Annotated in this window: 46 protein-coding genes (1 of these 46 cut by a window edge); 23 read left to right on the forward strand and 23 right to left on the reverse strand. The window is 38.8% G+C overall.

The annotated features are described in order from the left end of the window. Together nadD and QZL88_RS01630 are read right to left on the reverse strand one after the other, a co-directional pair. Nucleotides 1–102, reverse strand: partial view of a nicotinate (nicotinamide) nucleotide adenylyltransferase gene (gene nadD / locus QZL88_RS01625; RefSeq protein WP_296938255.1) — the beginning only. The gene continues 495 nt to the left of window position 1, outside the view; the window shows 102 of its 597 coding nt (coding positions 1–102); its start codon is at nucleotides 100–102; its stop codon lies off the left edge, out of view. A gap of 75 nt (nucleotides 103–177) precedes the next feature. After that, the gene (locus QZL88_RS01630) at nucleotides 178–339 is read right to left on the reverse strand and encodes a hypothetical protein (RefSeq protein WP_296938256.1); all 162 of its coding nucleotides are present in this window, start codon (nucleotides 337–339) and stop codon (nucleotides 178–180) included. Between the two features lie 226 nt (nucleotides 340–565). Between QZL88_RS01630 and QZL88_RS01635 the strand changes: the two genes are divergently transcribed. Both QZL88_RS01635 and QZL88_RS01640 read left to right on the forward strand, forming a co-directional pair. Then, nucleotides 566–2,182 carry an ABC-F family ATP-binding cassette domain-containing protein gene (locus QZL88_RS01635; protein WP_296938257.1) on the forward strand — a complete coding sequence of 539 codons (1,617 nt, stop codon included), beginning with the start codon at nucleotides 566–568 and terminating at the stop codon, nucleotides 2,180–2,182. 77 nt (nucleotides 2,183–2,259) lie between these two features. After that, a complete protein-coding gene (locus tag QZL88_RS01640; protein ID WP_296938258.1) occupies nucleotides 2,260–2,742 on the forward strand; it encodes a hypothetical protein in 483 nt (160 codons plus the stop codon). A gap of 65 nt (nucleotides 2,743–2,807) precedes the next feature. Here the strand turns inward: QZL88_RS01640 and QZL88_RS01645 are convergent, their stop codons facing one another. Then, nucleotides 2,808–3,254 carry a tellurite resistance TerB family protein gene (locus QZL88_RS01645; RefSeq protein WP_296938259.1) on the reverse strand — a complete coding sequence of 149 codons (447 nt, stop codon included), beginning with the start codon at nucleotides 3,252–3,254 and terminating at the stop codon, nucleotides 2,808–2,810. A gap of 239 nt (nucleotides 3,255–3,493) precedes the next feature. On the opposite strand from QZL88_RS01645, the gene panB reads away from it, so the two are divergent. From panB to QZL88_RS01665, 4 genes are all read left to right on the forward strand, one after another. Beyond that, on the forward strand, nucleotides 3,494–4,312 hold the full coding sequence (gene panB, locus QZL88_RS01650) for a 3-methyl-2-oxobutanoate hydroxymethyltransferase (RefSeq protein ID WP_194226145.1): 819 nt from the start codon (nucleotides 3,494–3,496) through the stop codon (nucleotides 4,310–4,312). Nucleotides 4,313–4,634: 322 nt separating this feature from the next. Then, nucleotides 4,635–6,737, forward strand: coding sequence for a DNA topoisomerase 3 (locus QZL88_RS01655; protein WP_296938260.1), 2,103 nt, complete (start codon nucleotides 4,635–4,637; stop codon nucleotides 6,735–6,737). Then, nucleotides 6,734–7,471 carry a hypothetical protein gene (locus QZL88_RS01660; RefSeq protein ID WP_296938261.1) on the forward strand — a complete coding sequence of 246 codons (738 nt, stop codon included), beginning with the start codon at nucleotides 6,734–6,736 and terminating at the stop codon, nucleotides 7,469–7,471. Before QZL88_RS01655 ends, QZL88_RS01660 begins: the two co-directional genes overlap by 4 nt. Nucleotides 7,472–7,488: 17 nt before the next feature. Further along, complete coding sequence (locus QZL88_RS01665) at nucleotides 7,489–8,310, forward strand: FRG domain-containing protein (RefSeq protein ID WP_296938262.1); 822 nt, start codon at nucleotides 7,489–7,491, stop codon at nucleotides 8,308–8,310. Here the strand turns inward: QZL88_RS01665 and QZL88_RS01670 are convergent. Together QZL88_RS01670 and QZL88_RS01675 are read right to left on the reverse strand one after the other, a co-directional pair. Beyond that, on the reverse strand, nucleotides 8,307–9,095 hold the full coding sequence (locus QZL88_RS01670; protein WP_296938263.1) for a PhzF family phenazine biosynthesis protein: 789 nt from the start codon (nucleotides 9,093–9,095) through the stop codon (nucleotides 8,307–8,309). The genes QZL88_RS01665 and QZL88_RS01670 overlap by 4 nt on opposite strands. Before the next feature lie 87 nt (nucleotides 9,096–9,182). Beyond that, the gene (locus QZL88_RS01675) at nucleotides 9,183–9,716 is read right to left on the reverse strand and encodes an RNA polymerase sigma factor (RefSeq protein WP_006799307.1); all 534 of its coding nucleotides are present in this window, start codon (nucleotides 9,714–9,716) and stop codon (nucleotides 9,183–9,185) included. Between the two features lie 360 nt (nucleotides 9,717–10,076). On the opposite strand from QZL88_RS01675, the gene htpG reads away from it, so the two are divergent. After that, nucleotides 10,077–11,966 (forward strand): molecular chaperone HtpG, encoded by a 1,890-nt coding sequence (gene htpG, locus QZL88_RS01680; RefSeq protein ID WP_296938264.1) that lies wholly within the window; start codon nucleotides 10,077–10,079, stop codon nucleotides 11,964–11,966. Between the two features lie 101 nt (nucleotides 11,967–12,067). Here htpG and QZL88_RS01685 read toward each other — a convergent pair whose 3' ends face one another. Next, a complete protein-coding gene (locus QZL88_RS01685; RefSeq protein ID WP_296938265.1) occupies nucleotides 12,068–12,568 on the reverse strand; it encodes an OmpH family outer membrane protein in 501 nt (166 codons plus the stop codon). A gap of 273 nt (nucleotides 12,569–12,841) precedes the next feature. Between QZL88_RS01685 and QZL88_RS01690 the strand changes: the two genes are divergently transcribed. The 7 genes from QZL88_RS01690 to QZL88_RS01720 all read left to right on the forward strand — a co-directional run bounded on the left by QZL88_RS01690 (nucleotide 12,842) and on the right by QZL88_RS01720 (nucleotide 22,310). Next, a complete protein-coding gene (locus QZL88_RS01690) occupies nucleotides 12,842–13,687 on the forward strand; it encodes a hypothetical protein (RefSeq protein WP_296938266.1) in 846 nt (281 codons plus the stop codon). A gap of 254 nt (nucleotides 13,688–13,941) precedes the next feature. After that, nucleotides 13,942–15,396: a glycosyltransferase family A protein gene (locus QZL88_RS01695; protein ID WP_296938267.1), complete on the forward strand. Its 1,455-nt coding sequence runs from the start codon at nucleotides 13,942–13,944 to the stop codon at nucleotides 15,394–15,396. Nucleotides 15,397–15,401: 5 nt separating this feature from the next. After that, complete coding sequence (locus QZL88_RS01700; protein WP_296938268.1) at nucleotides 15,402–16,340, forward strand: DUF4922 domain-containing protein; 939 nt, start codon at nucleotides 15,402–15,404, stop codon at nucleotides 16,338–16,340. A 4-nt stretch (nucleotides 16,341–16,344) separates the two neighbouring features. Beyond that, entirely contained in the window at nucleotides 16,345–17,643 is a 1,299-nt protein-coding gene (locus QZL88_RS01705) for a SpoIID/LytB domain-containing protein (RefSeq protein ID WP_296938269.1), read from the forward strand. 43 nt (nucleotides 17,644–17,686) lie between these two features. Beyond that, the gene (locus QZL88_RS01710; RefSeq protein ID WP_296938270.1) at nucleotides 17,687–19,546 is read left to right on the forward strand and encodes an MFS transporter; all 1,860 of its coding nucleotides are present in this window, start codon (nucleotides 17,687–17,689) and stop codon (nucleotides 19,544–19,546) included. Nucleotides 19,547–19,676: 130 nt separating this feature from the next. Continuing rightward, nucleotides 19,677–20,912, forward strand: coding sequence for a DUF1343 domain-containing protein (locus QZL88_RS01715; protein WP_296938271.1), 1,236 nt, complete (start codon nucleotides 19,677–19,679; stop codon nucleotides 20,910–20,912). Between the two features lie 120 nt (nucleotides 20,913–21,032). Then, on the forward strand, nucleotides 21,033–22,310 hold the full coding sequence (locus tag QZL88_RS01720) for a DUF1080 domain-containing protein (RefSeq protein WP_296938272.1): 1,278 nt from the start codon (nucleotides 21,033–21,035) through the stop codon (nucleotides 22,308–22,310). Between the two features lie 111 nt (nucleotides 22,311–22,421). Here QZL88_RS01720 and QZL88_RS01725 read toward each other — a convergent pair whose 3' ends face one another. Further along, nucleotides 22,422–23,243, reverse strand: a complete 822-nt coding sequence (locus QZL88_RS01725; protein WP_296938273.1) for an endonuclease VIII — start codon at nucleotides 23,241–23,243, stop codon at nucleotides 22,422–22,424. Nucleotides 23,244–23,272: 29 nt separating this feature from the next. Further along, nucleotides 23,273–25,645 (reverse strand): cation:proton antiporter, encoded by a 2,373-nt coding sequence (locus QZL88_RS01730; protein ID WP_296938274.1) that lies wholly within the window; start codon nucleotides 25,643–25,645, stop codon nucleotides 23,273–23,275. Nucleotides 25,646–25,957: 312 nt separating this feature from the next. On the opposite strand from QZL88_RS01730, the gene QZL88_RS01735 reads away from it, so the two are divergent. Together QZL88_RS01735 and pheS are read left to right on the forward strand one after the other, a co-directional pair. Beyond that, entirely contained in the window at nucleotides 25,958–27,106 is a 1,149-nt protein-coding gene (locus QZL88_RS01735) for an OmpA family protein (RefSeq protein WP_296938275.1), read from the forward strand. Between the two features lie 593 nt (nucleotides 27,107–27,699). Then, entirely contained in the window at nucleotides 27,700–28,719 is a 1,020-nt protein-coding gene (gene pheS, locus QZL88_RS01740) for a phenylalanine--tRNA ligase subunit alpha (protein ID WP_296938276.1), read from the forward strand. 90 nt (nucleotides 28,720–28,809) lie between these two features. On the opposite strand, the gene QZL88_RS01745 is transcribed toward pheS, so the two are convergent. From QZL88_RS01745 to QZL88_RS01755, 3 genes are all read right to left on the reverse strand, one after another. Then, on the reverse strand, nucleotides 28,810–30,714 hold the full coding sequence (locus QZL88_RS01745) for a DUF4139 domain-containing protein (RefSeq protein ID WP_296938277.1): 1,905 nt from the start codon (nucleotides 30,712–30,714) through the stop codon (nucleotides 28,810–28,812). 216 nt (nucleotides 30,715–30,930) lie between these two features. Further along, entirely contained in the window at nucleotides 30,931–32,409 is a 1,479-nt protein-coding gene (locus QZL88_RS01750; protein ID WP_296938278.1) for a DUF3868 domain-containing protein, read from the reverse strand. A 12-nt stretch (nucleotides 32,410–32,421) separates the two neighbouring features. Then, nucleotides 32,422–33,003 (reverse strand): DUF3575 domain-containing protein, encoded by a 582-nt coding sequence (locus QZL88_RS01755; protein WP_296938279.1) that lies wholly within the window; start codon nucleotides 33,001–33,003, stop codon nucleotides 32,422–32,424. 529 nt (nucleotides 33,004–33,532) lie between these two features. Between QZL88_RS01755 and QZL88_RS01760 the strand changes: the two genes are divergently transcribed. Further along, nucleotides 33,533–33,970: an Hsp20/alpha crystallin family protein gene (locus QZL88_RS01760; RefSeq protein ID WP_296938280.1), complete on the forward strand. Its 438-nt coding sequence runs from the start codon at nucleotides 33,533–33,535 to the stop codon at nucleotides 33,968–33,970. Nucleotides 33,971–34,535: 565 nt separating this feature from the next. After that, nucleotides 34,536–36,947 (forward strand): carboxypeptidase-like regulatory domain-containing protein, encoded by a 2,412-nt coding sequence (locus tag QZL88_RS01765; protein WP_296938281.1) that lies wholly within the window; start codon nucleotides 34,536–34,538, stop codon nucleotides 36,945–36,947. Nucleotides 36,948–36,951: 4 nt separating this feature from the next. Here the strand turns inward: QZL88_RS01765 and QZL88_RS01770 are convergent, their stop codons facing one another. After that, nucleotides 36,952–37,839 (reverse strand): hypothetical protein, encoded by an 888-nt coding sequence (locus QZL88_RS01770; RefSeq protein WP_194226163.1) that lies wholly within the window; start codon nucleotides 37,837–37,839, stop codon nucleotides 36,952–36,954. A gap of 176 nt (nucleotides 37,840–38,015) precedes the next feature. Between QZL88_RS01770 and QZL88_RS01775 the strand changes: the two genes are divergently transcribed. From QZL88_RS01775 to QZL88_RS01790, 4 genes are all read left to right on the forward strand, one after another. Then, the gene (locus QZL88_RS01775) at nucleotides 38,016–39,164 is read left to right on the forward strand and encodes an iron-containing alcohol dehydrogenase (RefSeq protein ID WP_296938282.1); all 1,149 of its coding nucleotides are present in this window, start codon (nucleotides 38,016–38,018) and stop codon (nucleotides 39,162–39,164) included. A gap of 147 nt (nucleotides 39,165–39,311) precedes the next feature. After that, the gene (gene mfd, locus QZL88_RS01780) at nucleotides 39,312–42,638 is read left to right on the forward strand and encodes a transcription-repair coupling factor (RefSeq protein WP_296944999.1); all 3,327 of its coding nucleotides are present in this window, start codon (nucleotides 39,312–39,314) and stop codon (nucleotides 42,636–42,638) included. 114 nt (nucleotides 42,639–42,752) lie between these two features. Further along, the gene (locus QZL88_RS01785) at nucleotides 42,753–43,928 is read left to right on the forward strand and encodes a DUF418 domain-containing protein (RefSeq protein WP_296938283.1); all 1,176 of its coding nucleotides are present in this window, start codon (nucleotides 42,753–42,755) and stop codon (nucleotides 43,926–43,928) included. A 21-nt stretch (nucleotides 43,929–43,949) separates the two neighbouring features. Continuing rightward, nucleotides 43,950–44,348, forward strand: coding sequence for a VOC family protein (locus tag QZL88_RS01790; RefSeq protein ID WP_296938284.1), 399 nt, complete (start codon nucleotides 43,950–43,952; stop codon nucleotides 44,346–44,348). Between the two features lie 80 nt (nucleotides 44,349–44,428). Here QZL88_RS01790 and QZL88_RS01795 read toward each other — a convergent pair whose 3' ends face one another. The 11 genes from QZL88_RS01795 to QZL88_RS01845 form a co-directional block, all read right to left on the reverse strand. After that, the gene (locus tag QZL88_RS01795) at nucleotides 44,429–44,887 is read right to left on the reverse strand and encodes a DUF4293 domain-containing protein (RefSeq protein WP_296938285.1); all 459 of its coding nucleotides are present in this window, start codon (nucleotides 44,885–44,887) and stop codon (nucleotides 44,429–44,431) included. Between the two features lie 5 nt (nucleotides 44,888–44,892). Continuing rightward, entirely contained in the window at nucleotides 44,893–45,225 is a 333-nt protein-coding gene (locus tag QZL88_RS01800; RefSeq protein WP_296938286.1) for a DNA-directed RNA polymerase subunit omega, read from the reverse strand. 36 nt (nucleotides 45,226–45,261) lie between these two features. Beyond that, complete coding sequence (bamD, locus tag QZL88_RS01805) at nucleotides 45,262–46,113, reverse strand: outer membrane protein assembly factor BamD (RefSeq protein WP_006799333.1); 852 nt, start codon at nucleotides 46,111–46,113, stop codon at nucleotides 45,262–45,264. 94 nt (nucleotides 46,114–46,207) lie between these two features. After that, the gene (locus tag QZL88_RS01810; RefSeq protein WP_296938287.1) at nucleotides 46,208–47,422 is read right to left on the reverse strand and encodes a cysteine desulfurase; all 1,215 of its coding nucleotides are present in this window, start codon (nucleotides 47,420–47,422) and stop codon (nucleotides 46,208–46,210) included. Nucleotides 47,423–47,498: 76 nt separating this feature from the next. Then, nucleotides 47,499–48,839 (reverse strand): Fe-S cluster assembly protein SufD, encoded by a 1,341-nt coding sequence (sufD, locus tag QZL88_RS01815; RefSeq protein WP_296938289.1) that lies wholly within the window; start codon nucleotides 48,837–48,839, stop codon nucleotides 47,499–47,501. Continuing rightward, on the reverse strand, nucleotides 48,839–49,600 hold the full coding sequence (gene sufC / locus QZL88_RS01820; RefSeq protein ID WP_296938290.1) for a Fe-S cluster assembly ATPase SufC: 762 nt from the start codon (nucleotides 49,598–49,600) through the stop codon (nucleotides 48,839–48,841). The genes sufD and sufC overlap by 1 nt, the downstream gene beginning before the upstream one ends. Before the next feature lie 178 nt (nucleotides 49,601–49,778). Continuing rightward, complete coding sequence (locus QZL88_RS01825; protein ID WP_296938291.1) at nucleotides 49,779–50,951, reverse strand: transglutaminase domain-containing protein; 1,173 nt, start codon at nucleotides 50,949–50,951, stop codon at nucleotides 49,779–49,781. Nucleotides 50,952–51,068: 117 nt separating this feature from the next. Beyond that, entirely contained in the window at nucleotides 51,069–51,833 is a 765-nt protein-coding gene (locus tag QZL88_RS01830) for an exodeoxyribonuclease III (RefSeq protein WP_296938293.1), read from the reverse strand. A 31-nt stretch (nucleotides 51,834–51,864) separates the two neighbouring features. Continuing rightward, the gene (locus QZL88_RS01835; RefSeq protein WP_296938294.1) at nucleotides 51,865–52,638 is read right to left on the reverse strand and encodes an ABC transporter ATP-binding protein; all 774 of its coding nucleotides are present in this window, start codon (nucleotides 52,636–52,638) and stop codon (nucleotides 51,865–51,867) included. Beyond that, nucleotides 52,635–53,381 (reverse strand): ABC transporter permease, encoded by a 747-nt coding sequence (locus QZL88_RS01840; RefSeq protein ID WP_296938295.1) that lies wholly within the window; start codon nucleotides 53,379–53,381, stop codon nucleotides 52,635–52,637. Before QZL88_RS01840 ends, QZL88_RS01835 begins: the two co-directional genes overlap by 4 nt. 245 nt (nucleotides 53,382–53,626) lie before the next feature. Then, complete coding sequence (locus QZL88_RS01845) at nucleotides 53,627–56,761, reverse strand: RHS repeat domain-containing protein (RefSeq protein WP_296938296.1); 3,135 nt, start codon at nucleotides 56,759–56,761, stop codon at nucleotides 53,627–53,629. 453 nt (nucleotides 56,762–57,214) lie between these two features. On the opposite strand from QZL88_RS01845, the gene QZL88_RS01850 reads away from it, so the two are divergent. Next, on the forward strand, nucleotides 57,215–57,646 hold the full coding sequence (locus QZL88_RS01850; protein ID WP_296938297.1) for a thioesterase family protein: 432 nt from the start codon (nucleotides 57,215–57,217) through the stop codon (nucleotides 57,644–57,646). The last annotated feature ends 25 nt before the right edge of the window (nucleotides 57,647–57,671 follow it).

Below are 57,671 nucleotides of genomic sequence, written 5' to 3' on the forward strand. Positions count from 1 at the left end.
AGCACATATATAATCGGCGATCATAATATGTCCCATATGTAAAGGGTTGAATGACCCGCACATGATACCTGTCTGTATTTTTTCACCCGTTTCTTTCTGCATAAATAATTACTATTGTAATCGCAACAGAAACAAATGTATAAATCTTATAATGAAAATAAGAAAGTGGAAGAGGTTTTATGCATCATCTTCTTCAAATTCAAAATCATCGGAACATAGTTCTTCAAGAGCAATAGCTAGTTTTACATATGGGCTGTCTATTTTTTCGGAGGGCTTCGTTTTCAGGCTTTTCTTATTTTCTTGTCTCTTATTGTCTTTTTTATTTTTATCGTCACTCATCTTCGTATCGTTTCAAATGTTAAATCACCTATTTATTTAGACGGATGAAACGGAAAAATATTTTAGATACAATGTATTTATTTTTATAATTAATGTAAATACTTTAATAAATATATAATGACTTCAGAGTAATAATAAATATTTCTCGCGCTATATCTCTCTGTCACTAATTGTTTGTTTCTTTTTCCTACCTTTGCAGCTCTAAAAAATAAAAAGGTAAATTTAGATGTTAATTGTAGACAGTTTAAAGGTAGAATTAGGCGACAGGGTATTATTCGATAATATCAGCTATATAATAAACGATAAAGATAAAATCGCTTTGGTCGGTAAGAACGGAGCAGGGAAAAGCACTATGCTCAAAATACTGGCCGGAGTGAATACTCATTATAAAGGCTCAGTAACAGGCCCCGATGGAGTAACGGTAGGTTATTTACCTCAGGTTATGAAAATTACTGATGAGCGTACGGTAAGAGAAGAGGCTTCTCTGGCATTCTCTCACATTTTCGATTTGCAGGCCAACATAGAAGATATGAACAGGCAATTGGAAACCCGTACCGACTACGAATCTGACGATTATGCCAAACTGATAGACGACTTTACCCATGCGCATGAACGTCTGGCAATGGTAGAGGGTATCAGTTTCGAAGGAGAAGTGGAGAAGGCATTGCTCGGACTTGGATTTAAGCGTACCGACCTGGACCGTATGACGAGTGAATTTAGTGGTGGATGGCGTATGCGCATCGAACTGGCTAAGCTTCTATTACGGAATCCTGATGTAATGTTGCTGGATGAGCCTACCAACCATCTTGACATAGAGTCTATCGGGTGGCTCGAAGAGTTTATCACTACTCAGGCCAAAGCTGTTGTACTGATTTCCCACGACAGGGCATTTATTGATGCTGTTACCACACGTACGATAGAACTTACTATGGGACGGATTTATGACTACAAAGTCAACTATTCCAAATATGTGGAACTTCGTCAGGAGCGCCGCCAGCAGCAAATACATGCATGGGAATCCCAACAAAAGCAAATTGCCGAAATAGAAGAATTTATAGAACGCTTCCGTGCACAGGCAGCCAAAGCTGTATTGGTGCAGAGCCGTATCCGCCAATTGGAAAAGATGGAGCGTGTAGAAATAGACGAAGAAGATAAATCTCAGATACGCATCCGTTTTCAGCCGGCGACCCGCTCGGGAAACTATCCACTGACAGTAGACATGGTGACAAAGAAATACGATGATTATCTGGTATTCGAAAATGCCAACCTGATGATAGAACGAGGCGAAAAAATAGCTCTGGCAGGTAAGAATGGAGAAGGTAAATCGACATTTGTAAAATGCGTGATGGGAGAAACGCCGTATGAAGGTAACATTATGCTGGGTCACAATGTGGAAATCGGATACTTTGCTCAGAATCAGGCAGACCTATTGGATGAAGACCTTACCGTTTTTGAAACCATAGACCGTGTCGCCGAGGGGGATATCCGCACACAAATACGCAATATACTAGGTGCGTTCATGTTCAACAGAGACGATTCCGAGAAAAAAGTCAAGGTACTCTCGGGAGGAGAACGTACACGGTTGGCTATGATAAAATTGTTACTCGAACCCGTCAACCTTCTTATTCTGGATGAGCCAACCAACCATCTGGATCTGAAGACTAAAGAGGTTTTGAAAAATGCATTACTGGACTATGACGGTACAGTTATACTCGTTTCCCACGACCGTGATTTTCTTGACGGACTGGTGACTAAAGTATTTGAATTTTCGGATAAGAAAGTAAGGGAGCATATCGGAGGTATAAAAGATTTTCTGGCGAAGAAAAAGGCTTTAACATCTTAAACTGTTGTTTTTCCGACTATTTTATTTATTTTTGCCAAAAGTCAATTTTTTCTAAAACTACTAAATTTTAACTTAACATGAAAAAAATCTTATTTTCTTTACTAACTGTACTGTTCGTTCTGACTTCTTGTGGTCCTGATGCAGTAAAATTCAATGACGCCATTGCAAAAGCAAATGCGACAATCACAGAGGTAAGTGTTTCCTATGACGGAGACCTGACTAATGCAGTTAACAATGAAGACTTTACTTCCATTGCAGCTAAGACCGACAGTGCTCTGGCTAAAATAGATGCAGAGATAACAATTGTAAAAGCGTTGGATGTACCTAAAGGTGGTGACAAATTTAAAGAAGCTGCTCTGAAAACATATGAAAGCCTCAGAGGGGTTGTAGAAGCCGGAAAAGGTTTTGCAACTTTGACAAAGGAATCTGCAATCGATGATGTAAATAAATTGCAGGAAACATATCAGGCAAAAGTGGATGAATATTCAAAATCATTCCAGGAACTAGCTATAGCTCAGGCTCAATACGCAGCAGAAGCTGGTTATCAGGTAAAAAAATAAATGACTTATCTATAAAAAAAGGATGCTCAATAGAGCATCCTTTTTTTATAACAACCGAAATCCGGTTAACATTTATTTTTAATAATCATCACTTCGATAATCGAAATAGCTGTTTTTTCATCTACCGCCAATGCTTCAGCCAATTGATTGATTACATCTTTCTCACTATCCTCTAGTACTCCGTCAGCAAGAGCAATATCTACAGCACATGCGAATGCTGTCATTTTCAGATCATCACCTAAGCCATCTTTTGCAGCATCGACCAATGCTCCGGGGCCTTCTTTTTTCAGCTTGGAAAACAATTTGTCGAATAATTTGTCGAATGCAGGACCCGAAAAATTGTCATAGATACGAAGACGTCTGATGTAAGTTACGATACTGTTCCATTCTTGTGTAGATACCGAGCCGTCTGCGCCTGCTACTGCTAATGCTACTGCTGCGAAAGACTCTTGTTGTGTAAATTTCTCATCTCCGCTCGGTGCTGATTTAAACACCTTGTCAAATAAACCCATAGTTTTTAATTTAGTTTGTTAATAAAGTTTATGTCAGTAAAAATATTACTGAAAAACAAATATAACCCATTTTATGAAGAATGCAACATTTCGCTCTGATATTTAGACAAATTTTCATTCAGTATAATAACAATACCCTGATATATAATACCCTAATATTGGCTAGTCTTTTTTTAGGTTCATTCTTACATTTATTTTATAACTTTGCCCTGATTTTTATTAATTAAAAAATAAAAGATATGTCTACATACACCGAGGATAACCGCAAGGTTACAACACGCCGCCTGATAGAAATGAAACAACGTGGTGAAAAGATTTCAATGCTCACAGCTTACGATTATTCTATGGCATCTATTCTGGATCAGGCCGGACTGGATGTTATTCTTGTCGGCGACTCAGCATCTAATGTAATGGTGGGTAATATTACCACTTTACCTATGACAATCGATCAGATGATATACCATGGACGATCAGTGATGAACGGCGCAAAACGTGCTTTGGTTATCGTCGACATGCCTTTCGGTACAGTATCGGGTAATCCGCTTAAATCGCTGGAATATGCTATCCGGATGATGAAAGAGACAGGTGCAGATGCTTTGAAAATAGAAGGAGGTGAAGAGGTGATACCCGACATAAAGAAGATTATAGATGCAGGTATCCCTGTAATGGGGCACCTCGGTCTGATGCCGCAATCCATTAATAAATACGGCACATACAATGTACGGGCAAAAGATAATGCAGAAGCCGATAAACTGATAAAAGACGCTCTCTTGCTTCAGGAAGTAGGCTGTTTTGGTATGGTATTGGAGAAAATACCAGCCGAACTGACTAAAACGGTGAGTTCACAGCTCACAATACCAACTATCGGTATTGGCGCAGGTCCGCATGCAGATGGACAGGTACTTGTGGTACATGACATGCTGGGCATCAATAAAAATTTCTCACCTAAATTCCTACGCCGTTATGCCGACCTGCATACAGTGATGACAGAGGCCGTGCAAGGATATATAAAGGATGTGAAATCTACCGATTTCCCTAACGATAACGAAAGTTACTAAATTTTATCTATACATCAGCTGGCTGCCTTTGGTCGCCAGCCGGTAGTTCTTGCATGTATTAAGTTAAAGTAATAAGAGAAAACTGACAAATAGAAATAGTGTAAAAGTGTCAAGTTTGTCAAGTTTTGAAAGAACAACAAGTAGAAAAAAAGGTGTTACCTTTGTTACCTTTTAATAAAGGAGGTGCTTCACACTACTTAGCATGACAAAATAATTATTAATCGTTCATTCTTAATTATTAATCGTTTTCCGTTACTTCTGTTACTTTTTAACTATACACAGTTAATAAATACTAAAAACCCTTCTTATAACTCTATAAAACATGAAAGTCTGTATAGCCGAAAAACCAAGCGTAGCTCGTGAAATAGCCAATATACTAGGGGCAAATACCCGTAGGGATGGATATTTTGAGGGTAACGGCTATCAGGTGACATGGACATTCGGGCATTTCTGCACACTCAAAGAACCGCACGAATATGCACCTCAGTGGAAGCAGTGGTCACTGGACTTATTGCCTATGATTCCGCCCCGCTTCGGCATCAGGCTTATCGAAAACGAAGGTGTGAAAAAGCAGTTTTCTGTAATAGAAAAACTAATGTCTGAAGCTGATGAAGTGATTAACTGCGGTGATGCCGGACAAGAAGGTGAACTTATTCAGCGATGGGTAATGCAGAAAGCGCAAAATAAAGCTCCGGTAAAGCGTTTGTGGATATCTTCACTTACAGAAGACTCTATTCGTGAAGGATTCAACAATCTGAAAGATCAGACCACATTCGATAAACTTTATGAAGCGGGATTGTCCCGGGCTATCGGCGACTGGCTACTGGGAATGAACGCAACACGATTGTACACCGTAAAGTACGGACAAAACCGTTCTGTATTATCTATCGGTAGGGTACAAACTCCAACTCTGGCACTGATAGTAAACCGTCAGCTTGAAATAGAAAACTTCAAACCCGAACCGTATTGGGAACTAAAAACGGTGTACAGAGAAACGACATTTTCGGCAACTAAAGGTCGTTTCACCTCGAAAGAAGAAGGCGAAAAATTCCTTGAAGAAATAAAGCTGTCTGAATTTGAAGTAACGGGCGTTACCACAAAGAACGGTGAAGAGTTGGCCCCCCGCCTGTTCGACCTCACTGCATTACAGGTAGAATGTAATAAGAAATTCGCTTTCTCGGCAGAAGATACATTGAAAACGATACAATCCCTATATGAGAAGAAACTAACCACTTACCCCCGCGTAGATACCACTTATCTGAGCGACGATATGTATCCGAAGGTACCCGCTATACTAAGAGGCTTAGCGGGGTATGAGGAATTGACCAAGCCGGTATTGGCATTGCCTAAAATACCAAAGTCGAAAAAGGTATTCGATAACAGCAAGGTCACCGACCACCATGCCATCATACCTACAGGAGTAAGAGCCAACGCTATATCGGCCGAAGAACGTAAAGTGTACGACCTTATTACCCGCCGTTTTATTGCTGCCTTCTACCCTAATTGTAAGATTTCCACTACTACCGTATTGGGCGAAGCTGCCAAAGTAGAGTTTAAGGTAACAGGTAAGCAAATACTCGAACCCGGATGGCGCGTAGTCTTCGAAAGACCTACGAACAATCCTAACAATCCTAATCAGGAAGAAGAGGAAGCAGACAAGGAAGATGATAATATACTCCCTCCATTCGTAAAAGGTGAAAAAGGTCCGCATGAGCCTGCACTGAACGAAAAATGGACACAACCACCCAAGTATTATACTGAGGCAACCCTGCTGCGGGCGATGGAAACCGCAGGTAAACTGGTAGAAGACGATGAACTGCGTGATGCCCTGAAAGAAAACGGTATAGGACGCCCGTCGACACGTGCCGCTATAATAGAAACATTATTTAAACGCAACTATATCCGTAAGGAACGTAAAAACCTCTATGCTACGCAGACTGGCGTGGAACTGATAGGCACAATTAAGGAAGAATTGTTGAAATCGGCAGAGCTTACGGGACTATGGGAAAAGAAACTCCGCCAGATAGAGAAGAGTGAATACGATCCTCGCCAGTTTATCGACGAACTGAAACAGATGCTTACCGAGATTGTAACCAATGTAAAAAGTGACTGGGGCAGCCGGATAACAATAGAAGCAGCTGTGAAGGAGGAATCAGAAAAGCCAAAACAAAAAGCACCAAAAGAGAAAAAGACTGCATCGGAACGAAAACCGAGAGCAAAAAAGGAAAAAACGGAAAAAATAGCTCAAACACAATCCGCACAACAGCCTCTTCTCTGTCCTCTATGTAAAAAAGGGACGGTACTGAGAGGAAAAACGGCCTATGGCTGTTCGGAATGGAAAGCCGGATGTACATTCAGGCTGACATTCGATGAAGTGGGAGAAAATCTGACAGACGAGGAACTAAAAAAAATATTATATAAATGAAAAAGGTCTTGTGTGTGTTTTTGATGAGTATAGCGCTGTCTGTGCATGCACAGACCAATTGTAGTGCTGATGAATGGATAAAGGATTTTGTATTGGAAGCGGAAACCGTTTCTCCGGAGCCGGGTTTCCTGGACGATCTTGATTTTTCCCCCTTGTGGCTCGATAGCCAGACATGTTATCTCGGATATATAGGAAATGACTATCAACGCTTGCATATCTATTTTACAGAGATAGAGCGTACCTCGGCAAACAGCTATCGTGTTAAAGGCAATTCGAAAGTAAAAACAAACATTTGCGACTTTGAAGGTACAATAAAAATTACAGGTATCAGGGAATACAAAAACATCGATGTGGATGCGGACGAAGAAGTGGAAACGCAACCTGTCAGTCAAGGATATATTATGGCTGATTTTTCTTTCAGCGAAAATAAGGAGCAAAAAAACAGTGGTATTTTTTTAGGTAAACTGGTTACCTACTGGTATATAGATGAAGATGGAAATCTTTTGTATGACGATCTGATGTCCGATGCCGATGGCTATTGCAACAATCAGTTTCTTGGTACATGGGCCAGCTATAATCCTGCCATAAAATCGTCGAAACGTTGTGCATGGGGGCATTACAGGATTCCTTGTTCTGATGATCTGGATATAGGTGCGGCTGAATTCTCTGTTGATTCCAAGTATATCAAAAATGGATGGGAAACAGTTGTAGAATACGATTATTGTACAGAATAGAATAATTTACCGGACAGATGAGAAAAATAACACCGACACTGACAGCTGAACTATTCAATCATTTTGGCAATCCCCAAAAAGAACGTATAGGAGATAAGCCGGCTTATAGAATAGAAACTTTCAGAGAACTGGTAGAGCATGTGGCCGGACTATCATTTAAGAATAAAGATCATCTGTTGTTTTATCGCGGACAGAATGGCGATTACAGGAACAAGGCAGGATCATCTACATTTTATCCCACAATCTATCGTGGTGATTATCTGCCTCAAAAAGAACTGACAGAACGTTTCCGAAAATTGAAAGCAGCAGGACGTATATTGTCCGATCTGGCAGAAAAGCAACAGATTGAAGGTTACAGGGAGATAAAGAAAAGAAGAAATATACAATGGAGTATTCTTCAACATTATGAAGTTTGTCCTACACCTTTTATTGATTTTACACATTCGCTGCGTGTGGCATGTTCATTTGCTACACTAAACAATAAAACGGACAGGGCTTATGTTTTCATTTTTGCCCTACCCTATCTTACCAATCGTATAAGTATCAATTCGGAACACGATATTATCAACATACGCCTCCTCAGCATTTGCCCGCCTCCGGCCTTACGACCGTATTTTCAGGAAGGCTATCTGGTAGGGACAGATGGTATATCGGACAACTACGAAACAAAAGGCGAACTGGATTTCAACAACAGGCTCGTGGCAAAATTTGAAATACCGAATAATGCCGCTTTCTGGGGTGCGGATTTCCATGCTATCCCCGAAGCATTACTATATCCCGAAGCCGATCCGGTACTCGATCTATGCAGGGAAGTGAATATTCTGGTAAATGATCTTTAGTCCAGATGTATTTCTCCAATCATATAGAGTTTGCCCTGTCCACTGATTTCTACGCGGTCACCCAGATATTTGCATTTAAGATATCCTTTCCGCTTCGATAACTGAATGGCGGTCATTTCGTCTTTTCCAAGCTGCGCAGCCCAATAAGGAGTTAGTGTGGTATGAGCCGAACCTGTTACAGGATCTTCATTCACACCAACCTGCGGAGCAAAGAACCTGGAAACGAAATCAACTTCATCACCCTTTGCCGATACGATTATACCACGGGCCTCTACTTTGGATATTATATCGAAATTGGGGATTATATCTTTTATCTCCGATTCATTCCTGAAGATAAGGAGATAATCCGTCTTTCCTTTAAATGCTTTTTGGGGCTTTAGGTTGAAGCCATCGGTAAGTTCGCTGGAGAGTTCTGTTTCTACAAAGCTATCGGTAGGAAAATTCAATGTAAGGAAACCTCCTTCTCTTTTCACAGTCAGTCTTCCGCTCCTGGGAGAATGGAAGTAAATAATATCGTCATTATGTCCCTCAAGATTGAATAATGTATATGCAGCAGCCAGAGTGGCATGTCCACACAGATCAACCTCGGTAGCAGGGGTAAACCAACGAAGTTCGTAAAAGCTATCCTTTTTCACATAGAAAGCTGTCTCTGCCAGATTATTCTCCATTGCTATGCTTTGTAGGATATCATTGCTCAGCCATTCTTTCAGCGGACAAACTGCAGCCGGATTGCCTGTAAAAACCTTATTAGCAAAGGCATCTATCTGATATATTTTCTGCTTCATTTCTATAAATATGAATAAATGAGAGGTAAAGATATAAAAAAAGCCTGCAAGTATTTTGCAGGCTGTATTATCAAAGTAGGAATAATATCATTCTCTGTCCTGGAATTTATAGTCAGCTAATAATTCCTGAAGGCGTTTTCTGGCGAAGAAAATACGGCTCTTTACAGTACCTATAGGCAGGCTTAATTGCTGAGCTATTTCTTCGTATTTAAATCCTGTAACATGCATTGAGAAAGGAACTTTATACTCATCTGAAAAGCTGTTTATTACTCTGGATATTTCAGATACAGTATACGCACCTTCCGGTGTGTCGAATCCCGAATCCTGAGGCATATTCAGATGATATAAATTCTCTGTTTGGTCAATCATTGTTTGGCTGCGAACCACACGACGGTAGTTGTTTACAAATATATTATGCATTATAGTAAACACCCAACCTTTAAAATTAACATTTTCGTAATACTTTTCCCTATTATCCAAAGCTCTCAGAGTTGTTTCCTGCAACAGATCTTTAGCTTCTTCTCTATTTGATGTAAGGGTTAGTGCAAAATTCATCATATTGTTTTGTAAGTCTATCAACTTATCTTCAAAACCTTTATTATTTTTATCTAGTGTTGCCATCGTTTATTAAGTATTAAGTTGGCGAAATATTGTTTAATTTATTTTATAGTTGCAGCAGGTATTTCATATTTCCCTGTTGTTAAAACAAAGGTAAATACTTTTTCTCATTTTAGTTAAAAATTAGTTTATTTGTTAAATAAAAATGTTAATTATTGAAATCTTTAATTTTAATTCTTTGATAATCAGAAAACTAAAAAACAACCTGAGAGAGTATATGTATTATAAATAATTTCTATTAACTAAAAATCTATATAAATAATACTTTTAGGCCTCCGACAAAATGTCATTACGAATATATTTGGCACTTATTTTGTCTCCACGTACTACAAAAACAAATATACGAATTAAAATATTAATAACATGCAACAAAATGGTAAAATTGGGGTTACAACTGAGAATATTTTCCCAATTATAAAGAAATTTTTATATAGTGATCATGAAATTTTTCTTCGTGAACTAGTTTCTAATGCCGTTGATGCCTCCCAAAAGTTAAAAACATACGCTTCTTTAGGAGAATTCAAAGGTGAACTGGGAAATCTTTCAGTAAAAGTTAAAATAGATAAGGATAACGGCACACTTACAATATCCGACAACGGTATTGGTATGACAAATGAAGAGATAGATAAGTATATAAATCAGATTGCATTCTCTTCGGCAAACGAATTCCTTGATAAATATAAGAAAGATGCCAATTCTATAATTGGTCATTTTGGCCTTGGGTTCTATTCGTCCTTTATGGTGTCCAAGAAAGTGGAAATCATCACCAGATCATTTAAAGAAGGAGCAGAAGCTGTTAAATGGAGCTGTGACGGTTCGCCGAAATATACTATAGAAGCTGTAGAAAAAGCTGAGCGGGGCACAGACATAATATTATATATAGATGACGAAAACAAGAATTTCCTAGAACAAGGAGAGATTGATAAATTACTAAAAAAATACTGTCGTTTCCTACCTGTACCAATTGTTTTTGGTAAAAAAACAGAATGGAAAGACGGAAAATCAGTAGAAACAGAAGAAGACAATGTAATAAATGATACCAATCCGCTTTGGACACGCAAACCTGCAGATCTGAAAGACGAAGATTATAAAAAATTCTATCAGGAACTTTATCCATTTTCTGACGAGCCCATGTTCTGGATACACCTGAATGTAGACTACCCGTTCAAACTGACAGGTGTGCTTTATTTTCCGCAAATAAAGAGCAATGTGGACATGAACCGTAACAAGATTCAGCTTTATAGCAATCAGGTATTCGTTACCGATTCGGTAGAAGGTATTGTTCCGGAATTTCTAACATTGATGCACGGGGTTCTTGATTCTCCGGATATTCCGCTCAACGTTTCACGTTCTTACCTGCAAAGTGACCAGAATGTGAAGAAAATATCGAATCATATTACTAAAAAAGTAGCTGATCGCCTTGAAGAAATATTCAAGAATGACCGCTCACGGTTTGAAGAAAAATGGGATAGCCTGAAAATATTTATAGAATATGGCATGCTCACAGATGATAAGTTCTATGAACGTGCACAGAAAATATGCCTGCTAAAGAATACGGATGCCAAAGCATTTACATTTGAAGAATACAAGACATTGATCTCATCAGATCAAACAGATAAAGACGGTAACCTTATATATCTATATGCAAGTAATAAGGACGAACAATATTTTTATATCAATACGGCTAAAGACAAAGGCTACGATGTGATTCTTTTCGATGGGCAACTCGATGTCCATATGGCCGGCATGCTGGAACAAAAATTTGAAAAAAGTAAGTTTGTCAGAGTAGATGCCGACACTATCGACAACCTTATTCCGAAAGAAGATAGCAAAGAAGTTAATCTGACCGATAAGCAGAAAGAAGAGTTGAACGAAGCCTTCACATCCCAACTTCCAAAGATAGAGAAGACTGAATTTATCATAGATTATAAAGCTTTAGACGAAAAGGCTCAGCCAATCCAGATAACTCAAAACGAATTTATGCGTCGGATGAAAGAAATGTCGGCCATGCAAACCGGTATGGGATTTTATGGAGAGATGCCTAACAGCTTTAATCTGGTATTAAATATAGAACATCCGCTTATCAAAAAGATTATGGGTGATATTGATAACAAAGACAAGGAAGCTGTAAACTTGTATGCTACAGAGAATAGAGATATCCGCCAATTGATAGATCTTGCACTCTTATCGAACGGTATGCTGAAAGGGGAAGCATTGAATAACTTTGTAAAAAGAAATATGGAAAATATCTGATAAGGCAGATATTATACTGATATAAGAAAGGCTTTGAATGAAACATCCGAAGCCTTTCTTCTGTTTGTAAATAAGTAATTAATTGTTCGGCATGAACAACATTAATTTGTAATTCCCAATTTGGCCTTCACTTGAGCATTGGCATCTTTAGCATCGGCTCCTATATGGAGCAAAGTGCCCGAGTTGAGTATATAAGTATAGCCATTTTCTTCTCCAACATCTTTTATTGCTTTCATCAATTTCTGTTGTAATGGAGCCAGAAGTGTTTGTTGCTCTTTTTCCAATTCCTGTTGGCTATTATTTGAAAACACACGATATCTTTCCTGAAAATCCATCATTTGTTTTTGTCTGTCTTCAGCAATTGCCTGAGTTATACTATCGGTAGGGGTTTTCCCATATCTTTCGAGCATCTGATTGTATTCGGTTTGCATAGCAGTCAGGCTCTTTTTTACCGCCTCGTTCTTTGTCGATAGTTTTGTCTCTACATCTTTTAATTCCGGCATTTTGGAAAAAACTTCGTCAACATTGACATATGCAAGTTTGCTTTGAGCAAAAAAAGTCAAAGGTAAAAGCAGGAACAATGTAAGTAATAAAGGTTTCATAGTGGATATTTTAAGTAAATAATGAAATATATATTTCCGCAAATGTAAGATACTTTTCTAAATTAACTTATCAATTTGAAATCAATAAATCTAAGTTTACACATTATTAATAATAGTGTTTATTTGTGTGATAATTTAGGGTAATTCCGGTATTTTTATTAAAAATCATTATTTTTCAGGCACATTTAAAATTCATAAAATCTAATAAGCCCTAAAGAGTTAAACCGCATATCTATTTTTTATATCTTTGCAGAAAAATAAATTAACGAACTTGTGATCTTAATCGCAGAAAGTGGCTCTACAAAAACCGAATGGTGTTTGGTAGACAGGGAAGGCATCGCAGCCCATTTCCTGTCGGATGGTATTAATCCCTTTTTTCAGTCACGGAAAGAGATTAGCCGCCTGATTCGAATACAGCTTCCCCAGATATTTTTCAGGGCAAAGTTTCATACAATTTATTTTTATGGCGCAGGTTGCTCTTCCCCCGAAAAAAAAGGTATTGTAAAAGCGTCGTTTGAGGCGCAATTCAGAACTCCTGCCGTAATAGAGAGTGACCTTTTAGGATCGGCCAGAGCATTATTTCAGGATAAGGCCGGAATAGCCTGTATATTAGGCACCGGATCTAACTCATGTTTTTATGATGGGACTGACATAATAAAAAACATAAAATCGCTTGGATATATCCTCGGCGATGAAGGTAGCGGCGCTTCGATGGGAAAAACATTCGTTGCCGATTGCCTGAAAGGTCTTGCTCCTGCAATGCTAGCAGAATTATTCTACGAAAAATATAAGATCACCCCCGACGAGATAATAGACTATGTATATACAAAACCCTTCCCGAACAAACTACTATCCGTCATGTCTTATTTCTTATACGATCATATGGACGACCCGTATGTAAAAAATCTGGTATATCGCAATCTACGTTCCTTCTTCGAAAGAAATATCCTGCAATACGATTACACGGAGTATCCGGTCAGAGTAGTAGGCACTATTGCCAATATGTATGCCGATATTATCAGGGAGATAGCCGACGAACTTAATATTCATATAGATATAATAATAGAGAATCCTATCAAAGGCTTAATTGAATATCATAAGAGCGATAAATATTTGTGAAAATATGTATCTAACATATAATAAATATTAATTGAATTATAATTTAACACCTCGCATCATCTTATTTAGGATATAGAATATAAATTTGTACTAAGTGATTCACGACCTTAAAAGAATGCTGAAAAGGATTTATTAATCTATATACACAACAACCTGTTTATCGGTTATATAAAACATTGGTATCACTTGCTTCTAATTTCAACAGATCAAATTATAACTTGTAACTAATATATAACAATAAAACCGGCATAAAAATGAAAATCAATTGTTTTATACCTTTCCAAAGCACCGAACAGGCTAAGAATACAGTTATCACCCTGAAACAATCGTCACTGTCCAACAAGATTTATTTGTTAACAGACAATGACACCAAAGATATGATAAATGGCTGTGAAACAATCGGCATTGATTCTCTACGTTCAACGGCCACGATAAAAAAGATTGCAGCAAAAGCGGATACTGATTATACATTGATTTACACCAAATCAGCCGACCTTCGTCTAGGCATGTTTGCCCTCGACCGCATGTTACAGATAATCAAAGATTCAGATGCCGGATTTGTTTATGCCGACCATTATCAGGTAATTGGCGAAGAAAAGAAAAACAATCCCCTTATCGCTTATCAAAAGGGTAGTTTGAGGGACGATTTCAATTTCGGATCCCTTATATTATATAAAACAAGCGAATTGAAAAAAGCTGTGGATAGGATGGATAAAGAATACAAATTCGCCGGAATTTACGACTTACGCCTGAAAGTATCCCAAGCTGCCAACCTGGTTCATATCAATGAATATTTATATACCGAAATAGAGAACGACACGCGCAAAAGCGGTGAGAAGATATTCGATTACGTAGACCCTAAAAACCGTCAGGTACAGATAGAGATGGAGGAGGCCTGTACAGACCATCTGAAGAAAATTGGCGGCTACCTGGCTCCACAATTCAGGAAAGTTGAATTTAATAAATTTGATTTCGAATACGAAGCATCCGTCATTATTCCGGTCCGTAACCGTATACGAACCATCGGAGACGCTATAAAATCGGTTCTGAACCAGAAGACCAACTTCAAATTTAACCTCATCGTTATCGACAATTACTCTACAGACGGAACAACTGAAGCCATTGATAAATTTGCTTCCGACAACCGTTTGGTACATATTATACCCGAAAATAAAGAATTGGGAATAGGCGGCTGCTGGAATGCGGGCGTGCATCACCCTAAATGTGGTAAATTCGCCATACAGCTCGATAGCGATGATGTATATTCGGACGAAAATACACTGCAAAAGATAGTGGATGCTTTCTACGAACAGAATTGTGCGATGGTAGTAGGCACATATATGCTCACCGACTTCGATATGAAGATGATACCACCGGGTATTATCGATCACAAGGAATGGACTCCGGAAAACGGCCGCAATAATGCATTGCGTATCAACGGACTCGGCGCTCCCCGCGCATTCTATACTCCTGTACTAAGGGAGATAAAGGTACCGAACACCAGCTACGGAGAAGATTATGCCTTAGGCTTGCATTTTTCACGGGAATACCAGATTGGACGTATCTATGACGTTCTATATCTGTGCCGCCGCTGGGACGATAATTCAGATGCTTCGCTCGATATAGTAAAGATGAATAACCACAATACCTATAAAGACAGGATCCGCACATGGGAACTGGAAGCCCGTATAGCTTTGAATAAAAAATAAAAAACATGACTGCATCCTCTCTCAAGATAAGGGAACTGTTCCGTTCGCAACTCGAAAAATGGGAACTCGCCAGAGTTAATTATAAGGCTCTAGAAAAAGTGAAGTCCAGGGATTTCTCTTTTGGAGACTTCTCTGTAAGGGTACAGTTCAATCCCGCACGTATCCTGTCATCTGCCGCAAAAGTAGACGCAAAGTCCATTCAGGAAAGGAAATGCTTTCTTTGCCCGCAGAATCTGCCTGCAGAGCAAGAAGGCACTCCATTTGGCACAGACTATCAGATACTGGTAAACCCCTATCCTATTTTTCCCGAACACTTCACAATACCGACATACAATCATGTGGACCAACTGATAGTGAACAGATATGGAGATATGCTCGATCTTGCTAAATGCCTCAGTGAATATACCTTGTTTTACAATGGCCCTAAATGTGGGGCATCGGCTCCAGACCATGCCCATTTTCAGGCAGGAATAAAAGGGTTTCTCCCCATCGAGAAAGACATTTGGAGTATTGCCAAAGAGGAGATATATAAATCGGAAGGCCTAACCGTATATGCTGTAAAGGAATATCTTCGCAATTTCTTTTTGTTGGAGGCCACAAATAAAGACGATGCTGTTATCTTTTTCAAAAAGCTATATGCTTTACTCGATTGGAACGATGGAGATAAAGAACCTATGATGAACATTCTATGCTGGCACGAAGAAGGTAAGTTTTATAGCTGTATATTCCCTCGTGAAAAACATCGCCCGACGTGTTTCTTTACCGAAGGGGAAGGTAATTTACTTATTAGTCCGGCAGCTGTAGATTTAGGTGGTGTATTTATCACGCCATTAGAAAAAGATTATGACAAGATAACTGCTAAAGACATTGAAGGCATCCTGAAAGAAATATGCATCAGTAATGAGAAGATACAAGCCATTATAAATAAGATCATAAACCTGTAACAATATGGAACCGGAAGTAAGTGTGGGCGTTTTGTGGAACAAGGAAATATCTTTCGTACTCGACAAGCAATATATTTGTCAGAAAAATGAAGTGACAGGCAAGCAATCCGTATCCTGCAAATACGGACTAATATCCTGGAACAATAGTTTTTATAGAGAATTACTCTTTATTCCTAATGATAACGAAGCATCATTCACGCTAAAAGAGGTAACTATCGGAATCAATTTTCACTGGGAGCGAAAAGAAGACCAGCGGTTTCAGGGTGCATTGAAACTGATAGTGGAAAACAATGAAATTACAGCCATCAATATAATCAAAATAGAAGATTATCTTACCAGCGTCATATCGTCCGAAATGAGTGCGACAGCTTCTTTGGAATTACTAAAAGCCCATGCAGTTATCTCTCGTAGCTGGCTATTAGCTCAGATAGAGAAGAACAAGGAAATAGTAGCAAATAAAGAAAAATATACTACTTTCACCGAAACCGGGGATGAAATTATTCGCTGGTACGACCGGGAAGACCACCTCAACTTTGATGTATGCGCGGACGACCATTGCCAGCGCTACCAGGGAATAACCCGTGCTTCTGCAAATATCGACACTGTCCGTCAGGCTATAAAAGAAACTCGGGGACAAGTATTAATGTCGGAAAATAAGATATGTGATGCCCGTTTCTCGAAATGCTGCGGTGGTGTTGTGGAAGAATTCCAGAATTGCTGGGAAGATATAAAATATCCTTATCTGGTAAAATTACGGGACAACGAAAACAATACGGATATTCCCGATCTCACCATCGAACAGGAGTCTGTAAAATGGATAGAATCACGTCCTGCTGCATTTTGTAATACACAGGATAAAAAAATATTAGGACAAGTATTGAATAATTATGACCAGGAAACGACAGACTTCTATCGTTGGCAAGTCACATATTCACAAGATGAAATATCAACCCTGATTCAGAAACGCTCCGGTATCGACTTCGGCACTATTTACGAACTCATCCCTATCGAAAGAGGAACTTCAGGCCGTCTGATAAAGCTGAAGATCGTAGGGTCTAAAAAGACAATGATTATAGGTAAAGAACTGGAGATACGCCGTATTTTGTCTACATCACATCTTTACAGTTCGGCTTTTATTGTAGATAAAACGGACAATAGTTTCACCCTCACAGGTGCAGGTTGGGGACATGGTGTAGGACTTTGCCAGATAGGAGCAGCGATGATGGGAGAAAAAGGATATTCTTATGATAAAATATTACTGCATTATTATGTGGGTGCAAGAATAGAGAAGAATTATAAATGAAAAACGAAGAGTGAAAAGTGAATAATACTCAAAACTCACCTTTATGAAAAACAACAAAAAATCGCCATGGGCATGGATTCCGACGCTATACTTAGCCGAAGGATTACCATATGTTGCAGTGCAAACGATATCCATCATTATGTACAAACGGATGGGGATATCGAATACCGACATAGCTTTATATACCAGCTGGTTATATCTGCCATGGGTAATAAAATTTTTGTGGAGTCCGTTTGTAGATTTGCTAAAGACAAAACGCTGGTGGATTGTAGCTATGCAACTGCTCATCGGTGCAGGATTTGCAGGTATTGCATTTACCATACCCGTTCCCTTCTTCTTTCAGGCTACACTGGCCATCTTTGCTCTGTTAGCGTTTAGTTCCGCGACACATGATATTGCTGCCGACGGTTTTTATATGTTGGGACTCGATACGAACCAGCAAGCCAAATATGTAGGTATCAGAAGTACTTTCTACCGTATAGCAACGGTATTCGGACAGGGAATACTTATTATACTTGCCGGCTTCCTCGAAAGCAGTACCGGTTGTGAACCCGTAAAGATAAATATAGATGCATCCCCACAGTATACCCAATCTACATTGTATATCCCTCAGATTCAGAATATCGCTCCTCAGGATGGCGAAATCCACTTTATTGTCCATAATGACAATCTGCGAATAGGTACACATGGCGTAAACAAAGACAGCCTGAAAATCTTTCTCGACAGCATATCCACCCTGAATCTGGATAATGGTTTTGTTATAAAAAACGTAGAAACAAAAAAGAATGATGACGGATGGTGGAAAACAAATGTCTCCAAACCTCTCGGTGGCTGGATAAAAGACACATTCGGAGAAAAAAGGTATGTAGCCAAATCGGAACATGTGGGTAATGTTGCAGTAGCAACTGTCACCTTATCTAAAGAACCGGAACATGGCAAAACGATGGTATTGAATACTACGATGAACAGAGGAGATAAAAGTATTGCACTCATAGAAGGTGACCGCTTATCTTTCAACGAAAATAACTGGGATAGGCCTGCATATATGGTATTTCAGGTCGACTCTAAGCTGGCAGCAAACAGTTCTGTGGAATATAAGGGATTATCGGGTAATATTCCATTTGCATGGTCTATAACATTCCTTGTTTTGGCGGGTCTGTTTGTCTTCTTTGGCTTCTATCATAAAGTAATGTTGCCCAAACCCGATTCGGATAAGCCGCACGCTCATGTAACTGCAAAATCAATATTTGAAGAGTTTGGCGTCACATTCGCCACTTTCTTCAAAAAGCCACAGGTATGGACGGCGATATTCTTCATGCTTACATTCCGCTTCTCGGAAGCACAGGTTATTAAACTTATCAATCCGTTTCTCCTCGACCCTAAAGATGTGGGAGGACTCGGACTTACGACTGGCGAAGTCGGATTAGTATACGGTACGGTAGGTATTATAGGGCTTACTCTCGGCGGCATAATCGGAGGATTTATTGCAGCGCGTGGCGGTCTCAAAAAATGGTTATGGCCTATGACACTAAGCATGCTGCTGACTATAGCAACATTTCTGTATCTTAGTTTCTCACAAACGGACAATCTGCTTGTAATCAATATATGTGTATTTATAGAGCAATTTGGTTACGGATTCGGATTCACCGCGTATATGCTTTATCTGATGTATTTCTCCGAAGGGAAGCATAAAACAGCACACTATGCGTTCTGTACAGGACTAATGGCCGCCGGCATGATGCTACCGGGTATGTTTGCGGGATGGCTGCAAGAGCAGTTGGGATACAATCACTTCTTTATCTGGGTGATGATATGCAGTATAATTCCGATTATCGCGGTATCCCTACTAAAAATAGACCCCGATTACGGAAAAGCTAAAAAAGAAACAGAAGAAACAAACTAATACGAAAACTGGGTTTTCCAAACCCGTGATGGGTGCTTGACAAGTAAAACGGCTTTTGGTGTTCCCTGCTATTTATAGAGCCGTTTTACTTTTATTCTCCGATTAAGTCATTAACTTTCAATTCTCTATTATGAAAAAAGTTATTATTATATTATCCATTCTCATTCTGATACCTATCCTGTCTTTTTCCCAAAAAATAAGGATAAAAACTGGCGTTGAAGTTCTGAAAGAGCAAAATTTTAAAATACTGGAAGGGAAACGTGTAGGTCTGATTACAAATCCTACAGGAGTCGATAACAATATGAAGTCTGTTATTGATGTACTCTTTGAGGCCCCGAATGTAAATCTGACAGCACTTTTTGCACCCGAACATGGAGTACGTGGCGACAGGCATGCCGGAGACTATGTAGAAACCGTCACCGATCCTAAAACCGGGCTTACGGTTTATTCCCTTCATGGTAAAACACGCAAAGCAACGCCTGATATGCTGAAAGATATCGATGTCCTTGTATATGACATACAGGATATAGGCAGCCGTTCGTTCACATACATCAGCACAATGGGGCTGGCAATGGAGGCAGCTGCAGAAAACAATATCGAATTTATCGTTCTCGACAGGCCAAACCCTCTGGGCGGGCAAAAGGTAGAAGGCTGCCTGGTAGAAGAGGGCTTTATATCATTCGTGAGCCAGTTCAAAATACCATATGTATACGGACTAACCTGCGGAGAACTGGCATTGCTGCTCAATGGCGAAAATATGCTAAAAGGCAAGTGCAAGTTACAGGTAGTGAAAATGAAAGGCTGGAAACGGAAAATGACATACGACCAAACAGGCCTGCAATGGATACCGTCATCGCCACATATACCCCAGCCGGTTTCTGCTATATTTTATCCGGTTTCGGGCATATTGGGCGAACTGGGATATATGTCTATCGGTGTGGGATATACCATCCCTTTCCAGATGTTTGCCACAGAATGGATCAACGCTGATGATCTGGCCGGTAACTTGAATCGCTTACGGCTACCCGGCGTACATTTCAGACCTATACACCTGAAACCTTTCTATTCGGTAGGACAAGGCAAGCTGTATCAAGGGGTACAGGTGCATATAATGGATTACCAAAAGGCAAAATTATCCGAAATCCAGTTCTACGTTATGCAGGAAGTAGCAAGACTGTATCCCGACAAAGCAGTGTTCAACAATGCAGACCAAAAACGTTTCAGGATGTTCGACCAGGTTGCGGGAAGTGATTATATCCGGTTGACCTTCGCAAAAAATAACAGTTTTGACGATATTAAAGATTTTTGGTATAAAGACACAGAGGTTTTCAAACGGCTATCAAAAAAGTATTATTTATACAAATAAAACAGACAGATATCAATATTTACATATCTTATATCGACAAACAATCTTTTATTTTATAGCATTTTTATTATCTTTGTTGAAATAGTTAATTATTTTATTTAATACCAAAGCCCTAATTTAATGAAACCAAAAATCAAAAACTTTGTTGCATCATGCGCTATCTTGTCCATAGCATTGACTTCCTGCAACAGTGCACAACCCGAGAACACTTTATCGGAAAAGGAAAAAGCCGAAGGATGGCAATTGCTATTTGACGGAAAAACAATGGCCGGATGGAAAGATTACAACGGTACAACTCTTACGCAGCCGTGGCACGTCGTAGAAGGTTGTATCCAGGCCAAAGGCGATGGCAGTGATGCGAGCGGTTATATTGTAACTGATAAGCAATACGAAAACTTCGAACTTTCGTGGGACTGGAAACTATCGAAAGGTGGCAATAGCGGTATGCTGTACCATGTGGTAGAACGCCCTCAATATAGTGTACCTTATGTTACAGGCCCCGAATACCAATTGATAGATGCTCCTAATTTTCCCGATAAGCTGGAAGACTGGCAAAATATGGGTGCAGACTATGCGATGCATATTCCTGATACCACACTGATGAAAGTAAACCCGCAGGGAGAATGGAACAATTCTAAAATTGTATTCGATAATGGCCATGTTGAACATTGGCTCAATGGTGTAAAAATACTTGAATTTGAGGCATGGACCGATGACTGGTATGCGCGTAAAAACAGCGGCAAATGGCATAATGCACCGGAATACGGACTGGCTAAAAAAGGTGTGCTATGCCTGCAGGATCACGGATATCCGGCATCGTTCCGCAATATCAAGATAAAAGAGCTTCCCCGCAAGACAAAAGAGGTGACACTATTTAATGGTACAGACCTTACAGGATGGGATGTATACGGAACCGAAAAATGGTATGTAAAAGATGGACTACTGGTATGCGAAAGTGGCCCCGACAAACAATACGGCTACTTAGCCACACGCGAATATTATGATGATTTCGACCTGACTGTAGAATTTAAGCAGGAAGCCGACGGAAACTCCGGTGTATTTATCCGTTCCTTTATAGAAAAGGACGTGAAAGTAAACGGATGGCAGGTGGAAGTAGCACCTAAAGGTCATGGTACAGGGGGTATCTATGAATCTTACGGACGCGGATGGATCATAGAAGCTCCAAAAGAAAAAGATAATGTGCTGAAAGTCGGAGACTGGAATACAATGCGCATTCTGGTTCAGGGAGATAAAGTTACTACCTGGCTCAACGGAGAAGAAATAGTAAATCTCGTGGACGAAAAAATCGGACAGGGACAAGGCCGTATCGCACTCCAAATACACGATGGTGGAGGAATTAAAGTATTGTGGCGCAATCTGAAGCTGAAAACACTATAATAAAAAACACTACTTTTTCTGCAATAGCTTCTCATATTGTACCATATACTAAGAAGGGTTACCCGCAACAGGTAACCCTTTGATTTACTCATAAGTATGGAATAATATTTATTATTTCTGGCAAGATGGACAATAATACACTGTACCACCCATATATGCTTCTTTCACGATTTCTCCTCCACAATTAGGACAAGGTCGCTTATATGTATTTTTGGAGAGAAGGCATTTATAGCCGCCAAAATTGCCATAGAAGTCCTTTTCGGTATCGCGTCCTCCTTTATCGGTCATGCTTTGCAATGTAACCTTCAGGCAATGAAACAGGTCTCCCCTTTCAAAATCGGAAATAGTTGATATTTTTCGCTTCGGATGAAGCCCTGCCTTGAACAGTATATCCTGCAATACGCCATTGCCCAGCCCCGGTATGCGTTGTTCGGTAGCCAGCAGGGCTTTTACTGATATATCTTTTTTCACGCTGCTGAATATGCTATCGAAATACTGCCTGTCAAACTTATCTGCCAGAGGAGAAATACTATTGAGGCTGTTGCGATGATAAAAGTTATCCATTTCTCCTTTATATGCATAGATGGCGCCATACATAGACACAGTGAAAGCCATAAAACTTTTATCGTCGAACTCTATCAATAACTGATGCTTGACGGGATGACTTTCGATAGAAGGATAGTATTTCAGATTTGTACCATCACCAATAGAAATTTTCACATCTTCGTCGCAAAGTATATCCAAGTAAGCACCGTGCCCCCTTACCACCTCAATCTCTCGTCCGACTAATAAATCGGGATACAAGAGTGGATCACCATTATACCATGTAAATTTATGCGGACTGGTAGCCTGCACAACCCTTGCGATCCGCTTCCCTGCCAGAATTGTTTCGGCCTGACGGCTGATTGTATTTGATTCGGGTATCTCAATCATGATTTTTAGAACTTGAAGATTAAAATCCTTTATGGTATCAATGGGATTAGATCACCAATGTTTTCTTCAAAAGAATTCAGTTTCTCCTTCTCGCCGGCGAGCCATATGATATCCCCTTCTTCAAACATAAAGTTAGGAGTAAACTGTATAATAGATTCATCATTACGGTCTATACCGATAACCATACATTCGGTTTTCTCACGTATAGCAGCATTAGCTATAGTCTTACCTATGAGCGGAGAATCCGGCTCCACAAGGTATTGTGACAAGCTTACATGATGTTGAGCTTCTTCTTCCATTTGCGAGGCCTGTTCCCGCTTGTCGTGTAGATATTGAGCCAGAGTCTGCATCTCTTCATCGGAACCTGAAACTACAAGCTTATCGAAAGGATAGAGACGCTCATTCCCATCCGGAATGTTTATCTTTTTACTTCCACGTATTATTGTTACAATATTCACGCCTGTCTTTTGCCTGAAATTAAGCTCACGCAATGTCTTTCCTATACTAGGAGACGATTGGGAGATTTCAAATTCCTCGATATGTATACTTTTCGAACGCAGGTCATTCGCTACTGTAGGTAGAAATGCTGCCTTTTTCTCATCGTATTTTTGCTTCAGATTCAGATTCTCAAGGAAACGAGCCTCTATTTTTCGCGACTGCTTCTTGAATCCCTGAGAAAATACAATCAATGTAACTACAGCCAGAGATATTATCACCATCAGTATTGTCAGTCTCGGGAACAATGGGATCAGAACCATCAGTACCAATGCAACACATATAATGATGCGGAAAGCAATAAGAGAAATTAATGCACCTCTATTGAAACGGTTGTCTCTCCAAAGATTCTTGAACTCTTCCGAACGGTTTTTCTTCATCATGATAGCACGCAGGAATGGAGCCATCAATGTAAGTGTAATCGCCGCCGCCAATATATTTCCCCAGATACTACCCGGTACATATTCAACGATATAAGGATTTATAAAATTCTGGAATACAAGAAGTATTGCAATAGAAATAGTGGTATAGATAGCAACTAATTTGAGTATGCTTTGGAGTAATTTCTTCCAGTCGTTTTGTTTATTAACGGTATTATAACTTGACATACCATATCCCTCTATCAGTTTATCCCATTTCTTAGGGATGCGTTTTTCGAGCCAGTTATAAGCAGGTTCAGCTCCCTTGATACAATACGGGGTTGTAAATGTAGTTATCACCGATACGGCAACAATGATAGGGTAAAGCGTTTCGGTAATAACCCCCAGTCCCATTCCCAGAGAAGCAATAATGAATGAAAACTCACCGATCTGAGCCAGACTGAAACCCGATTGCAAGGCCACCTTCAGGCCTTCCCCGGATGCCAATACTCCGACTGTGGCAAAAATAGTACGTCCGATAAGAATAACCAATGTCAGTATCAGAATAAGCACGGCATATTCTCCGATTACAGCCGGATCTATCATCATACCTACCGATACAAAGAAAACTGCTCCAAACAGGTTCTTCAGAGGTTCGATAAGATGTTCTATATGTTTAGACTCAATTGTTTCGGCTAAAATTGATCCCATAATAAATGCACCCAAGGCCGCAGAGAAACCAACACTAGTTGCAAACAGTACCATGCCCAAACAAAGACCGATAGCAACAATAAGCAATGTTTCGTCATTCAGGTATTTTTTCAGTTTCTTCAGCATTGTAGGTATCATATAAATACCCACTACAAACCATATAAGCATAAAGAAGACCAGTTTAACCACACTATTTGCGACTTCACCACTCTCGAAATGCTGGCTGGAAGCAAATGTGGTAAGCAATACCATCATTACAATAGCTGCAATATCTTCTACAATCAGCATCCCGAATACTATGCCTGCAAATTTTTTCTTTTGCAGCCCCATATCGTTAAATGCCTTTATTATAATAGTAGTGGAAGACATGGACAACATACATCCGAGATAAATACTATCCATTGAGGTCCAGTCATCGATAAGGTTGACAATAAATAGCTCACCTGCCAGATAACCGATTATTATCATCGATCCCAAATTGATGAGCGTAGCTATCGAGGCCTTCCCCCCTACATCTATCAGTTTCTTGAAACTGAATTCCAACCCAAGTGCAAATAGAAGGAATATAACCCCTATTTCGGCCCAAATGCTAACATTAGCCATATCCGATATTTCCGGCAATACCTTAAACACATCGGCAACCTGTCCTTCGGGGATGTCTGTTACTTTTACGACCAGGTCTTCTATGAATTTTTTGAAATGAAGACTCGCAATGAATCCTGCAACAATATACCCGAGCACGACGGGTTGTTTCAACCATTTAAATACAATGGTTACAAACCCGGCTGTAATAAGTATTATAGCCAAGTCACTTATAAAATCTGGAAGATGCGCCATATATTTATAATAATCTATTTTTTGTGTATATTTCCTCTGTTCCTAGAAAGGACATTGCCAACAGATGTTTTTGGCATTTAAAAGTAGCAAAAAAAAATGATTTTAGAAATAAAAAATCAAATTGTCACTAAAATTTATCAATTTGCCTCTTTTTTCAGCATCTTTTCTCTTTGCTGTCAACTAGGCATTTAGCCTATTGATTTCATATTTATTAATTAACAAATTATTTTGTTAACAATTTATTCTACTTTTGTATTTGAACAATGTGATATTCACATTCGTTTAAATGAGATAGTAACAAAATTTTAGAAAATGAAAAAGGTTCTTTTAACTATCGCAGCAGTTGCTATATCTGCAGCTCCTGCACTGGCACAAGAAAAAGCCATTGTTCCGTCAAAATTTGGCGATAATTGGTTTCTACAATTACAAGGCGGCGCATCCTACACAATCAGTGAGTATCAAAAAGATGCATCTTTCGGAGATCTTGTAACTCCATATGCGGCTGTATCCCTTGGTAAATATTTTTCACCTAAAACAGGTGCACGTCTACAAGTTGGCGGATGGGAATCCAAAAACTATTATAAATTGAATAATACAGATGGTACATACAAATCGAAGTATTTCCAAATCAATGCTGACGGATTACTTAACCTTACCAATTTGGTACTTCCTTACAAAGAAGACAGGGTGTTTAATCTGATAGGTTTTGCCGGTCTTGGTTATGTACATGTATTCAAAGATTCTGAAAATGGTATCCATACTGTAAATAGTATTGTACCGCGTGCAGGTTTGCAAGCAGATTTCCGTGTAAGCGAAATAGCAAGTATCAATCTGGAAGTTGCAGGTAACCTTATGCGTGACGATTTTAACGGTCGTGAGCAAGGTTCACACTACGATGGAACAGTTAATGCATTACTGGGAGTTTCTTTCAAATTATCGAAAGGCGGCTTCAAAATTGTAGATGCTGCAGACCCTGCAGAACTACAACGTTTGAATAACCAAATAAATGATCAGAGAGCTTTACTTGGTAACAAAGATTCTGAAATCAGCAGGCTGAAAACAGAGTTGGCTAACAAGCCTGAACCTCAGGTAATAGTACAGGAAACTAAAGAAATTAAAGAACAGACTGAAGTATTGATGAATGCTGTTGTGGTATTCCGCATTGGTAGCGCTAAACTTGAGCAAAACCAGGATATCAATATCTTCAATGCTGCCCGCTATCTGAAAGACAATCCTAATGTGAACGTGGTAGTTACAGGTTATGCTGATAAGAGCACCGGTACAGCTGCAATCAACCAAAGACTGTCTGAACAACGTGCTGAAGCAGTCGCTAAAGTACTGATCGACAAATACGATATTGCTCCTAGCCGTATTACAACAAAAGCCAGTGGCGACAAAGAACAATTGTTCCCTACCGACCAATGGAATCGCGTAGTCGTGTTTACAGCTGTAACTAAATAAGAATATAATACAGTATTATATGAAAAGGATGTCTTTCGAGACATCCTTTTTTATTTGGTCAGGTCAAGAACTTTAAGAGTATATCTATAAAAATATATCATGAAAGCCGAACAGCATTTAATTTCTTCTGAAAAGTTTATCTATGTAATTAGAGCCGATAACCCTTAGCTGTTAGCTTACAGTTCTTTGAAATATTGGAATAAGTGGTAATTTTAAGTATCTGAGATACGAGTAGACAAGACACGAGATACAGGTTGTTAACTTATGGCTGTTCACTGATAACCGGTATATGTGTTACCTTTGTTACCTTTTAACTAGATACTGTTAATTAATGTGAATATTACAGGTGAAAAAATAATGAAAAAGTGTCAGAAGTGTCAGGTTTTAACAATCCATAGTTAATAGATATAAATATGGCTGTAAATATAAGTAATGACCTGAATTTTGTGCCTTAGCGTCTTTGCGAGAGAATACTGTTAACTGAAACGTGGCCTATTTCGTGAGTTTGCCTTAAAAATGCAATGCATCTATCGGATATAAAGAAAGAAAAATGTATTTTTGTACTCGTTTCTTAGAAAATACGAAAACTAGATATGATTGACAAAATTAACCAGCTGTTGTCTGAAATAGATAACCTGAAAGCCGCTAAGGCAGAGGAAATAGAAGCTCTGCGCATTAAGTATCTGAGTAAGAAAGGTGAAGTTTCAATGTTGATGAACGATTTTCGCAACGTTGCTGCCGAGCAGAAACGTGAGGTAGGAATGAGACTCAACGAGCTGAAAGAAAAAGCGCAGGAGAAAATCAACCAGTTGAAAGATTCACTCGAAAACTCACATACAGGCGATTCTTCTATAGACCTTACCCGGACTGCGGCTCCAATAGCATTGGGTACGCGTCATCCCTTGTCGATTGTTAAGAAAGAAATCTGCGATATATTCCGCCGTCTCGGATTTTCTATTGCCGAAGGACCGGAAATAGAGGATGACTGGCATGTATTCTCATCGCTCAATTTTGCAGAAGACCATCCGGCACGTGACATGCAAGACACTTTCTTCATTGCACGCAGCCCCGAAATAGTGCTCCGTACGCATACATCATCCGTACAAACACGTGTGATGGAGAAACAACAACCTCCTATCCGTATTATCTGTCCCGGACGTGTATATCGCAACGAGGCTATTTCATACCGCGCACATTGTTTCTTCCATCAGGTAGAAGCTCTTTATATTGACAAAAATGTGTCATTTGCCGATCTTAAACAAGCATTATTGTTTTTTGCTAAAGAAATGTTCGGCGCAGATACTAAAATTCGCCTGCGTCCGTCTTACTTCCCTTTCACAGAGCCTAGTGCAGAAATGGATATATCATGTAATATCTGTGGAGGCAAAGGTTGTCCGTTCTGCAAACATACAGGCTGGGTAGAAATATTAGGTTGTGGTATGGTAGACCCGAATGTATTGGAAAACTGCGGCATTGACAGCAAAGTATATACCGGTTATGCCTTAGGAATGGGTATAGAACGTATTACCAATCTCAAATACAGGGTAAAAGACCTACGCATGTTCTCTGAAAATGACAAACGTTTCTTAGAACAGTTCGAAAGCGCACATTGATTATAATTATTCAATCTTCTTAAAATAAAAAGCCATCTCGTTGTATTGAGATGGCTTTTCATTTGTAGCATTTCTTTTATAGTTAAGTAATTATTCTATTGTCAGATTTCGGTCTTTGGGATACTTCACTTTATATTTAAGTTCCAGTTCTTTTTTTGCTGACGGGTTCAATTCCATTTTCCACTTTATCTCTCCTGTATCGGTATTCAAGTCGCCTCCCGATAGATTTTCGGCATTAACTTCTATCTCTGTAGTGGTGGATACGGGTATCTGGTCAAGTATAACAAAATTGATGGGCTGGCTCTTGTTATTCCTTACACTAATCTTCCAAGCCCGTGTATCTTCCTTCTTTGAACCTAAAAATTTCTTCGTGTTAAAATCCTTTACCTTATCGCGGCTGACCAGAATGTTCTTGTCGCGTCCAAGGGATATACTTAAAGTATCCGAGACATAACGTGTATCAAGTATCGTTTTACCTATATAGGTATTCTCGAAGAAAATATTGGCTTCACCCTCCAGTAAGTTATACTTTTCCCAGTCGGTAATATTTGCAAGAAGGAATGCATCCTTATTAATTTTAGGGATTGCGAAATATTCATAATCGGCAGGCAGTTCATAACGATCTACCTCTACAATCGTATTTTTATTGTCCGATTTAATTGTATAAGGTATCTTGATTTCGAATTCAACCGCTGTCTGGTTTTCCACCTGAGCAGTCGGCATTGCCACATCTTTTCTTTCAAATGCAGGAGCGGCGGCAGGAGCGGATTTTGATTTCTGAACCTGAACTCCTGCCACAGCACCTGCAAGTTCCTTCTTCACTGTTCCATAACCAACGACCACTACCTCCTCCAACATTTTGGAATCTTCCTGCATATATATATGCATACTTGACCCTGTGATAGGTAGCGTCTGCGACACCATGCCTACAAATGAGAATACTAATTCTTTGCCATTTTGAGGAATTGCAAGCGAAAAACGTCCGTCAAGATCTGTTACCGTACCTATAGTCGTACCTTTCACTACGACAGTTACTCCGACAAGCGGCTCACCCGAATTTTCAAGCACAACACCGCTTACCTGATTATTATCGATCCGAGTATCATAACGCGGAGGAGCTGTATAATAATTCAGAAAATATGTTTTAAGCTTAGGCGCTATATTTCCCTGATTCGGATCGGCCGACGATATTTTCAATTTCACATCCTTCCATTCTTCTTGTGTATTCTGATGTATATTGGCCTTATATATCAGTTGTATCGGTTTATCTATACTGATCGCGCGCACGTCATATGTGGGATACCAGCCAGCATTTTTCACATAATACATAAGTTCCAGATTAGCTCTGGTATTTTTTTTGCAATCTACTTCGACCACAACTTCTCCTATAGGTGTACATTTAGTAGTGTTTCCATCTTGTTTACCCTCACTGAGAATTGCTCTTTTTTCGGCTTCCAACGCTTTGATGCGATTAGATATTTCAAGGTCTTTTACTTTCAGTGCGGTCATGCGTTCCCTGTAGTAATTTGCCGTTTCCTTTAATGTCAACAGGCTAATACCTGTATTGGTACCGCCGATTTTCTTATTTTCTTCCAAAAATTTCAGTTCATCCTGAATTACCGTTTTGGAAATTTGCTCCGAAGCTAGTCTATCGTCTATATCCTTTACCTGCTGATTAGCCGTCTTGGATACAACTGGCTTCTTTAAACTATCGAGAAAGCTCGATTGATGATTTACAGATACCACCATCACTTCACCATCCATTTTGACCTGTACGCTTTTAGCGTCAATGTAGGGCGAAAGATTTGTAAACCTTATTTTGGTCTTGCCGGGCAGTAAGTCGATAGTTTTCTTTCTTGAGACCTGTGCCCCATTTATAAAAACTGTAGCTTCAGATACATCCGTTTTCAGGACTATCTCCTTTTGCTCTTGTGCAGTAAGGGTTAAAATAGATAAAAGCAGTACCAGGATTAGCAAAAGTAAATGTTTCAGCATAATATATAGATTTTAGTTAGTAATCTTACATTAAAGCAAGCGCTAGCGAAAATAGGTAAAGATTAATAAATGCTGAAATTTTTCCTGATTAAAATATATTATTATCCTAATAGAAAAAATAGAACCCTTATTACTCAAAAAAAAATGAAGCAGGATTCGAACTTACAATCCGAATCCTGTCTTACTATTGATAACTAATTTAAAAAACTAACCTGATTATTTAATCTGAGCTTCATTTTCTATTTTCTTTTCTACTTCTTTTAAATTATATTTTGCGGCTTCTATCCCATCTCCGGCAGCCTTGGTAAACTGAGCTTTTGCCTTATCCAGATCGCCACTCAAAAGATACAATACACCTATATTATTCACATATTCCGCTGAACTTGCATTCGACTTCCTCAGATACTTCTCTGCATTGGTAAGGTTATTTGCCGACAGAGCTGCAGCCGCAGCATTCAGATTAGCAACTTCATCGTTAGGGAACATCCTTACAGCAGTCTCAAATACATCTATGAAATCGTCACTACCTGCCTGATAAGAATTTGCAATACGAAACATTTCTTCGAGGCTCAACTGTTGCGGCCGTGTTTTTATTATTTCTTTCGCTTCAGCAACATCAAATCCTTTTACATTATAGAAAGCATGAGACTCGACCTTACGCAATTTAGGATATATTTCTTTCAGCATTTGCTGATAAGGTTCTCCATTATTCAGACTTTTCAGCTTGTTTTTGCGGGTTGCCAGATCACCAGTATTTTTTATTATATCTATCACAGCGTCTTTATCCTTCATATTCGAGGACTCAACAGCAGCAAGCAATCCGGTCCAATTTTCCCCACCATATTCCACTTTATACATATCAGCAGGATAATCGAGTTTCGATGTCAGATACGCTTTAAATGATTCAGCTCTGCCTTGCGACAATTTTTCATTATTTGCCAGGAGGCCTTCCGGCGAAGCATAACCTATAATATTAATACGTGTAACTGTCAAATTATTATCAGCTTTCACAGCCTTGAGCATTTTCTCTATCTTAGATAGCTCAACAGGGTTTCCCATATAATCGGACAATATATTAGTTTTATTTACCGGAAAGTCCAAATATGTTTCCCACTGCTCTTTACGCAATTTCACATCTTCTACTTTAGGTTGTATATAAGCCAACTGAGGTACCATTATATATGGAGTAACCAGCAAGGGTGGTACATTTTCTATTATCCGTTCTACGGCTACCTCCTGCTCATGTCCCCCACATCCGCAAAGGTCTTCTTTTATATCCAGATGAGCTGTATCCATCCACTTTTCGTAAGGGATTGTTTGTTTGTAATGCAATTGGCCTTTCGACTTCTTATCCAATTTTACTACACTATACGACGCCTTATTTACATTTTGATCACCTCCCAACGCCTGTGACCTTAAATACGCTTTGTGGCGTGCAGTACCATTTATTAATATATCCGGCAATTCCATGTCATGGCTGCCATTAGTCAATATGGGAGTTAGGGTTAGAGAACGGCTCTTATCCAGCTTCAAATCTGACATATCCACTATCATATGTACATACAGAAAATCACCTTCGCGGGTCATTTCTCTTGAAGCGATATTTATTTGTCCTTTATAGATCTGTTGCGCCATAAGGGGCATAGCCAATACAGACAACAATACAATTATGCTGATATTTAATATCTTTTTCATTCCTTTTTACTTTTACTTGATCACGTAAATTATACTTAAGCCGGCTTTTGTCGGGCCCCAGTAATCTCTCGTATCATCTTTTATTTTTGTCCCACACTTTTCGCACTTATATTTTTCGTAATCCAGATGAGCGTAACCAACACCAATAGTAGCCTCTATACTCCAATGATTACTCAAAATCCAATGGTATCCGTACGAGATACCGCCCCCCCAGAGGTTGCCCTCATAGCGATGTTCTTTTAGACCTAACTGTTTAATACCACCTACGTTATACTCACCATAGTGTCCATGTAAACCAAAAAAATGGCCATTGAAGCGTTCGCAAGGCCAATATCTCAATTCGGGCTGAACAAGCCAATGTTTCAGTTTTTTATCATCAGAAAACGTCCACGGATTATAATTACCGGATATATCTAATGTAAATTTGGTGGACAAACCGAATTCAACGCCCAGATTTGGAGTCGTTGTAGCCCAGTACAAGGCATTTGTCTTCAAAGCAAAGGTGGGTAAATAAGCTTGCTTCCGTTCCTCTTGGGCATGCACTACATTCACAAATGCAAGAACAATGCATGTTAAAAAAAATCGTTTAATCATTATTGTGCTTTTTTCTCTAAAAAAATTTGTCGTAATCTGCAAAATGGACTTGAAATAGAGGCTCTCAAATAAGCCGTATTCCTTGTTTGTATATAAACAATAATTAAAACCGAAAAGTTTTGAGCAACATCCGTTTTGCATATATTAACCTTACAGAATTAAGATGTAATGAAAGCCAGCAAACGGATATAAATATTGGATAAAAAGACCTGATAAGGAAAGACAAATGAAAAGGTAATACAATTACTTTTACATAAGAAAGAGTAAGCCTTACAATTCTCTTTCTCCATTAGCATCAACAAAAAAATGTCATTATGACATGCAAAGTAAAACAACCAACAGATCCAAACCATAAATTAAAACATACACAATAAAGAAGTTATCATCGATGATCAAACTTTTAAAATATTTTAGCATTGAACAAAACTGCCATTAAGTCACTTTTGCATACTTTTTGCAATATAGTTTACAGATACAAATATGTATAACATAAAGATTAAACTAAAATAAATTTAAGGAGGACTAGATTATGAGAAATCAACTTAGAAGGTACGACAGAAGCGGAAGTTTTTTCCCTACATTCTTTTCTAATTATATCAATGATGAAGTGTTGAATGGCTTGGGAAATACATACCTTCCGGCCACAAATGTTTCGGAAAACGAAAAGGCTTTCAACATTGAATTATCTGTTCCGGGATTTGACAAAGAAGACATCAAAATAGAAGTAGAAAAAGATGTGCTTAAAATTTCGGCTCAGAATGAAATGAAAAATGAAGAAAAAGACGAAAATGAAAAAGTACTTCGCCGTGAATTCAAGAAATCTTCTTTCACTCGTAGTTTCACTATTCCGGAAAATATAGACACTGATAATATTTCTGCCGTACAAAAAGATGGAATTCTGCAAATTACACTACCTAAACAGAATAAAGCTATCGAAGACAAAATAAAAAAGATAGAAATACAATAACTACATAGGTTTTAATTTAGGTTTTTAGGTGAATCAAAAGGGTTGCTCCATTAGGGAGTGACCTTTTTTGATTTTCATGCAATGAGTTTCTGCCTCTTCTTCTCAAAAAGTAACAAACGTAACACATATTATATCTGCCCTTCCTCAGAAAGGAGTTGCAATACTCTCTCATACGATAAACCTAAAAAAGTAACACCTTCCTGCATAACGGATAACTTATATTTAATAATCAATATATCAAAGACCGACTAAATTTAACCTATATTCACAATGTCTAGTTAAAAGGTAACAGAAGTAACGGAAAACAATGAATAATTAAGAATGAATAATTAAGAATGAATAATTAAGAATTATTTTGCAATGCTAAGTGGTACGAATCTCCTTCATTAAAAGGTAACAAAAGTAACAGGTTTATCGGCTATTCCTTTTACCCTCTCATCAAACATAAAAACAGCACGGATATTCGCTAATACCCGTAGATATAGATAAATATAATCTGTAATAATTATTTGTTCTCCGGAAATATATCCATAAATTTGTTATTTATAAAACCAAACGCTAAACAATGGCTAAAAAACAATTCCTGTTATTACTCTTTTTAATTTCGGTTTCTTCCTATGCACAGAAAGTAAAAATTGCAGGAATAGTTACAGATAAAGATTTTCGTCCGTTGGAACAGGTGTCCGTATCGCAACCGAACACAAGCAATGGTGTATATACAAATAATTACGGGTTCTACGAACTGGAAGTGTTTCCCGAAGATTCCGTCAAACTTATTTTCTCTCTGATCGGTTACCAAAAACACCTCTATGTTATACCCAAGTTGGCAGAAGATTTCAGTCTGAGTGTTACACTGCACGAAGAAGATAGGAGCCTGGCTCCTGTTACAGTGGAAGGTGAACGCATGGTTACGACCGTAATTGGACGAATCGACTATATAGCTGCCAGGCGCCCTTCAAACCCGTGGAATAGTATAGAGTCCCTCCTGGCCACTATGGGAGGAGTAAGCTCTACAAATGAACTGAGTAACCAATATTCGGTACGTGGAGGAAACTTTGATGAAAACATCGTCTATGTAAACGGCATAGAGATATATCGCCCCCTGCTCGTACGGTCGGCACAGCAAGAAGGCCTTAGCTTTATCAATCCCAATATGGTACAGACGGTCGGATTTTCTGCCGGAGGCTTCAGCGCCGAGTATGGAGATAAGATGTCGTCGGTACTGGATATTACCTATAAAAGGCCGCAGCGATTCGAAGGCGCTGTTTCGGCAGGACTGCTCGGTGGAGAGATATATGTAGGCAATTCCTCCGAAAAATTTTCACAGGTTACCAGCGTCAGGTATAAGACATTGCGCTCCCTGTTGAGCACTACTGATACAAAAGCCGAGTATGACCCTTCTTTTCTCGATTTTCAGACATATATCACCTATAAGCTGGGTTCTAAATGGGAAGCCGGTTTCTTAGGAAATTATTCCTATAATAAATATGAATTTACACCCGAAACACGCGAAACATCATTTGGTACATTAACGTCTCCCCGCACATTTACAGTTCATTTCAATGGATGGGAAAATGACAGGTTCCTTACTTATCAGGGAGCACTGACTTTAAGAGGCAAGGTCACAGACAATCTGAATATAGGGTTTACAGCTTCCGCTTTTTCGTCCGACGAACAGGAACGATACGACATAGACGGACGCTATCTTTTACAGGAGTCAAGTCTGACAGGCGATGATGAAAATATCGGGTCACAACTGGCTATAGGCACCTACCATGAACATGCGCGCAATAAGTTGAAGTCGGATGTGTATACTTTCACTCATTCCGGCAATCTGAAGATAGACCGGAACATGCTGAAATGGAGTATCAGCTACCAAAAAGAAAAAATAAACGATAAGATAAAGGAATGGGAAATGCGCGACTCGGCAGGCTACTCCCTACCGAGTACCGGAACCGATGTAAATGTATTTTCGAACCTGAAATCGGATAATAAAATCAGCCCTACCCGTATTTCGGGATATATACAAGATACCTACAATTTCAGTACAGATGCAGGCTTATTCATACTCAATGCAGGTGTGCGTGCCAGCTACTGGGCTTTCAATGAAGAGCTGATTGTAAGTCCGCGTGGAGCATTGGCTTTTGTGCCGACAGGGCTGGATAATCTTTCGTTGCGGGTAGCGGGAGGAGTGTATTACCAGGCTCCTTTTTATAAAGAATTTCAGCGCATTGTTAATGTAGATGGTAATAATGTCACAGAGCTGAATAAAGACATTAAGTCACAGAAGTCAATACATATCGTACTGGGTGCCGATTATTACTTCGGACGGGATATACAGAAGAATATTCCTCCGTTCAAATTATCAGGTGAAGTATATTACAAGAAATTGTCCGATCTTGTACCATATACCGTCAACAATGTAAAGATAAGATACACTGGAGAGAACTCCTCCAAAGGTTATTCTATGGGGGCAGACGTAAAATTATATGGCGAATTTATCCCCGGGGCGGATAGTTGGATAAGCCTGTCGTTCATGAAGACCGAACAGGATATAAACGGAATAAAAGTACCTCTGCCTACCGACCAGCGATTCAATTTCGCTCTCTTCTATCAGGACTATTTCCCAGGATATGAACGTTTAAAAATGAGCCTGCGCGGTCTATGGTCGCAAGGGTTACCTGTATCTGCGCCATACAAAGGGTACGAAACCGGATATTTCCGTACGCCGAATTATAAACGTATCGACATCGGATTCTCATGGCTGATACTCGGAGAAGACTTTGCGATCCGCAACAGAAATTCATTCTGCAAAGCCTTTAAAAACATATGGTTGGGACTGGATGCATTTAACATCTTCGACATGCAGAATACAAATACTTACTATTGGATAACTGATGTGAATAACCAGCATCATGCCGTACCTAATTATCTAACGGGAAGACAACTGAATATGAGATTACTGGCAGAATTTTAAGAGTTTACTCCATTTCTATGGAACATTCGTTTATTACAGTAATATCGCCATTGGTGACTACCTTTTGCATAATACTGTAAATAACCCAGCCCGAATCATGAAGGGCTGAATGAGTAGTGGTTTCATTCTCAAATTGCATATTCCGTACTGCTTCCATATCAAAACTTTTACCAACCGATTCCGATAGCTTCTTTAAATACTCGAGTGTAGCCACCGTCAGTTGTTCTTTATCTATGCTTTGCACCGATTTCAGCAAATATTCTTCATCCGACATTATCTCTTCCAGTCCGAAATAAGTATTGGCTGTGAAGGGCTTAGAACCCAATACATTCGGCACCTCAATTTCACCCTCCATATAATCACCTAACTTATATGTAACGCCATGAAACATATGATATTGAATAATTTCGTTCACTCCTACCGACTCGATTGCTTCTTTAGTTGAGAAAGTAGATGTTATTTCTTTTTCCAACTTACCCAGTGATTCATCACTCGTTTCACCTTTTTTTAAACCTTGCAGAATGCTGTTCGTTGTCCTGTTTACAAAATCCCTTATTTCTTCCCAGTTCAGAACTTCCTCAAATTCGCCCAGTTCATTTGTTTTATATATTACTTTCAGATCTTTATTAGCATTATTCTTATAAAGCCACTGTATGGTATAGGAATTTGCCGTAGAGTCCAGCACCGATAACTCTACATTATAAACTACAGAATCTGAAGATATTATTTCTTCATTTTTCAATTGGGTCTTCTTGTTGATAACCTTATAATTGTGAGTCTCCCCTTTATCCCAGTAAGCAATGACCTGCACTGTAGAATCCTCCGGATTGATTTGTCCGAAAATAGCGGCACTGCTGAGTAACAGAAATATTAAAACCGTAAGTTTTTTCATCCTTCTATTTTTTTGATGGATAAAAGTAAATAAAAAGATTGGGCTTATTCCTTCTGAAAAAATATATTGTGTCGGTGCTCTTCATTTAGACTATTTTTTAACAACTTTAATAATTAATGCATATACATATTCTATCAAATGATATACCTTTGCTCCAGTTACAAAAAGATACAATTATGAACAACTTCGCTTATGCAAATCCCGTCAAAATCATATTCGGGAAAGATACAATCAAGGAAATAACAAACGAAATACCGCAAAGTAGCAAAGTATTGATAACTTACGGTGGTGGCAGTATCAAAAAGAACGGAGTATACGACCAGACAGTGAAAGCCCTCGAAGGCTTTGAATGGTACGAATTCGCAGGAATAGAGCCCAATCCGCATTATGAGACTTGCATGAAAGCTGTAGAGTTTATCAAGGAAAAAGGGATAACTTTCCTTCTGTCCGTTGGTGGAGGCTCGGTACTGGATGCTACTAAATTTATCGCGGCAGCAGCCCTTTTCGAGGGCAACGAACCGTGGGATATCCTGTCGAAAGGCAGCGAAATAAAAAAAGCGATGCCATTTGCCGATATTATCACTTTACCGGCCACAGGTTCGGAAATGAACAATGGAGGTGTTATTACCCGTGTATCCACAGAGGAAAAACTCGCCTTTTCTTCCGACTTCACTTATCCGTTATTTTCTGTACTCGACCCTACAGTAACATTCAGTCTGCCTGTACGTCAGGTAGGGAACGGCGTTGTAGATGCATTTGTACATGTGATGGAGCAATATCTCACATATAGCGAGAGTAATTCCCTGCTGCAGGATAATATGGCCGAAGCCATCGTTAAAACACTGGTAGAAGAAGGTCCGAAAGCGTTGAGCGATCCCCATAATTATGATGTACGCGCAAATCTGATGTGGGCTTCGACATGGGCGCTCAACGGATGGATAAACTGCGGTGTGCCTCAGGACTGGGCTACACATATGATAGGCCATGAGATTACAGCATTCTACGGCTTAGACCATGCGCAAACATTAGCGATCGTATTGCCGGGAGTAATGACCGTGCTGAAAGAACAGAAGTCGAAGAAAATAATCCGTCTTGGCCGCGAAGTATTCGGCATACAAGGTGACGGAGCTATAGAGAAGACAATAAAAGCTGTAGAGAATTTCTTTGAAACAATGGGTGTTAAAACACATTTGTCTGACTATAACCTCGGTAACGAAGCCGTGGAAAAGGTAAGTAAACGGCTTGCCGAACGTGGCTGGAAGTTAGGCGAATGTCATAATATAACAGCCGATACAATAAAAGAGATACTTACATTGAGAAAATAATATTCTATTTTATTTAATAGAAAGAGTGAGGACTATGATTCTCACTCTTTTGTTATTGACAGACCAATCAGAATTAAGCTTTGGTATAGAATTTGTAGTATGTTTTTTACTACTTTTGTATCCCGAAGATTAAATAAGTTTACTACATTGAAATTAGCTGCTTTACAAGAGGTTTTCGAGTCTCATAAAAACATATCTGCTGTTGTTAATATTTTGCCGAAGCATAAAAGCCTCTATGCAAAAGGACTACAAGGCTCATCGGCTGCGATGTTTGCAGCAGCCGTCTACCACAAAACGGACGATTGTTTCCTGTATATCCTGAACGACCTGGAAAGTGCAGGCTATTTTTATCACGACCTGATACAGATACTGGATACGGATAAAGTACTATTCTTCCCGTCAGCATATAAACGTGCCATCAAATACGGACAAATAGATACTGCAAACGAAATACTCCGTACCGAAGTGATGGGTAAATTACAGACAGACAACAAGCATCTGATCATAATTACATATCCGGAAGCGCTCGCTGAGAAAGTTGTTGCAAAAAGTATTCTGGAAAAGAATACAATACACATCAATGTTAACGAAGAAGTAGACCGCGGCTTTGTATCAGAGATGCTGGATAGCTTCGGGTTCGAATATGTAGACTATGTTTACGAACCCGGGCAATACGCTATTAGAGGGAGTATTCTCGATGTATTCTCTTTTTCTTATGAATTCCCGTACCGTATCGACTTTTTCGGCGATGAAGTGAGCACAATACGCACATTCGATATAGAGACACAATTGTCGAAAGAGCGTTTGCAACAGATACAGATTATACCTGATATGCAAAAATCCGATCTGGACAGGGACTCATTATTAAAACTGATTCCTAAAGACAGCATAATCGGATTCAAAGACTTTGCATGGGCTGAAGAAAAAATAGAATCTGTCTACAATGACTCTGCAATTCTCGACAATCCCGAATATGAAAAAGACATACAGATTAAATTATCCAACAGGGAAGAATATGCAAACCTGATAAACGGATTCAGGCATATTCATTTCGGAGCAAGAGCAGGAGGTATACCCGAAGCAACAATAGAGTTTGAAACAAACCTGCAACCACCCTTCCATAAAAACTTTGACCTGATAAGTGAGACTTTCCATAAAAATATAGAGAAAGGCTTCAGAATATACATTCTGAGCGACAGTGAAAAGCAACATAAACGCCTGCAATCTATCTTCGAAGACAGGGGCGACAATATTACCTTCATACCGGTAGAAAGGACATTATCGGAAGGGTTCAGTGACGAAACATTGAAGATATGCTGTTTTACCGACCACCAGTTATTCGACCGCTATCATAAATATAACCTGAAATCGGACAGGGTGCGTTCCGGTAAGTTTGCCCTATCACTCAAAGAATTACAACAATTTCAGATAGGCGACTACATTGTTCATATCGACCACGGTGTAGGACAATTCGGCGGGCTTGTCCGCTCCGATATGAACGGGAAGATGCAGGAGCTTATCAAGCTGATATATCTCAACAACGATTCCATCTTTGTATCCCTGCATGCCCTTCATAAAATATCCAAATACAGAGGCAAAGAAGGCGAACCGCCTCGCATCAATAAACTGGGAACCGGCGCTTGGAACAAGATAAAGGAAAAGACCAAAAGCAAAGTAAAAGATATTGCCCGCGACCTGATTCAATTATATGCTAAACGACGTCAGGAAGAAGGATTCAAGTTTTCTCCCGATTCATTCTTACAGCATGAATTGGAAGCATCCTTTATCTATGAGGATACTCCCGATCAGGTGAAAGCAACGGCCGACGTAAAACAGGATATGGAAAACAGTAAACCTATGGACCGGCTCATATGCGGAGATGTAGGTTTCGGCAAAACGGAAGTGGCTATCCGGGGGGCTTTTAAGGCTGTATCAGACAACAAACAAGTAGCTGTGCTAGTACCCACTACCGTACTGGCGTATCAGCATTACCAGACATTCAGGGAACGGCTGAAGGATTTTCCGTGCCGTGTAGAATACATCAGCCGTGCTCGCAGTGCAAACCAGATAAAAGAAACTCTGAACGATCTGAAGGAGGGTAAGGTAGATGTACTGATAGGGACTCACCGCATAGTGAGTAAGGACATACAGTTTAAAGACCTTGGATTACTGATAATAGACGAGGAACAAAAATTCGGAGTAGCGGTAAAAGAAAAGCTGAAACAGATGAAATCGAATGTGGATACACTCACGATGACAGCCACTCCTATACCACGCACATTACAGTTCTCTTTGATGGGTGCACGGGATTTATCTGCTATCACTACCCCACCGCCAAATCGCTACCCTATACAGACCGAAGTGCATACATTCGATCCGCATATCATACGCGAAGCCATAGAATTTGAAATGAGCCGCAACGGTCAGGTATTTTTTATCAACAATCGTATAAAAAACATTTACGAACTGGAGGATATTATCCGGCGTGAGGTTCCTGATGCACGTGTAGTAGTCGGTCACGGACAAATGGACCCTGCCAAACTGGAATCGGTAATTATAGATTTCGTAAACCATGAATATGACGTATTGATCGCCACATCCATCATAGAATCGGGAATAGACATACCGAATGCAAATACAATCATCGTAAACAATGCACAGAACTTCGGGTTGAGCGATTTACACCAGCTTCGCGGACGTGTGGGGCGAAGCAATAAGAAGGCTTTTGCATACCTCCTTGCTCCTCCCCTCCATACATTGACACCCGAAGCCAGAAGGCGTTTGCAGGCAATAGAAAATTTTTCCGAGCTTGGTCACGGATTCCATATAGCCATGCAGGATTTGGATATACGGGGTGCAGGAAACCTACTCGGAGCAGAGCAAAGCGGATTTATCGCCGATTTAGGATATGAAGTATATCAAAAAATATTGACAGAAGCGGTTAACGAACTGAAGAATGACGAATTTGCTGACATCTACCATGAAACCGATGGCGATGAAAAAATAGCCGGAGATAACTTTGTGGACGACGTACAGATAGAAAGCGATCTGGAATTACTTTTCCCTGCCACATATATACCAAACGATTCGGAACGCATCACGCTTTATCGTGAACTGGATAATATGGAACGCGAAACAGATGTGCAAAACTTCATATTACGGCTCGAAGACCGCTTCGGTAAAATACCGCCCGAAGGTCGCGAACTAATCATGGTTGTTCGTTTACGAATACTGGCAAAAACACTCGGTATAGAAAAGGTGGTACTGAAAGGCGGACGTATGAGCCTGTTCCTTATCTCCAATCCGGAGTCACCCTACTATCAGTCGAAAGCCTTTGATAAACTACTGGATTATATACAGAAATATCCGCGCAGTTGCGAGCTGAAAGAACGTAACGGTAAACGCTCGGTAAGTATTCAGCATATTCCGAATGTAGAGACGGCTTGTATGGCCTTGATGGAGATAATAGGTTAAAATGTGTAGGTATATTAAAAAGACGAATGCGTACATCTAAAATGAATAATTATTCTACATTTATTTAGAAAAAATAGTAATATCTTGCAGTTCTAAATTTTGTAACTGATTATCATGATTAAGACACAACAGCGAATAGATGTCGCAGATGCCCTGAGAGGATTCTCCATCATGGGAATTTTTCTCCTTCACAGTATTGAACATTTCAATTTTTATTCATTTCCGGAGGTCGACAGTCCCTGGTTACAGTTTACTGACAAATCTATATGGGATTCCCTTTTCTTTATTTTTGGAGGGAAAGCCTATGGCATTTTTGCCCTTTTGTTTGGATTCAGTTTCTTTATACAGGACAACAACCAGTTGCAACGAGGAAATGATTTTAGACTGCGTTTCCTGTGGCGGCTATTCCTCTTATTCATTTGGGGAAATATTAATGCCATGTTTTTCACAGGTGAAATATTGGTGCTTTATTCCATTGTCGGCATATCACTCATCTTTGTGGCCCGGCTAAAGATTAAGACTGTCGTTATCATTGCTACAATACTCATATTACAGCCGATGGAATGGGGTAAACTCTTTTACGCCTTATTCAATCCGAATTATATTCCGGCAGAACCTTTGGCCAATTATTACTGGGCGCAGGCATATCCGGTACAAAGTAATGGAACTTTCCTTGAAACAGTAAAGATGAATCTTTGGGACGGACAGCTAGCCAGTCTCGCTTGGGCATGGGAAAATGCCCGTTTCTTCCAGACTCCGGCCCTATTTATGTTCGGTATGGTAATGGGAAAAGCAGGCCTATTGCTATACAATGAAAAGAACAGCCGCTTCTGGATGAGAGCTTTAGTTGTCGGAATTATTTGCTTTTTCCCGTTAAACGGTTTGGCAAACATGCTTTCCGGATTTATAGAGAACAAGGCAATATTAACACCTTTGCGGTTAATTATTAGATCACTGGCTAATATGGGCTTTATGGCATTTCTAGTGTCCCTGATAATTCTTGTTTACTATCATACCGTTAAAGGCCATAGCTGGTTGGATAAACTTCGCCCTTATGGAAAGATGACACTGACTAATTATATTATGCAATCTGTTATAGGTTCATTTATTTTCTATAACTGGGGATTAGGTATGCACAATAAACTGGGAATAACTTATTCATTCTTGCTGGGAATAGTACTATTTATATTGCAATACTTCTTCTGCTGCTGGTGGATGAAAAACCACAAACATGGACCACTGGAATATGTATGGAAAAAACTGACCTGGATAGGTGTAAAGAAAAAATAATCATATATCAGGAACTTTAATATGAGTACAGGTTTTGAAACCAAGTTATCAATAAAAAAGATCAATATTGTAATAGATTGTGCTGATGCAGGTATCATGGCCGATTTTTATAGTAAGCTATTAGATTGGGAATGGACACATCCACAGGCAAACGGGTGGGCGGCAATTACATCCCTATCAGGTACAGTAATTGCATTTCAGGAAGTAGAGGGCTATGAAGCTCCAGTATGGCCATGGACGCAAGGAAAACAAGGACAAATGCTACATCTCGACTTCTATGTAGATAACTTGGAGGAAGCTGTACAAACAGCTATTAAATACGGTGCTAAACTTGCAGAAGAGCAATATTTCAGAACATCAAGAACGATGATTGACCCTGCGGGACACCCTTTCTGCCTCGATACCGATGAGCCGGAATAAATAATAATATCTCATCATTTACATAAACACAAAAAAGGAGAAGATTTCGATCTTCTCCTTTTTAAATTATTTCTTCTTTATTACCGTATACGATCTAACGATTTTACCAGCTTTTCATCTTTCTTTATCCGGGAAATAGCCAACAAATTAAAAATAAGCGCTACAACAGGGAGTATAATGCCGAATTGGAGATTTATAGTATAAGCACTATCTATCTTACCTAGAAATGCATTCAGATATACCATCGCAGTAATGTAATACACAACGATTAGAAGAGCAGTGATATACCCTATGTTTATTTGTAACTTTCTTTTCTTATAAAGAAAGATATTGACCAATGCCAATAACCCACTTATAACAGCAAAAATAAGAACTCCCCATGTAGGAAATTCACCACCAAAGACTTTCCCTATACCAAATGAATAATACGTAATTACCAACTTACCCCCATCAACGATTTCTATCAAAGGACATAAAGCTGTCACCCCCATTAAAATAGCTGTCAGCAGTAAAAATATCGTTTGTATACGCTGTATCATTATTATTAGAAGTTGTCTTTATCCTTATTTGGATTCCTGTAATAAAGTTTACCTTCTGTATATTCCTGAGCAGCGATCAGCGTTGCTTTAGGCAGCTTCTCATAATAACGGGAAATTTCTATTTGTTCTCTGTTTTCGAAAACTTCTTCCAGATTATCGTTATATGAAGCAAATTCCTGCAACTTTTTATCCAAATCCTGTTTCATTTCCACAGAGATCTGATTAGAACGTTTTGATATGATTCTCACAGTTTCATATACATTACCTGTATCTTCCGACAAAGTCATCATATCTCTGGTTACTGTATTGCTGGCTGCATTTGATTTTCTGTAATCCATTTTAATCCTTTAATTTATATTAGTAGAATATTTTGCTTATTTACTTAATTCTTGTTGTACTGCCTCATTGGTGATCTGATCGGCTTCCTGTCCAAGCGCTTTTAAAGCCTGACGGTAGTATCTTTCACTTTCTTTGAGGTATTTTCCGCTAGGAAACATATTCTTATAGTTGAAATGTTCGTCCATTAATTCACGGTAGCGGGTAGGTTTCTTTTCTTCAATACTGTAATATGCCAGTTCATATCTTGATCTCACAATTAGTATCTGAAATTCTTCTGAAAACTCCGAAAACGGGTAATTCTTCAGCGCTTCACGCGATGTAACGATACAAGACTCATAATTATTACCCATATACAACCCTAAGTTGAAATAAAGGCGGGCAGCCAAAAACTCTTTATATGACAGTTTTTCCTGCAGTTTGAACATCAAATCCTGAGCTTCGGGAGCCTTTTCACTTTGAGGGAAATACTCTAGAAAATTTTGGAATTCCTGGATCCCCCTTATCGTACTTGTCTGATCTAAACGGGCATCAGGTGAATCAAGATAGAGACCATATGCGGCATTAAACCTCGCGAGTTCGGTGTAATCCCCTTTAGGGAATTTGTTATAGTATCTTGTATAATACTGAGTTGCTGTAGTATAATCTTTGTCGTAGAAATAGGCCTGAGCCATCAAAAATAAAATTTCCTGCTCTTTGGATGAGCCTGTGTATGTAGAAAGAATTTCATCCAACAAAGTAGTTGTTCTACCATATTTCTTTTCATCAAAATATTTCTTGGCATATGTATATTTCAGCTCGGCATCACGGCTTTTCAGTATTTTATTATACTCTCCACACGAAGCTAGTAATAAGGCCAATAATAGTGTACACAGAATTTTAATCTTCATTCTACTCAAAAATTAGTTTGCAAATTTACACAAAGCTTTTATAATTTGAAAATAAACTTTTACAATTATGTTTTTTTGAGATTAATAGCTATCATTAGCCAAACATGGTTACTACCCGTTTTATACCTTCAATAAGCTTATCTATCTCTTCCTTTGTATTATAAAATGCAATCGAAATCCTCACAGTACCTTCTATACCAAGCTCTTCCATTAGTGGCTGGGCACAATGGTGGCCTGTGCGAACGGCTATTCCCATTTTATCCAAAAGCATTCCCATATCGTAATGATGAATATTTCCTATAAGGAACGAAATAACACTGCTCTTATTGTCAGAAGTGCCGAAAATACGGATATTTTCTATTTTCTTCAATTCATCGGTACAATAGTTTAATAACTGATCTTCGTATTCTTTTATTGAGTCCAGACCTATATTTTTTATATAGCCTATAGCTTTTGCGAAGGCTATTACATCCGGATAATTAGGTGTACCGGCTTCAAATTTGAATGGTAATTCATTGAATGTCGTCTTCTTGAACGACACCTGACTTATCATTTCTCCTCCTCCCTGATAAGGTGGCATCTGGTTCAGCCACTTCTCTTTTCCGTAAAGTACCCCTACTCCATTCGGTCCATATACTTTGTGCGCCGAGAAAACAAGAAAGTCACAATCGAGTTTTTGCACATCCACCTCCATGTGTTGCACAGACTGTGCTGCATCTATTAGCACCGGAATATCGTGACTATGCGCAATCTCAATAATATCTTCTATCGGATTCACTGTACCTAATACATTGGATATATGCATGACCGATACTAAGCGAGTCTTTGGTGATATGAGCTTTTTGAACTCATCCATCCTCAGCTCACCTTTTTCGTTGATCGGAATAACCTTTAACCGTATGCCTCTTATCTCTTCCTGCAATTGCCAGGAAACAATATTAGCGTGATGCTCCATTACTGAAATGATAATTTCATCACCTTCTTTGCAAAACTGCTGGCAAAAACTATGTGCCACCAGATTGATAGATTCTGTAGTACCTTTGGTAAAGATAATTTCCCTACTATGCTTTGCATTAATGAATTGCTGCACCACAGCACGCGATTCCTCTGCCAAATCAGTGGCCTGTTGGCTTAAACGATGTACACCACGATGCACATTTGCATTCGTGGTGTAATATACTTTTTCTACTTCTTCTACTACGCATTTTGGTTTTTGAGTGGTGGCACCATTATCGAAATAGATAAGTGGCTTACCATAGACGGTAGTAGACAAAATAGGAAAATCAGCTCTTATTTTTTCAATATCCATTTTTCTTAGTTAGCAGTTAGCAGTTAGCAATCTGTAGCAGATTGTAACTCATAACTTAAATTTATAACCACTAATCTTATTTGCACACCAGGCAGTTACCACAACGTGCACTTTCTCCGCGGAAGCGTTTTTCAACCAGATCCTGCAATCTTTCTCTCAAACGTGGGATACGCACATGCTCCAAAACTCCCGCCGTAAACGCCTGCATCAACATCAGTTTTGCGGCATCATATCCTATACCACGCGAACGGAGATAGAACAGTGCTTCTTCGTCCAGTTGCCCTGTTGTGAGACCGTGAGAACATTTTACGTCATCAGCATATATCTCGAGCTGGGGCTTAGCATACATTTTTGCATTGGGCGATATACAAAGATTGTTATTAGACTGGTATGCCATTGTTTTCTGAGCATCTTTCTCTACCAGAATACGACCACAAAAAGAGCCTTTAGCTTCGTCCTGCAATACATATTTAAACAACTGAGTACTTGTACAGTGAGGTTTGGCATGATCGAGAAACGCAAAATTATCTACATATTGCTGCCTGTCGGCAATAACCATCCCGCATACATACGCTTCGGCATGCTCCCCGTTTAGCTTTACATTATAATTGTTACGGCTCACACCTGTATTCAACGTCATATTGTTTACCAATACATTCGAAGAACCCTCTTGAAGCACAAATGTATTTGTCAGACGTGTCACCTTATCCGAGTTTTCTTCCAAGTCGTAACAGTCAACAATCGCATTACGCCCGGCATATATCTCCGTTACCTGAGTAGCCAAAAAGTGTGATTCGTCCACTGTATGGTCACAGATAAGCAATTTCACCTGAGCATCGTCCTCCGCAATAATCAGTATACGGCGATTTACAAGATAATTGAACTCACTTTTCAGTATATTAATTAATTGTATAGGCTCTTCAACAACCACCCCCTTAGGCACATATATTGCCAGCCCATCCTGAGCAAACATCGTATTAAAGGCAATAATACCATTGTTATTCACATCTGCTATCTGCCCGTAATATTTACGACAAACTTCAGGCTTCTCCTCTGCAAACTGCTTCAAACTACCTACAAATACCCCCTTAGGATATTCTACCTTAGGACTATGTTCCTGATGAAACAAATCATTGAGTACAAAGTACAGATTTGTTGTCATATTAGGGATTTCACATCTGAATGCCACATATGGATTTCCCTGAAATGGAACACGATTCAAGTTCAATCCGAAGTCAGGCATAAATTCTGCGGCAACATCCAGATAAAGATAATCTTCCAGTTTCTTTGTCGGAAAACCTTGTTTCTGAAAGGCTTCGAAAGCTTTATCGCGTTGACTATTCAATTCTTGTGCAGACTTAGAATCTATCTTATCCCTGTACTGATTAAATATGTCTATATATTGATTTTCTATCATTATTCCTGAAATTCTTTAATAATCCAATCGTAACCTTTTTCTTCAAGCTCCAAAGCCAATTCTGCCCCCGCACTTTTTACAATACGCCCTTTGTAAAGAACATGTACAAAGTCCGGTTTGATATAATCAAGCAAGCGTTGATAATGGGTAATCACCACTGTTGCATTATCTTTGCGTCTCAGCTTGTTTACGCCGGCAGCAACAATGCGAAGCGCATCTATATCAAGCCCTGAATCGGTTTCGTCCAGGATTGCCAGTTTCGGCTCTAGCATAGCCATTTGGAATATCTCGTTACGTTTTTTCTCGCCACCCGAAAAGCCTTCATTAACCGAACGTCCGGCAAGGTCTTTATCAAGTTCTACCAGTTCTCTCTTTTCTCTTATCATTTTTAGGAAGTCGGAAGCCGATATCGGTTCTTGTTCCCTATGTTTACGAATTTCGTTTAGGGAGGCACGCATAAAGTTAGTCATACTCACACCGGGTATTTCCACAGGATACTGGAAGCTAAGAAAAAGGCCCTCACGCGCCCTGTCTTCGGGATCCATATCGAGTAAATCGTGTCCTCTGTAATCTATCTCTCCTTCTGTTACTTCAAAGTTAGGATTACCTACAAGCACAGAAGCCAAAGTGCTTTTACCGGCTCCGTTAGGCCCCATTATTGCGTGGATTTCGCCTTCGTTAACTTCAAGATTCAATCCTTTAAGTATTTCCTTGCCTTCAACATTGGCATGCAAGTCTTTTATGTTTAATAAGTTTGCCATTATAAATTTTATGTTGTTTAAATAATCATCTTAGTGTTCACTAACCCTTTTAACACTAAGAAACAATATATGTTCAAAGCCGAAGCGACTTACGGACACAAAATTAATAAATAAAAAGCAAAATAGCTCGTTTATCACAAGCTATTAGTTATTTATTAAATCTATATCTCAGGGATAGTTATTGGTTTTCCCAGAAATAATTATCGTCATGACTGTAGTATGTAAGACTATCTCTATTCTTCAAGTAATGATTTAAAGGAAGAAGGGCAACTTTGCAATTGTATTCCCGTGTCATATCCGTATTAATTTCACTTTTTGCTGAACGGTTAAACCAATATAGGTTTTTGGACATATAACTATCAATATACATTTCTTTGGTATATTTTGTCTTATTATTCCAGTTTGCTTCCTCATTAATAAAAACCGGTAGCCCTTCTATAATGCGCGTCCTGACCTCTCTTATTCCCAACATATTTCCTTTTTCATCCTTTACCCATGCATTGAACGTAGGATCTATCCATATCCATTTATTTAGTACCGTTGAATATACTGAATTTATAACATGACAGTCCGGATCATCCTCATTCTTCGGCAAGCATGTTATAAAATAGGATTTAAAACCCATAGCCAGATAACATTCATTCAGAAATATAGCTAATGCCCGGCAATTTATTCCTTTATCATTTTTCTTTACATATTCATAAAATGATATCGCAGTACGCTCTTCAACCGGAGGCATATAGCTTCCATCGTGCCTGATAAGATTGTGCGACCAGGTCATCAAATTCAGTATTTTAGAAACTTCATTACCGTTTCCAGCTATAGAATCCAGATTGAAATACTCTTTAAGTTTCACTAGTTCTATATCTGCAGGCTGCTGATAAGTAAAAGCGGGTGGTTCTTTCATATATGAGCCTGACTGCTGAAGAATATAAACATAATCCCCCTTTTGACGAAGAGGTTCTAATAATTCCTTGAATTTCATTAAGTCTCTCAACGAATCTAAATCTGTATCTTTCTTTATATGAGCATAATTAACATAACCTTCTTTTATCGCATTTTCTAACGAGACTAGTGCTTCCGTTTCCTTTCCTGTCATGGCATAACAACATGCCAGATTGTAATAAATATCCTTGAGTAACCCATCATAGTTTTTCTTTTCATCATTAGGCAACAAGCTATAGCGGTTTTCTATTCCCTTTAAGATAAAAATAGGAGAGTTATAATCTTTTTTCTTTATATAATCAGCCATTTGTTGATAATCTGCCTCTACAGATTTTTTAAAATCAGACTGCGCTTGTATAGCAATAGACAGAAAGGCTAAAATAAGAAAACTCAAGTACTTTTTCATAATTATTCTTTTAGTGTTTTATACATGACGCTGAAAGCTGTAAAATTGTAACAACAAGAGGGACTTTTTACTAAAAAAATCCCTCTTCTTATATTTTTGCAATGCTTAAAGATATCGTCAAAAATCCATCTCCACTACTATCGGGCAATGATCCGAGAAATCTATCTCGCTTAATATTGCCGCCCCATTAAGACGAGGCTTAGCTTCTTCGGATATAATATGGTAGTCGATACGCCAACCCAGATTCTTTGCTCTGGCTCCGGCACGATAGCTCCACCAACTGTATTTATCGGAACTTTCGTCATATACCCGGAAGGTATCTATCAATCCTGTAGCAATATATTCATCGAACCATTGACGCTCCTCAGGCAAGAATCCTGAATCCTTGGTATGACGTTCCGGATGACTTATATCTATTGGTTTATGACAAATATTATAGTCGCCACAGATAAGTATCTGAGGCCTTTCTTTGCGTAGTTCATTTATGAAATTAGTGAAATCGGCAAGAAATTTCATTTTTATATCCTGACGTATATCCCCCATTGTTCCGGAAGGGATATAGACACAAATCACTGTCATATCACCATAATCGGCACGAAGCACCCTACCCTCTCTATCATACACCGGCATATCCATACCTGATTTTACAAAGTCAGGCTTCTTTTTTGTCAGAATACCAACTCCGCTATATCCTTTTTTCTCTGCGGAATGAAAATAATAATGATACCCCAATGATTGAATGGTCAATACATCTATCTGTTCTTCCATCGCCTTTATCTCCTGCAAGCAGAGTATATCCGGCGATTCTTTTTCCATCCACTCGTATAGCCCTTTATTTACAGCGGCACGTATACCGTTAACGTTGTATGATATGATTTTCATAGTTTATTAATCCAGTGGATTTAGCCAATTTTTATGTTAGTTTTATACCTTCGTTTTCTGCCGCCTTAACTTTCTTGAATAAATCGGAAGCAAAGACAAAATCATTGAAATCTTCGTTTGTCGAAGACATCACGTCGGCACTGGTACCCTGCCATTCCAGATTTCCCTCTTTGATATAGTTGATCCGCTCACCGATTCCCATCACCGAATTCATATCATGGGTATTGATAATCGTTGTCATATTATATTCTTTTGTGATATCGTGTATCAGGTCGTCAATAACCAATGAGGTCTGGGGGTCAAGCCCTGAATTAGGCTCATCACAAAACAGATATTTCGGGTTAAGCGCGATAGCACGGGCAATAGCCGAACGTTTCATCATACCTCCACTTATTTCGGAAGGATATAGATGGCCTGAATCCGCCAGATTTACCCTTTCGAGACAAAATTGCGTGCGTTTTGCCTGCTCGGCTTTCGACATATCGGAAAACATCATCAACGGAAAGTTGACATTTTCGAATACTGTCATAGAATCGAATAAGGCAGACCCCTGAAATATCATACCCATTTCCTGACGTAATGCTTTTACCTCTGCCGCTTTCATTTTTGGAAGATCCCGTCCATCATATAGTATCTGCCCGCTGGTCGGTCGCATCAGACCGACTAAGTTCTTGAGAAGTACGGTTTTTCCCGAACCACTCCGACCTATTATAAGATTTGTCTTACCCGCTTCGAATACAATATTTATATCTTTCAGCACTTCGCGACCGTCGAACGACTTATCTAAGTTTTTTACTTCTATCATGACATCATCAATTGAGTGATTAATAAGTCCGACACGAGTACAAGAATACTACTCATCACTACAGAATCCGTGCTGGCTTTACCCACATCCAAAGAACCACCCCTGGCGGCATAGCCATAAAAAGAAGCTACGGAAGCTATGATAAAAGCAAACACAATTGTTTTTAAAATCGCATACCAGACATAGAACTCTTTAAAGAACGATTGTAATCCATATTGGAATGTATCGGCAGGCATTATCTGTCCTATTATACAAACTGCAAAACCACCAATAACGCCAAACACCATACTTAATACCACCAGCACAGGAATGAAAGCCATTAATGCTGTAATTTTAGGAAGAATGATATAATTTGCAGAGTTTACTCCCATGATTTCAAGGGCGTCTATCTGTTCGGTTACCTGCATTGTCCCTATTTCTGAGGCAATATTAGATCCTACCTTTCCGGCTAGTATAAGACACATTATAGTAGACGAGAATTCCAGAATCAAAATTTCACGGGATACATACCCCACTGTATATCGTGGCATAAAAGGAGAATCTATATTCAACTTAATCTGTACTACGATTACAGCTCCGATAAAGAATGAGATAATAATAACTATCCAGATGGAATTTACTCCCAGTTTGCTCATTTCGGCAAAGAACTGACGAAAAAACACGTTCCACTTCTGAGGCCGGGTAAAGACCTTTTGCATGAGAAGCGTATATCGTCCCAATTTTTCTAACAGAGATGTCAACATATATTGATTATTTCTTTGTGCAATAATATAAAACTCCGACAAAGATACATCTTTTTAATAAATGTAAGTTTGTATCATTCTAAAAATTCCCTAAGCATAGTAAACATAGGCTGCTGAATGAATTCGCTTTATTTATTATAAGATAAACAATAATCTGCTGAGACTTGTGTTGTGCGGCGAACAATCATCTTAGTAAAAATTAGTAGATATATGGCATAGATAAATATTTTTTCAGAGTGATATCTTTATTGGTTTTGATAATGATAATCGTATTCCTGAATGGTTTTTCCATCTACATCTTTGGTTCGTTTCAGGCGACCGAAGGTATCGTACTCGTAATAAACAGTAGTACCGGATGGGTTTGTTACCGTCAAGAGGCCAACAAGAGGCTGATAAGTGTAGGTGGTAACAAGGGCATCAGGTAATGATCGCTGTAGGCTGCCGTCCTTTAACTTTCCTTCGTTTGGTGTGGCTAGTGCGGACAGTGCATCTACACTATTTACTCCAAAAATAGAATTCAGAACCGCGGTAACTTCGGTTAGTGTAGCGTTCTTTATTTCCGCTATAGGATATCGGCCCGAGTATGACCAAAGATAAACGACTGGGAATGCAGCTTGTGGTACTATATTTTTTATATTGCCATAGCTATCATAAATCAGAGCAAATTTTTGCTTATAGCGATTATCTTTACTTATGATGGTATTAGGAGTATCCGGTGTATATTTACCATTAGTTCCTTTATTTGATAACTTAAAATCGGTAATAGCAATATTATCCTCCAAATGATCGACTGTAGATATCTGACCTGATATATTATAATTTAAAAATTCTCCTGAAATGATGTTTTCATTACGGTACACGATCTTTTCTATTGGAAAGGATGTCATATTCTTATTAAGCAGATCAGCAATAAAATTACCGGATAAGTAGTCTTCCGGATAAGTAGTCTGCTCTGTTAAAACCGTTCCATCACTTAGCTTTTTAATTTTTCTGCCAGTCGTATATTTATTCGGATTGTCATAGTAATATTCTGTTTCTTCGATCAGTATATCTTCTTTTTCCTTAATATATTCTACCTCTTTAATAAGCTGCATCACCCCTGTTTTCAGACCATTATATTTATGATAAAAGACTGCAAGATCGGCAAGAACATCTAAATAATGTCTGTTCAATCCGGTTATTACCTCAGGAATTTCATGCATCCATACTTTCTCCCTGAATATCTGAGCAGACTGATAATATGCATTATACACATACTTCTTTCTCTTTTGCCACTCATATTTATCTAAGCTGCTATTATATTTATAAATAATGACAGAATCCAGCATTCCCATATCCCATTCTTCTTGCTCGAACGGATAAGGATCAGTTGGTGAAGTATAAGCAGGTACATAATTCTTTAAATCGTATTTATATACTGTTTTGCCAGTTTCTTGCCCCATATCAGATTCATATTCAGAAACTTCATTATAATTAACTGGCGAACCATTGCCAAAAGTCATCGCTTTGGTACTTGTTCCAAAAAAAACTCGCTTACGCTCTGTTTGAAAGAAGAATGATGGATTAATATCTGACAAATAGTACTTTATAACCTGTTCTGTATAATCGGTTTTAGGATAAGAAGAAAATGAAGGCTCATCTCTTATTATACCTGTCCCATCTTCAGCTGGCCCATATTTATATATTTTTTCTTTAATCGGATTAGTATTTATTCCATCATAAAATTTTATTCGTTGTATCCTGTAACCTCCCGCACCTTTGATCTGATTATCAAACCTGCTCCGGAATAAGTTTTGACCTACAATAAACTCGGTACTGCCTCCTGTCGGATACTTAATTTTCAGCAATGTGAAGTCCGGCCTGACATTAAAGATATCACTAGATGTCTTTCCTAAAAGATGGTACCAAACATAAGGGTTGCTAATCGGCTCACACCCCCAAAAGGATTTTATCCCCCAAGGATTCTGCCCCCATTGTACATCTATATCTTGTTCTAAGTTGGCCATAGAGCCTGCACCTCCGTATTCGCCCCCCGGGTACCCCCCGTTATACCCCCAGAAGTCTGCTTCTACATATCCTTTCCTCTGATAGCCATAATGAAAAGAGTAAGTTTCATCATTAATTTTCAGCGTCTTTAATATCCTATTATAAAATTGGTCGCTATATACCTGATTATTCCCTCCGCCTTCTTGTTCTAATGTAATTGCTTTTGTTACTTTTCCTTGATTATCTACAATTTTTATAGAAATCATTATTGAGTTATCTTTATATGTAAACAATACTTTTCCTCCTCTGAACCGAATTTCATCAAGGTAATCCGAACTCATATACCAATAAGTCGCGGACGGGGAACCACCCACCGGATAGTCGGAAAAAGAATCTTCAAAAGCACCACCTGCATTCATCGTTTTCAGATCGTTCCCGAAGCCGGCGTAACGTTTCATCTTAGGTCCGATTATTTTCCAAAAAGGAGTTTCTTTTACCAACAAATAATTTCCACCATTACATTGACTATATCGGTCATCATAAGGCCCGGCATAATTTCGTTGATCATCATATAGTTCCAGGCGAGAAGTAAACTCTACAATGCTTCCCCCGTTAGGCTTATAAACCGTATTGTATACAAATTCGATCTCGTCTCCATTAGGGCTAACTATTTTTTTACATTTCCATGCTATAACACTTTCATCATAATAATTTGTAGGTGTTCTGTAATCTCGTCCCCCGCCTTCGAATAAATATTTAGTTCCATCGGTATCTATGATTGTAAATACCCAAGGTTTCACCAATATTATTTTCACACCATCTAAAGGAACCGAAATGCATTTAATTTCATTTGGTTTATCTTTTACTCTTTGCAGATAAAAGGTTCCGCTCTTGCCGAGTATATTGTAATAATACTTATCCGATTCGCCGTCAATACCACCCATTCCACCGTCCACTGATAATTTCGATTTATATAGATTATCTCTTATGACATCCTTATCGCTTCCCTGATCGTTATAATCGAAAGGGCCGGGATATGCAGGGACGTTGCAATATCCACCTGCTTTAAAATCATCTTTTCCATTTATACTCCTGCTGATCTGTATATTTGTATTCAAAGTCCATCCTGCTCCTGTAGATTCAGGGATTTGATTCGAGCGCATAAAATTGTCTATATGAAAACTCAATTCGATAGGAATAATCTTATCTCCTGCCTTTAATGTATGTAGCGGAATTTTAATATCAGGAATTCCGGTTTTATGACTTACAGGATAATCTGTATACCGCATTAAAGATGTTGCAGTGGGCATTTGTATATCAACTTTATCGTATTGAGAAAATACAGATAATGAACATAAAAACATTATTATTGCATATGCAGTATATCTTCTCATAGCACTATTATATTTAGTTGTCGTTTAATTAACACATCGCCCGAGTATAGATAATTGTGAGGACTATTCAATTGACAAAAACCGGGTAATGCCATCCACAGGGACAGCAAGAAAAGAGTCTGGGCAGGCTTCATAGTTAAGATATTTAGTATTCGTCTTTAATTTATAATTTCAGGCACTTTATATAGAGGATGTTTCTTTCTTATTATATAGATAAATGTCATCTCCAGGCTTCACAAATAAAACATAAAAATAACATAATTTAGTCAATATTAAACATTCAAACAGTTTTTAATACAAAAATCACTGAGGTATTCCTTACTTTCAATTTAAAATCTAGTTTTATCTTAAAACATACGCTAACTAACATCCTGCACAGAAAAATATAAATGATAAAGCGGAGATCTATTTTACAATAATATCATAACTTTGCCGAAAAATAAGATGAATATTATGGATGAAATATCATTTAAACATACCATTCCCCTACAATTGAGAGCTAATGACATTGATCGGTTCGGACATCTTAATAATACAGTTTATTTTACCTTCTATGATTTAGGGAAAACTAATTACATTGAAACTATTTGCCCGAATGTAAACTGGGAGGAAGAAGCGATTGTTGTGGTTGAAATCAATGTAGTGTTCAAATCCCAGATATTTGGGGCCGACTACATAGCAACACAAACCGCAGTAACGGCTATTGGAACAAAAAGTTTTGAGCTTGCTCAACGTGTTATCGATGTTAATACCGGGGAAGAAAAATGTTTTTGTCGGTCAACAATGGTTACCTACGACTTAATTCAGCATAAGTCCAAGCCAATACCAGAAGATTGGGTAGAAGCTATTTGCAACTTTGAAGGAAAAAATTTAAGAAAAAAGTGATTTCTCAATTATACTACGTCCTATA

The organism is uncultured Dysgonomonas sp., from assembly GCF_900079725.1.
Classification (GTDB): Bacteria; Bacteroidota; Bacteroidia; order Bacteroidales; family Dysgonomonadaceae; genus Dysgonomonas.

Bases quoted from the DNA above. Each gene is read 5' to 3' on its own strand.
- QZL88_RS01630 (WP_296938256.1), bottom strand. From the start codon at position 339: ATGAGTGACGATAAAAATAAAAAAGACAATAAGAGACAAGAAAATAAG.
- QZL88_RS01635 (WP_296938257.1), top strand. From the start codon at position 566: ATGTTAATTGTAGACAGTTTAAAGGTAGAATTAGGCGACAGGGTATTA.
- QZL88_RS01640 (WP_296938258.1), top strand. From the start codon at position 2,260: ATGAAAAAAATCTTATTTTCTTTACTAACTGTACTGTTCGTTCTGACT.
- QZL88_RS01645 (WP_296938259.1), bottom strand. From the start codon at position 3,254: ATGGGTTTATTTGACAAGGTGTTTAAATCAGCACCGAGCGGAGATGAG.
- panB (WP_194226145.1), top strand. From the start codon at position 3,494: ATGTCTACATACACCGAGGATAACCGCAAGGTTACAACACGCCGCCTG.
- QZL88_RS01655 (WP_296938260.1), top strand. From the start codon at position 4,635: ATGAAAGTCTGTATAGCCGAAAAACCAAGCGTAGCTCGTGAAATAGCC.
- QZL88_RS01660 (WP_296938261.1), top strand. From the start codon at position 6,734: ATGAAAAAGGTCTTGTGTGTGTTTTTGATGAGTATAGCGCTGTCTGTG.
- QZL88_RS01665 (WP_296938262.1), top strand. From the start codon at position 7,489: ATGAGAAAAATAACACCGACACTGACAGCTGAACTATTCAATCATTTT.
- QZL88_RS01670 (WP_296938263.1), bottom strand. From the start codon at position 9,095: ATGAAGCAGAAAATATATCAGATAGATGCCTTTGCTAATAAGGTTTTT.
- QZL88_RS01675 (WP_006799307.1), bottom strand. From the start codon at position 9,716: ATGGCAACACTAGATAAAAATAATAAAGGTTTTGAAGATAAGTTGATA.
- htpG (WP_296938264.1), top strand. From the start codon at position 10,077: ATGCAACAAAATGGTAAAATTGGGGTTACAACTGAGAATATTTTCCCA.
- QZL88_RS01685 (WP_296938265.1), bottom strand. From the start codon at position 12,568: ATGAAACCTTTATTACTTACATTGTTCCTGCTTTTACCTTTGACTTTT.
- QZL88_RS01695 (WP_296938267.1), top strand. From the start codon at position 13,942: ATGAAAATCAATTGTTTTATACCTTTCCAAAGCACCGAACAGGCTAAG.
- QZL88_RS01700 (WP_296938268.1), top strand. From the start codon at position 15,402: ATGACTGCATCCTCTCTCAAGATAAGGGAACTGTTCCGTTCGCAACTC.
- QZL88_RS01705 (WP_296938269.1), top strand. From the start codon at position 16,345: ATGGAACCGGAAGTAAGTGTGGGCGTTTTGTGGAACAAGGAAATATCT.
- QZL88_RS01710 (WP_296938270.1), top strand. From the start codon at position 17,687: ATGAAAAACAACAAAAAATCGCCATGGGCATGGATTCCGACGCTATAC.
- QZL88_RS01715 (WP_296938271.1), top strand. From the start codon at position 19,677: ATGAAAAAAGTTATTATTATATTATCCATTCTCATTCTGATACCTATC.
- QZL88_RS01720 (WP_296938272.1), top strand. From the start codon at position 21,033: ATGAAACCAAAAATCAAAAACTTTGTTGCATCATGCGCTATCTTGTCC.
- QZL88_RS01725 (WP_296938273.1), bottom strand. From the start codon at position 23,243: ATGATTGAGATACCCGAATCAAATACAATCAGCCGTCAGGCCGAAACA.
- QZL88_RS01730 (WP_296938274.1), bottom strand. From the start codon at position 25,645: ATGGCGCATCTTCCAGATTTTATAAGTGACTTGGCTATAATACTTATT.
- QZL88_RS01735 (WP_296938275.1), top strand. From the start codon at position 25,958: ATGAAAAAGGTTCTTTTAACTATCGCAGCAGTTGCTATATCTGCAGCT.
- pheS (WP_296938276.1), top strand. From the start codon at position 27,700: ATGATTGACAAAATTAACCAGCTGTTGTCTGAAATAGATAACCTGAAA.
- QZL88_RS01745 (WP_296938277.1), bottom strand. From the start codon at position 30,714: ATGCTGAAACATTTACTTTTGCTAATCCTGGTACTGCTTTTATCTATT.
- QZL88_RS01750 (WP_296938278.1), bottom strand. From the start codon at position 32,409: ATGAAAAAGATATTAAATATCAGCATAATTGTATTGTTGTCTGTATTG.
- QZL88_RS01755 (WP_296938279.1), bottom strand. From the start codon at position 33,003: ATGATTAAACGATTTTTTTTAACATGCATTGTTCTTGCATTTGTGAAT.
- QZL88_RS01760 (WP_296938280.1), top strand. From the start codon at position 33,533: ATGAGAAATCAACTTAGAAGGTACGACAGAAGCGGAAGTTTTTTCCCT.
- QZL88_RS01765 (WP_296938281.1), top strand. From the start codon at position 34,536: ATGGCTAAAAAACAATTCCTGTTATTACTCTTTTTAATTTCGGTTTCT.
- QZL88_RS01770 (WP_194226163.1), bottom strand. From the start codon at position 37,839: ATGAAAAAACTTACGGTTTTAATATTTCTGTTACTCAGCAGTGCCGCT.
- QZL88_RS01775 (WP_296938282.1), top strand. From the start codon at position 38,016: ATGAACAACTTCGCTTATGCAAATCCCGTCAAAATCATATTCGGGAAA.
- QZL88_RS01785 (WP_296938283.1), top strand. From the start codon at position 42,753: ATGATTAAGACACAACAGCGAATAGATGTCGCAGATGCCCTGAGAGGA.
- QZL88_RS01790 (WP_296938284.1), top strand. From the start codon at position 43,950: ATGAGTACAGGTTTTGAAACCAAGTTATCAATAAAAAAGATCAATATT.
- QZL88_RS01795 (WP_296938285.1), bottom strand. From the start codon at position 44,887: ATGATACAGCGTATACAAACGATATTTTTACTGCTGACAGCTATTTTA.
- QZL88_RS01800 (WP_296938286.1), bottom strand. From the start codon at position 45,225: ATGGATTACAGAAAATCAAATGCAGCCAGCAATACAGTAACCAGAGAT.
- bamD (WP_006799333.1), bottom strand. From the start codon at position 46,113: ATGAAGATTAAAATTCTGTGTACACTATTATTGGCCTTATTACTAGCT.
- QZL88_RS01810 (WP_296938287.1), bottom strand. From the start codon at position 47,422: ATGGATATTGAAAAAATAAGAGCTGATTTTCCTATTTTGTCTACTACC.
- sufD (WP_296938289.1), bottom strand. From the start codon at position 48,839: ATGATAGAAAATCAATATATAGACATATTTAATCAGTACAGGGATAAG.
- sufC (WP_296938290.1), bottom strand. From the start codon at position 49,600: ATGGCAAACTTATTAAACATAAAAGACTTGCATGCCAATGTTGAAGGC.
- QZL88_RS01825 (WP_296938291.1), bottom strand. From the start codon at position 50,951: ATGAAAAAGTACTTGAGTTTTCTTATTTTAGCCTTTCTGTCTATTGCT.
- QZL88_RS01830 (WP_296938293.1), bottom strand. From the start codon at position 51,833: ATGAAAATCATATCATACAACGTTAACGGTATACGTGCCGCTGTAAAT.
- QZL88_RS01835 (WP_296938294.1), bottom strand. From the start codon at position 52,638: ATGATAGAAGTAAAAAACTTAGATAAGTCGTTCGACGGTCGCGAAGTG.
- QZL88_RS01840 (WP_296938295.1), bottom strand. From the start codon at position 53,381: ATGTTGACATCTCTGTTAGAAAAATTGGGACGATATACGCTTCTCATG.
- QZL88_RS01845 (WP_296938296.1), bottom strand. From the start codon at position 56,761: ATGAGAAGATATACTGCATATGCAATAATAATGTTTTTATGTTCATTA.
- QZL88_RS01850 (WP_296938297.1), top strand. From the start codon at position 57,215: ATGGATGAAATATCATTTAAACATACCATTCCCCTACAATTGAGAGCT.